Origin of the sequence: Streptomyces sp. NPDC005761, assembly GCF_040630635.1 — a bacterium.
Classification (GTDB): domain Bacteria; phylum Actinomycetota; class Actinomycetes; order Streptomycetales; family Streptomycetaceae; genus Streptomyces.
The window spans coordinates 1-56,204 of record NZ_JBEXXX010000044.1; the positions used below are offsets into that span (position 1 = coordinate 1).

Annotated in this window: 50 protein-coding genes and 4 pseudogenes (1 of these 54 running past the window's edge); 15 read left to right on the top strand and 39 right to left on the bottom strand. The window is 70.2% G+C overall.

The features are described 5' to 3' along the window. Positions 1-42: 42 nt before the first annotated feature. Both ABZ434_RS29565 and ABZ434_RS29570 read right to left on the bottom strand, forming a co-directional pair. Positions 43-567 (bottom strand): methylated-DNA--[protein]-cysteine S-methyltransferase, encoded by a 525-nt coding sequence (locus ABZ434_RS29565; RefSeq protein ID WP_359142973.1) that lies wholly within the window; start codon positions 565-567, stop codon positions 43-45. Next, positions 564-2,051, bottom strand: coding sequence for an AlkA N-terminal domain-containing protein (locus tag ABZ434_RS29570; protein ID WP_359142975.1), 1,488 nt, complete (start codon positions 2,049-2,051; stop codon positions 564-566). Before ABZ434_RS29570 ends, ABZ434_RS29565 begins: the two co-directional genes overlap by 4 nt. A 230-nt stretch (positions 2,052-2,281) precedes the next feature. On the opposite strand from ABZ434_RS29570, the gene ABZ434_RS29575 reads away from it, so the two are divergent. After that, entirely contained in the window at positions 2,282-2,587 is a 306-nt protein-coding gene (locus ABZ434_RS29575; RefSeq protein WP_359142977.1) for a UBP-type zinc finger domain-containing protein, read from the top strand. Positions 2,588-2,611: 24 nt separating this feature from the next. Here the strand turns inward: ABZ434_RS29575 and ABZ434_RS29580 are convergent, their stop codons facing one another. Together ABZ434_RS29580 and ABZ434_RS29585 are read right to left on the bottom strand one after the other, a co-directional pair. Beyond that, positions 2,612-3,151 carry an O-acetyl-ADP-ribose deacetylase gene (locus ABZ434_RS29580; protein ID WP_359142979.1) on the bottom strand — a complete coding sequence of 180 codons (540 nt, stop codon included), beginning with the start codon at positions 3,149-3,151 and terminating at the stop codon, positions 2,612-2,614. Between the two features lie 56 nt (positions 3,152-3,207). Beyond that, positions 3,208-4,641 (bottom strand): NAD(P)/FAD-dependent oxidoreductase, encoded by a 1,434-nt coding sequence (locus ABZ434_RS29585; protein WP_359142981.1) that lies wholly within the window; start codon positions 4,639-4,641, stop codon positions 3,208-3,210. 186 nt (positions 4,642-4,827) lie between these two features. On the opposite strand from ABZ434_RS29585, the gene ABZ434_RS29590 reads away from it, so the two are divergent. Next, positions 4,828-5,604: a nucleotidyltransferase domain-containing protein gene (locus ABZ434_RS29590; RefSeq protein ID WP_359142983.1), complete on the top strand. Its 777-nt coding sequence runs from the start codon at positions 4,828-4,830 to the stop codon at positions 5,602-5,604. Positions 5,605-5,711: 107 nt separating this feature from the next. On the opposite strand, the gene ABZ434_RS29595 is transcribed toward ABZ434_RS29590, so the two are convergent. The 9 genes from ABZ434_RS29595 to ABZ434_RS29635 form a co-directional block, all read right to left on the bottom strand. Continuing rightward, on the bottom strand, positions 5,712-6,539 hold the full coding sequence (locus tag ABZ434_RS29595; RefSeq protein WP_359142985.1) for an inositol monophosphatase family protein: 828 nt from the start codon (positions 6,537-6,539) through the stop codon (positions 5,712-5,714). A 74-nt stretch (positions 6,540-6,613) separates the two neighbouring features. Further along, positions 6,614-8,479: a gamma-glutamyltransferase gene (locus ABZ434_RS29600; RefSeq protein WP_359142987.1), complete on the bottom strand. Its 1,866-nt coding sequence runs from the start codon at positions 8,477-8,479 to the stop codon at positions 6,614-6,616. Positions 8,480-8,572: 93 nt separating this feature from the next. Then, entirely contained in the window at positions 8,573-9,529 is a 957-nt protein-coding gene (locus tag ABZ434_RS29605; protein WP_359143085.1) for an oligopeptide/dipeptide ABC transporter ATP-binding protein, read from the bottom strand. 83 nt (positions 9,530-9,612) lie between these two features. Next, positions 9,613-10,710 (bottom strand): ABC transporter ATP-binding protein, encoded by a 1,098-nt coding sequence (locus tag ABZ434_RS29610; RefSeq protein ID WP_359142989.1) that lies wholly within the window; start codon positions 10,708-10,710, stop codon positions 9,613-9,615. After that, entirely contained in the window at positions 10,707-11,528 is an 822-nt protein-coding gene (locus ABZ434_RS29615) for an ABC transporter permease (RefSeq protein ID WP_359143087.1), read from the bottom strand. Before ABZ434_RS29615 ends, ABZ434_RS29610 begins: the two co-directional genes overlap by 4 nt. A 62-nt stretch (positions 11,529-11,590) precedes the next feature. After that, positions 11,591-12,544, bottom strand: a complete 954-nt coding sequence (locus ABZ434_RS29620; protein ID WP_359142991.1) for an ABC transporter permease — start codon at positions 12,542-12,544, stop codon at positions 11,591-11,593. Continuing rightward, positions 12,541-14,124 carry an ABC transporter substrate-binding protein gene (locus tag ABZ434_RS29625; protein WP_359142993.1) on the bottom strand — a complete coding sequence of 528 codons (1,584 nt, stop codon included), beginning with the start codon at positions 14,122-14,124 and terminating at the stop codon, positions 12,541-12,543. The genes ABZ434_RS29620 and ABZ434_RS29625 overlap by 4 nt, the downstream gene beginning before the upstream one ends. Positions 14,125-14,408: 284 nt before the next feature. Next, positions 14,409-15,803, bottom strand: coding sequence for an RICIN domain-containing protein (locus ABZ434_RS29630; protein WP_359142995.1), 1,395 nt, complete (start codon positions 15,801-15,803; stop codon positions 14,409-14,411). Next, positions 15,803-17,083: a family 16 glycosylhydrolase gene (locus tag ABZ434_RS29635; RefSeq protein WP_359142996.1), complete on the bottom strand. Its 1,281-nt coding sequence runs from the start codon at positions 17,081-17,083 to the stop codon at positions 15,803-15,805. The genes ABZ434_RS29630 and ABZ434_RS29635 overlap by 1 nt, the downstream gene beginning before the upstream one ends. Positions 17,084-17,479: 396 nt before the next feature. Here ABZ434_RS29635 and ABZ434_RS29640 point away from each other — a divergent pair, with 396 nt between their 5' ends. Then, positions 17,480-17,653 (top strand): hypothetical protein, encoded by a 174-nt coding sequence (locus tag ABZ434_RS29640; protein ID WP_359142998.1) that lies wholly within the window; start codon positions 17,480-17,482, stop codon positions 17,651-17,653. Between the two features lie 145 nt (positions 17,654-17,798). Then, positions 17,799-18,863, top strand: coding sequence for a biotin/lipoate A/B protein ligase family protein (locus tag ABZ434_RS29645; protein ID WP_359143089.1), 1,065 nt, complete (start codon positions 17,799-17,801; stop codon positions 18,861-18,863). 18 nt (positions 18,864-18,881) lie between these two features. Here ABZ434_RS29645 and ABZ434_RS29650 read toward each other — a convergent pair whose 3' ends face one another. After that, a complete protein-coding gene (locus tag ABZ434_RS29650) occupies positions 18,882-19,565 on the bottom strand; it encodes a response regulator transcription factor (protein WP_359143000.1) in 684 nt (227 codons plus the stop codon). Continuing rightward, complete coding sequence (locus ABZ434_RS29655; protein WP_359143002.1) at positions 19,562-20,710, bottom strand: sensor histidine kinase; 1,149 nt, start codon at positions 20,708-20,710, stop codon at positions 19,562-19,564. Before ABZ434_RS29655 ends, ABZ434_RS29650 begins: the two co-directional genes overlap by 4 nt. 169 nt (positions 20,711-20,879) lie before the next feature. On the opposite strand from ABZ434_RS29655, the gene ABZ434_RS29660 reads away from it, so the two are divergent. Beyond that, the gene (locus ABZ434_RS29660; protein ID WP_359143004.1) at positions 20,880-21,863 is read left to right on the top strand and encodes a carboxymuconolactone decarboxylase family protein; all 984 of its coding nucleotides are present in this window, start codon (positions 20,880-20,882) and stop codon (positions 21,861-21,863) included. 56 nt (positions 21,864-21,919) lie between these two features. Here the strand turns inward: ABZ434_RS29660 and ABZ434_RS29665 are convergent, their stop codons facing one another. Continuing rightward, positions 21,920-23,371 (bottom strand): amidase, encoded by a 1,452-nt coding sequence (locus ABZ434_RS29665; RefSeq protein WP_359143006.1) that lies wholly within the window; start codon positions 23,369-23,371, stop codon positions 21,920-21,922. 174 nt (positions 23,372-23,545) lie between these two features. Then, positions 23,546-23,905 carry a hypothetical protein gene (locus ABZ434_RS29670; RefSeq protein WP_359143008.1) on the bottom strand — a complete coding sequence of 120 codons (360 nt, stop codon included), beginning with the start codon at positions 23,903-23,905 and terminating at the stop codon, positions 23,546-23,548. Positions 23,906-24,110: 205 nt separating this feature from the next. Between ABZ434_RS29670 and ABZ434_RS29675 the strand changes: the two genes are divergently transcribed. Continuing rightward, positions 24,111-24,881 carry a hypothetical protein gene (locus ABZ434_RS29675; protein ID WP_359143010.1) on the top strand — a complete coding sequence of 257 codons (771 nt, stop codon included), beginning with the start codon at positions 24,111-24,113 and terminating at the stop codon, positions 24,879-24,881. On the opposite strand, the gene ABZ434_RS29680 is transcribed toward ABZ434_RS29675, so the two are convergent. The 3 genes from ABZ434_RS29680 to hydA form a co-directional block, all read right to left on the bottom strand. After that, complete coding sequence (locus ABZ434_RS29680) at positions 24,844-26,394, bottom strand: NCS1 family nucleobase:cation symporter-1 (RefSeq protein WP_359143012.1); 1,551 nt, start codon at positions 26,392-26,394, stop codon at positions 24,844-24,846. The genes ABZ434_RS29675 and ABZ434_RS29680 overlap by 38 nt on opposite strands. Positions 26,395-26,468: 74 nt before the next feature. Further along, positions 26,469-27,470 carry a TIGR03842 family LLM class F420-dependent oxidoreductase gene (locus ABZ434_RS29685; RefSeq protein WP_359143014.1) on the bottom strand — a complete coding sequence of 334 codons (1,002 nt, stop codon included), beginning with the start codon at positions 27,468-27,470 and terminating at the stop codon, positions 26,469-26,471. Between the two features lie 11 nt (positions 27,471-27,481). Further along, positions 27,482-28,882, bottom strand: a complete 1,401-nt coding sequence (hydA, locus tag ABZ434_RS29690) for a dihydropyrimidinase (RefSeq protein WP_359143016.1) — start codon at positions 28,880-28,882, stop codon at positions 27,482-27,484. Positions 28,883-29,370: 488 nt separating this feature from the next. On the opposite strand from hydA, the gene ABZ434_RS29695 reads away from it, so the two are divergent. Continuing rightward, positions 29,371-30,303 (top strand): hypothetical protein, encoded by a 933-nt coding sequence (locus ABZ434_RS29695; protein WP_359143018.1) that lies wholly within the window; start codon positions 29,371-29,373, stop codon positions 30,301-30,303. A 59-nt stretch (positions 30,304-30,362) separates the two neighbouring features. Here ABZ434_RS29695 and ABZ434_RS29700 read toward each other — a convergent pair whose 3' ends face one another. The 5 genes from ABZ434_RS29700 to ABZ434_RS29720 all read right to left on the bottom strand — a co-directional run bounded on the left by ABZ434_RS29700 (position 30,363) and on the right by ABZ434_RS29720 (position 34,824). Next, positions 30,363-31,646 carry an aspartate aminotransferase family protein gene (locus ABZ434_RS29700; RefSeq protein ID WP_359143020.1) on the bottom strand — a complete coding sequence of 428 codons (1,284 nt, stop codon included), beginning with the start codon at positions 31,644-31,646 and terminating at the stop codon, positions 30,363-30,365. Then, positions 31,643-32,485: a nitrilase-related carbon-nitrogen hydrolase gene (locus tag ABZ434_RS29705; RefSeq protein WP_359143022.1), complete on the bottom strand. Its 843-nt coding sequence runs from the start codon at positions 32,483-32,485 to the stop codon at positions 31,643-31,645. Before ABZ434_RS29705 ends, ABZ434_RS29700 begins: the two co-directional genes overlap by 4 nt. A 178-nt stretch (positions 32,486-32,663) precedes the next feature. Beyond that, positions 32,664-33,986 carry a hypothetical protein gene (locus ABZ434_RS29710; protein ID WP_359143023.1) on the bottom strand — a complete coding sequence of 441 codons (1,323 nt, stop codon included), beginning with the start codon at positions 33,984-33,986 and terminating at the stop codon, positions 32,664-32,666. Positions 33,987-34,136: 150 nt separating this feature from the next. Beyond that, positions 34,137-34,517: a PPOX class F420-dependent oxidoreductase gene (locus ABZ434_RS29715; protein ID WP_359143025.1), complete on the bottom strand. Its 381-nt coding sequence runs from the start codon at positions 34,515-34,517 to the stop codon at positions 34,137-34,139. Positions 34,518-34,554: 37 nt separating this feature from the next. Next, positions 34,555-34,824 (bottom strand): helix-turn-helix transcriptional regulator, encoded by a 270-nt coding sequence (locus ABZ434_RS29720; protein WP_359143027.1) that lies wholly within the window; start codon positions 34,822-34,824, stop codon positions 34,555-34,557. A 41-nt stretch (positions 34,825-34,865) separates the two neighbouring features. On the opposite strand from ABZ434_RS29720, the gene map reads away from it, so the two are divergent. Further along, positions 34,866-35,633 carry a type I methionyl aminopeptidase gene (map, locus tag ABZ434_RS29725; RefSeq protein ID WP_359143029.1) on the top strand — a complete coding sequence of 256 codons (768 nt, stop codon included), beginning with the start codon at positions 34,866-34,868 and terminating at the stop codon, positions 35,631-35,633. 35 nt (positions 35,634-35,668) lie between these two features. On the opposite strand, the gene ABZ434_RS29730 is transcribed toward map, so the two are convergent. Both ABZ434_RS29730 and ggt read right to left on the bottom strand, forming a co-directional pair. Continuing rightward, positions 35,669-36,481, bottom strand: a complete 813-nt coding sequence (locus ABZ434_RS29730) for a glycoside hydrolase family 75 protein (protein ID WP_359143031.1) — start codon at positions 36,479-36,481, stop codon at positions 35,669-35,671. Positions 36,482-36,641: 160 nt separating this feature from the next. Beyond that, entirely contained in the window at positions 36,642-38,444 is a 1,803-nt protein-coding gene (gene ggt / locus ABZ434_RS29735) for a gamma-glutamyltransferase (RefSeq protein WP_359143033.1), read from the bottom strand. A 104-nt stretch (positions 38,445-38,548) separates the two neighbouring features. Here ggt and ABZ434_RS29740 point away from each other — a divergent pair. The 3 genes and pseudogenes from ABZ434_RS29740 to ABZ434_RS29750 all read left to right on the top strand — a co-directional run. Then, positions 38,549-38,872 (top strand): annotated as a pseudogene (locus tag ABZ434_RS29740) (hypothetical protein); the annotation flags it as partial. Between the two features lie 290 nt (positions 38,873-39,162). Continuing rightward, a complete protein-coding gene (locus tag ABZ434_RS29745) occupies positions 39,163-39,564 on the top strand; it encodes a hypothetical protein (protein WP_359143035.1) in 402 nt (133 codons plus the stop codon). 13 nt (positions 39,565-39,577) lie between these two features. Then, a complete protein-coding gene (locus ABZ434_RS29750; protein ID WP_359143037.1) occupies positions 39,578-40,084 on the top strand; it encodes a hypothetical protein in 507 nt (168 codons plus the stop codon). A 43-nt stretch (positions 40,085-40,127) separates the two neighbouring features. Here ABZ434_RS29750 and ABZ434_RS29755 read toward each other — a convergent pair whose 3' ends face one another. From ABZ434_RS29755 to ABZ434_RS29785, 7 genes and pseudogenes are all read right to left on the bottom strand, one after another. Then, complete coding sequence (locus tag ABZ434_RS29755) at positions 40,128-40,616, bottom strand: DUF4265 domain-containing protein (RefSeq protein WP_359143039.1); 489 nt, start codon at positions 40,614-40,616, stop codon at positions 40,128-40,130. Between the two features lie 46 nt (positions 40,617-40,662). Further along, the gene (locus tag ABZ434_RS29760; RefSeq protein WP_359143041.1) at positions 40,663-41,268 is read right to left on the bottom strand and encodes a DUF6461 domain-containing protein; all 606 of its coding nucleotides are present in this window, start codon (positions 41,266-41,268) and stop codon (positions 40,663-40,665) included. A 97-nt stretch (positions 41,269-41,365) separates the two neighbouring features. After that, positions 41,366-42,181, bottom strand: coding sequence for a hypothetical protein (locus ABZ434_RS29765; protein ID WP_359143043.1), 816 nt, complete (start codon positions 42,179-42,181; stop codon positions 41,366-41,368). Beyond that, complete coding sequence (locus ABZ434_RS29770) at positions 42,174-43,268, bottom strand: hypothetical protein (RefSeq protein ID WP_359143045.1); 1,095 nt, start codon at positions 43,266-43,268, stop codon at positions 42,174-42,176. The genes ABZ434_RS29765 and ABZ434_RS29770 overlap by 8 nt, the downstream gene beginning before the upstream one ends. A 233-nt stretch (positions 43,269-43,501) precedes the next feature. Beyond that, positions 43,502-43,834: a hypothetical protein gene (locus ABZ434_RS29775; RefSeq protein ID WP_359143047.1), complete on the bottom strand. Its 333-nt coding sequence runs from the start codon at positions 43,832-43,834 to the stop codon at positions 43,502-43,504. Next, positions 43,831-44,682, bottom strand: coding sequence for an IS5 family transposase (locus tag ABZ434_RS29780; protein ID WP_359143049.1), 852 nt, complete (start codon positions 44,680-44,682; stop codon positions 43,831-43,833). The genes ABZ434_RS29775 and ABZ434_RS29780 overlap by 4 nt, the downstream gene beginning before the upstream one ends. A 115-nt stretch (positions 44,683-44,797) precedes the next feature. Then, positions 44,798-44,988, bottom strand: a pseudogene (locus ABZ434_RS29785) (ISAzo13 family transposase); the annotation flags it as partial. 330 nt (positions 44,989-45,318) lie between these two features. Between ABZ434_RS29785 and ABZ434_RS29790 the strand changes: the two are divergent. The 3 genes and pseudogenes from ABZ434_RS29790 to ABZ434_RS29800 all read left to right on the top strand — a co-directional run. Continuing rightward, positions 45,319-51,525, top strand: coding sequence for a DNRLRE domain-containing protein (locus tag ABZ434_RS29790; RefSeq protein WP_359143051.1), 6,207 nt, complete (start codon positions 45,319-45,321; stop codon positions 51,523-51,525). A 32-nt stretch (positions 51,526-51,557) separates the two neighbouring features. Continuing rightward, entirely contained in the window at positions 51,558-52,136 is a 579-nt protein-coding gene (locus tag ABZ434_RS29795) for a hypothetical protein (protein ID WP_359143053.1), read from the top strand. Positions 52,137-52,363: 227 nt separating this feature from the next. Then, a pseudogene (locus ABZ434_RS29800) lies at positions 52,364-52,857 on the top strand (transposase family protein); the annotation flags it as partial. Positions 52,858-53,752: 895 nt separating this feature from the next. On the opposite strand, the gene ABZ434_RS29805 reads toward ABZ434_RS29800, so the two are convergent. The 3 genes from ABZ434_RS29805 to ABZ434_RS29815 are packed head-to-tail and all read right to left on the bottom strand — an operon-like array spanning position 53,753 to position 54,598. Continuing rightward, a complete protein-coding gene (locus ABZ434_RS29805; RefSeq protein ID WP_359143055.1) occupies positions 53,753-53,911 on the bottom strand; it encodes an integrase core domain-containing protein in 159 nt (52 codons plus the stop codon). Then, on the bottom strand, positions 53,889-54,272 hold the full coding sequence (locus tag ABZ434_RS29810; protein WP_359143057.1) for an IS3 family transposase: 384 nt from the start codon (positions 54,270-54,272) through the stop codon (positions 53,889-53,891). The genes ABZ434_RS29805 and ABZ434_RS29810 overlap by 23 nt, the downstream gene beginning before the upstream one ends. Continuing rightward, positions 54,269-54,598: a transposase gene (locus ABZ434_RS29815; protein WP_359143059.1), complete on the bottom strand. Its 330-nt coding sequence runs from the start codon at positions 54,596-54,598 to the stop codon at positions 54,269-54,271. The genes ABZ434_RS29810 and ABZ434_RS29815 overlap by 4 nt, the downstream gene beginning before the upstream one ends. Before the next feature lie 103 nt (positions 54,599-54,701). On the opposite strand from ABZ434_RS29815, the pseudogene ABZ434_RS29820 reads away from it, so the two are divergent. Continuing rightward, a pseudogene (locus tag ABZ434_RS29820) lies at positions 54,702-54,800 on the top strand (IS5/IS1182 family transposase); the annotation flags it as partial. A gap of 141 nt (positions 54,801-54,941) precedes the next feature. Here ABZ434_RS29820 and ABZ434_RS29825 read toward each other — a convergent pair. Continuing rightward, positions 54,942-55,310: a VOC family protein gene (locus ABZ434_RS29825; RefSeq protein WP_359143061.1), complete on the bottom strand. Its 369-nt coding sequence runs from the start codon at positions 55,308-55,310 to the stop codon at positions 54,942-54,944. Between the two features lie 481 nt (positions 55,311-55,791). Next, positions 55,792-56,204, bottom strand: the 3' end of a protein-coding gene (locus ABZ434_RS29830; RefSeq protein ID WP_359143063.1) for a Gfo/Idh/MocA family oxidoreductase. Its footprint extends 598 nt past the window's final position; 413 of the gene's 1,011 nt are visible here — the last part of the coding sequence; its start codon lies off the right edge, out of view; it ends in the stop codon at positions 55,792-55,794.

A 56,204-nucleotide genomic window follows, 5' to 3' on the forward strand; every position in this document is an offset into this window, starting at 1 on the left:
GGGGCCCCGCGCACCCGCGCGGGGCCCCTCGCCGTACCGGCACTAGAAGAGTGCCGGAGCGCTGTCCCCCGTACCGTTCTCGAAGGCCAGCAGGCGCTGCTTGCGGTCGAGGCCCCCGCCGTACCCGGTGAGGCTCCCCGAGGCCCCGATCACCCGGTGGCAGGGCACGATGATGCCGACCGGGTTCTTGCCGTTGGCCAGCCCCACCGCGCGCGAGGCGCCGGGCTTGCCCAGGTTCTCGGCCAGTTCTCCGTACGTGCGGGTCTCGCCGTACGGAATCCTCCGGAGCTCGGCCCAGACGGAGCGCTGGAACGGGGTGCCGACGAGGTGCAGCGGGAGGTCGAACTCCCGCAGTTCACCGGCGAAGTACGCGTCCAGCTGCTCGATGGCCTCGCCGAAGGGTCCCGGGTCGGCCTCGCCGAAGGTCTCCTCGTGGGGCCGGTGGCGCTGAGCGGTCATGTAGAGGCCGGCGAGGACCCGGTCGGTGGCGACGAGGGTCAGCGGGCCGTAGGGGCTGTCGATGACGGTGTGCTGCCGGGTCGCTGGGGCGGTGTGTGGCGTGGTCACGAGGAACTTCCTTGCGCGGGAAGGTGGTTGATGGGGTGGTCGTCGACGGTCCACAGATACTGGACGGCGTAGGCCCGCCAGGGCCGCCAGGCCGCCGCGCGGGCGGTGAGCGCGGCCGGTGTCGAGGGCAGGCCGAGCTTCTCGGCGGCCCGCCGGATGCCGAGGTCCGTCGGCAGGAAGGCGTCCGGGTCGCCGAGCGCCCGCATGGCGATGGCCTCGACGGTCCAGGGTCCGAAGCCGGGCAGCGCGATCAGTTCGGCCCGTGCCTTCTCCCAGTCGGTGTCGGTACCCAGTCGCAGCGAGCCGTCCGCCAGCGCACCGACGAGTGTGGTGAGGGTGCGGCGGCGGCTGCGAGGCAGGGCGAGCTGATCGGGGTCGAGTCCGGCCAGCGCCCCAGGCGTCGGGAAGAGGTGGGTGAGGCCGCCCTCCGGGTCGTCGACGGGGGTGCCGTGAGCCATGACGAGCCGGGCCGCATGGGTCCGGGCGGCTGCGGTGGACACCTGCTGACCGAGCACGGCGCGGACGGCGAACTCCGGGCCGTCGACGGTCCTCGGCACCCGGCGGCCCGGCGCCTCGTCGACGAGCGGGGCCAGCAGCGGGTCGGAGCGCAGTTGCTCGTCGACGGCGACCGGGTCGGCGTCCAGGTCCAGCAGCCAGCGGCACCGGCTGATGGCCAGAGTGAGATCGCGCGGGTCGGTGAGCGAGAGCCGGCAGGCGATGTGGTCCGCGTGCGGGGCGAGGGCGACGATGCCGTGCCCGTGGGGCAGGTCGAGCGTGCGGCGGTAGGCCCCGTCGCGCCACTCCTCGACGCCAGGGACGGCCGTCGCGGCGAGGTGCCCGAAGAGGTTGCCGGGGTTGAGCGGTGCGCGGTACGGAAGCCGCAGCGCTATCACCCCTGGCGTGGCCGGTGGCCGCGCCGAACGGGAGGCACGGCTGCGCAGCTCCCCCGGTGCGAGGGCGAAGACCTCGCGGACGGTGTCGTTGAAAGTGCGGATCGAGGCGAACCCGGCCGCGAACGCCACCTCGGCCATGGGCAGCCCGGTCGTCTCGATGAGCACCCTCGCCGTCTGCGCCCGCTGCGCCCGGGCCAGCGCCAGGGGGCCGGCACCCAGCTCGGCGAGCAGCTGCCGTTCGACCTGCCGGGCGGAGTAGCCGAGCCGGGTGGCCAGTCCGGGAACGCCCTCCCGGTCGACGACCCCGTCCCGGATGAGGCGCATCGCGCGGGCCACGGAGTCGGCGCGCGCGTTCCACTCGGGCGACCCGGGGCTGGTGTCGGGGCGGCACCGCTTGCAGGCCCGGAACCCGGCCTGCTGACAGGCGGCGGCGCTCGGGTAGAACGTCATGTTCTCGACTTTGGGCGGCACGACGGGGCAGCTCGGGCGGCAGTAGATCCGGGTGGTCAGGACCGCGGTGAAGAACCAGCCGTCGAACCGGGCGTCCTTCGACCGGACGGCCCGCACGCAGCGCTCGGTGTCGGTGTGCATGGTTCAAGCATGGGCCACGGGCGGGGGCGGGGCTGGCGAGAATCCGACATCAGCCTTCAGCTGCCAGGACTTCTCCGGTCCGCCCCGAGGAGGCCCTGAGTTGACAGCCCGCGCGTCGGTGAGAGGCTGGAAAAGGCCCCCACGCCCCCACCGGCGGACGCTTTGTCCCGTCGGCCTTCGTGACGCTGCCGGCCGGGGCCCGCAGCGCGGAACGCAAGGGAGAGCCCGCCATGACGGACACGTCCGCGCCCATCTGTTCGCATCTGGACCAGGTGCGCCGCGTGACCCCGGACAGCCCGGACTCCTGTCCCCGGTGCGTCGCACAGGGTGACACGTGGGTCCATCTGCGCGAGTGCCAGAGCTGCGGGCACGTCGGGTGCTGCGACTCCTCCCGCAACAAGCACGCCACCGCGCACCGTGAGGCCACGGGCCACCCCTTGATCCGCTCCTACGAGCCCGGCGAGACGTGGTGGTGGTGCTACGAGGACGAGGTGACCTTCGACGTCGACGGTGTCGGGCCCGCCCGGACGGCCTGAGTACCGCCGCGGAGCACCGGTGTCTCAGGCCTGCGCCGCCGCCAGTGCCTCCTCGAACTCCACGTACGCGTGCGCGTCGAAGAGCACGAACCGCACCTCCTCGACGGGCGGGGCCGCCTCCGCCAGCACGGTGCGGACGGCGATGCGGGCTCCGTCGTCCATCGGCCAGCCGTAGATGCCGGTGGAAATGGCGGGGAAGGCGATGGTGCGCGCCCCCAACTCCGCGGCGACGCGCAGCGCTTCGCGGTAACAGGACTCCAGCAGGGCCGAACGGTCCTCGGCGCTGCTCCAGACCGGGCCGACCGTGTGCACGACCCAGCGCGCGTCGAGCTTTCCGGCGGTGGTGGCGACAGCCCGGCCCGTGCGCAGCCCCTTGCCGTACCGCGAGGCACGCAACTCCCGGCATGCGGCCAGGATTTCGGGTCCGCCCCGGCGGTGGATCGCACCGTCCACCCCGCCGCCGCCGAGCAGGGAGGAGTTCGCGGCGTTGACGACGACGTCGGCGGACTGCCGGGTGATGTCTCCCCGTACGAGAGTGATGGTGACGGCGGAAGGTGTGCGCATGCGGCCATCATGCCGTGCGTGGTGGGCTCTTGGCGGCCCACCGCGCGCCGCGGACGTCAACGGCCGCCGGACGGCCCCGATCGGCGCAACCGCCGCCATACCGCCTTCGCCGCATGGTGACCGGACATGCCGTGCACACCCGGGCCCGGCGGGGACGCCGACGAGCAGATGTAGACGGACGGGTGCGCGGTCGCGTACGGAACACGGGCGAGCCTGGGGCGGATCACGGTCTGCAGCCCGGAGAAGGCGCCGCAGGCGATGTCCCCGTCGACGTAGTTGGCGTTGCGCACCGCGAGTCGGGGCGGGCCCGCCACCGCTCGGGCCAGCACGATGTCACGGAAGCCGGGGGCGAATCGCTCCAGTTGACGTTCGATGACGTCGGTGGCGTCACCCTCCCAGCCCGCCGGCACGTGTCCGTACACCCAGAAGACCTGCTTGCCCTCGGGAGCGCGGGAGGGGTCGGTGAGGCTGGGCTGTGCGGTGATGAGGAAGGGCACGCTGGGGTCGCGTCCGGTCACCGCGGAGCGCAGCGCGGTGTCGATCTCACCGGCCGTGGGGCCGATGTGGACCGTGCCGGCCCGGCGGGCCTCCTCGGCGGTCCAGGGGACGGGGCCCGACAGCGCGTAGTCGATCTTGAAGCAGGAGGCTCCGTAGCGGTAGCCCTGGTAGGCGTTGCCCAGTCCGGCGATCCGGGCCAGCGCGGTCGGGGAGGTGTCGAAGATGTAGGCGCGGGCCGGGGGCAGCTCGTCCAGCCGCTTGACCTCCGTGTCCGTACGGATGATGCCGCCCTGCTCCCGCAGGTACGAGGCGAGGGCGTCGGCGATGGCCTGCGAGCCACCGCGCGGCACCGGCCAGCCGTTCTCGTGCGCCGCGAGCGCGAAGAGCAGGGCGATGCCGCCGGTCGCGAGGCCGCTGGTGGGGGCTATGGCGTGGGCGGCCAGTCCGGCGAAGAGGCCCCGGGCCTTCTCGCCGCGGAAGCGGCGGGACATGAGCGTGGCGGGCTGGATCGCGTCGAGCCCGAAACGCGCCCAGCGGTAAGGATCGCGGGGCAGTCCGTCCCACGGGGTGCGCAGCATGTCCCTGGCGAGGGTGTCCCAGTGACCGAGGAACGGTGCGACCAGCCGCCGGTACGCCCCCGCGTCCTGCGGTCCGAGCGCCATCGCCGTCTCCCCCACCGAGTCGGCCAGCACGGCGGCGCTACCGTCCGGGAAGGGGTGGGCCAGGGCGAGCCGCGGCTGCAGCCACTCCAGGCCGTGCTTCGCCAGGGGCATGGCGTCGAAGGCCGGCGAGCCGATGCCCAGCGGGTGGACCGCCGAGCAGGGGTCGTGCCGGAAGCCCGGCAGCGTGAGCTCTTCGGTGCGGGCTCCGCCGCCGACGGTCCCTCCCGCCTCGAAGACTTCCACGGCGAAGCCACGGCGGGCCAGTTCGACTGCGGCGGTCAGTCCGTTGGGGCCCGCCCCCACGACGACTGCATCGAGCATCGACGGCACCTTCGGACTCCTTCGTCGGCCGGCGGTCTGAGCACCCAGGATATTCGCAGGCACCGACGGTCAGGGGGCGGGTAGGGTGCCCGTCCGATGAATACTCCGAACCCGCCGCGGTCGCCGCGCCCGGAAGCGTTTCCCGCCGCCTCCCGGGAGACGGAGGAGTCCGGACTTCACCGGAGGATCGAGAGCATGGCGGAGCAGCTGACCGCCGTGCCCGGCGTCCGCGCCGTCGTTCTCGGCGGCAGCCGGGCCCGGGGCGCCCACCGGCCGGACTCGGACTGGGATCTGGGCCTCTACTACCGGGGCGCACCGGACCTCGCCGCCCTGGCCGCGCTGGCCTCCGCGTTCCAGGGCTCCCCGGTCGAGGTGGCCGGGCCGGGCGGCTGGGGGCCATGGGTGAACGGCGGGGCGTGGCTGCGGGTGGGCGGTGTTCCGGTCGACTGGATCCTGCGTGACCTGGACCGGGTCGAGGCGGTCTGGTCCGATTGCCGCCAGGGCCGTTACGAGGTGGGGGTGCAGCCCGGGCATCCGCTCGGCTTCTGGTCCCCGGCCTATCCGGGCGAGGTCGCCCTCGGGCGCGTACTCGCCGATCCGCGCGGCGAGTTGACGGCACTCCAGCAGGAGACGTCCGAGTACCCCGAGCCGCTGCGCAAGGCGCTCGCCGACGCGGCGTGGGAGGCGGAGTTCTCGGTCCGGGCGGCCCGCAAGTCGGCGCCGGCCGGTGACCGGCTCCATGTCTCGCTCTGTCTGTCGCGGGCGTTCGGCGTCCTCGCCCAGTCGCTGCACGCACACCACCGCACCTGGTGCCTCAACGAGAAGGGGGCGCTCACGGCCGCCGCGGCCCTGCCGGAGGCGCCCGCGGACTTCGCGGCGCTGGTGGGTGAGGCGCTCACCGGGCTGGACGCCTCGGCCGTGGAGACGGCCGAGGCGGTCGTACGGGATGTCCGCGAGGTCCTGCGGGGCTGAGCGGACCGACGGACTCGAGGGCCCCGGTCCCGCTGCACACGCCCCGGGAGCGCGCGAGCGTCTCGCCGCACCGACGCGCGCCCTGCCGGCCCGAAGAACCCGCCCGCTCAGGCCCCGGCGCGCAACGCGGCCAGGATGCGTTCCGCCGTCGCACGGTCCCGGGCGGCGGTGAAGGGCAGGTCGTTGCCGCCGGTGATCCGGAACGGCGCACCGGACAGCGTGGCCTGGGCGCCGCCCGCCTCGGTGACCAGGAGGAGCCCCGCCGCGTGGTCCCACGCGAACTCCCAGTTGAAAGCCAGAGCGTCCAGGTCGCCTCGGGCGACGCCGAGGTACTCCAGGCCCGCCGAGCCGCAGGGGCGGGCGTCGATGCCTTCGGTGCGCAGGCCCAGCAGAGCGCGCTTCTGGGCGTCGGTGGTGTAGTCGGGATGGGACATGGCCACCCGCAGTACGGCGTCGGACGCGGGCGAGCCGGACCGTATCGCGGTGCCGTTGAGCGTGGCCCCCCGGCCGCGCACGGCGACGGCCATCTCGTCGAGGGCCGCGGCGTACGTCCAGGAGGCCAGCAGCTCGCCGCGGTGGGCCAGGGCGACCAGGGTGCAGAACCCCGGTTCGCCGCGGACGAACTGGCGGGTGCCGTCGACCGGGTCGACGATCCACACGGGGGCCTCGCCGCCCAGTGCCTCGTACACCTTCGGATCGGCGTGGACCGCCTCCTCGCCGACGACCACGGAGCCGGGCAGGAGCCGGCTGAGGGATCGGGTGAGGTGTTCCTCGGCGAGCCGGTCCGCAGTGGTCACGAGGTCGTGCGGGCCGTTCTTCTCGACGATCTCGTGCGCGGCGAGCTGCCGGAAGCGCGGCATGATCTCGGCGGCGGCCGCTGCGCGGACCGCCGCCTCGACCTCGGTCAGGTCCCCGGCAAGGAAGTCATCGATCATGCCCCCAGCTAAGCACGGGCCGTCCGGGCGCCGACGACCTGGTCATGACCGGGGTGTGGCCGGCCGGTGGCCGGTCAGCGCCCGACCGCGTACCCCTGCATGCCCCGCGGGTTCGCCGCCGCGGACAGCACCCCGGTCTCCGGGTCACGGGCGACCGCGCACATCCGGCCCTCGGACCACGGGTCGCCGACCGTGACGTCGTGGCCGCGACGGCGCAGTTCCGCGACGACACCGGGGTCCATGCCCCCCTCGACGGTGACGCTTCCCGGGCGCATCCCGCGTGGGAAGAACGAACCGGGGAAGCTGTCGTTGTGCCAGTTCGGGGCGTCGATGGCGCCCTGGAGGTCGAGACCGCCGCGCACCTGGGCGCGCAGCGCCACGGCGAGGAAGAAGTGCAGCTGCCACTGGTCCTGCTGGTCGCCGCCCGGGGTGCCGAACGCCATCACCGGGACGCCGTCGCGCAGGGCGATGGACGGGGTGAGGGTGGTGCGGGGGCGGCGGCCGGGGGTGAGGGAGTTCGGCAGGCCCTCGTCCAGCCACGCCATCTGGAGGCGGGTGCCGAGCGGGAAGCCGAGCTCGGGCACGACCGGGTTGGACTGGAGCCAGCCACCACTGGGGGTCGCGGAGACCATGTTGCCCCAGCGGTCGACGACGTCGACGTGGCAGGTGTCGCCGCGGGTCGCGCCGTCCTCGGCCACCGTCGGCTCGCCGGCCCGGTCCACGGTGGCCGTGGGCTCGCCCGCGCCTTCCTTCGCGACCGTCGGCTCACCGACGCCGGCGGCCGGTATGCCCATGGCGTCGAAGCCGGACTCGCCGGCGGCGACGGCGTGGGCGTGCCCGCTGAGGACGGGGGTGCGCCCGTCGGGGCTGCCCGGGCGGAGCTCGTGCGAGGCCTCGTCGGTGATCAGCGCACGGCGGGCGGCGTTGTACGGCTCCGAGAGCAGCGTGCCGAGCGGGACGTCCGCGGCGTCGCCGTACCAGGCCTCCCTGTCGGCCATGGCCAGCTTGCAGCCCTCGATGAGCAGGTGGACGTACTCGGCGGAGCCGTAGCGCGGCAGTTCGGCGGGGAGCAGGGCGAGCTGCTGGAGGAAGGCGGGGCCCTGGCTCCAGCCGCCGGCCTTGGCGAGCGTCCAGCCGTTCCAGTCGTACGTGGCGGGGGCCTCGTACGACGCGGACCAGCCGGCCAGGTCGGCTGCGGTGAGGGTGCCCGTGTGGCGGGCGCCGCTGGTGTCCAGGGTGGGGACGGCTGCCTGGCGGACCAGCGCCTCGGCGATGAAGCCCTCGCGCCAGATCGCGCGGGCTGCCTCGATCTGCGCGGTGCGGTCGTCGCCGCCGGTCTCCTCGGCCTCGGCGATCAGCCGGCGCCAGGTCGCGGCGAGGGCGGGGTTGCGGAACAGCTCGCCGGGCCTGGGGGACTTGCCACCCGGCAGGTACACCTCGGCGGAGGACTGCCACTCGGTCTCGAAGAGCTCTCGGACGGTCTCGACGGTCTGGCCGACACGCTCGACGGGTGCGTGCCCGTCCTCGGCATAGCCGATGGCGTAGCGGAGCACCTCGGCGACGGTCCTGGTGCCGTGGTCGCGCAGCAGCAGCATCCAGGCGTCGAAGGCACCCGGCACGGCGGCGGCGAGCGGTCCGGTGCCGGGGACCAGGTCGAGGCCGAGCGAGCGGTAGTGGGCGACCGTGGCGCCGGCCGGGGCGGGGCCCTGGCCGCAGAGGACGCGGACGTCCCCGTCGCGGGGCGCCAGGATCATCGGCACCTCACCGGCCGGGCCGTTGAGGTGCGGCTCCACGACGTGCAGGACGAATCCGGCGGCGACGGCGGCGTCGTAGGCGTTGCCGCCGTCCTCCAGGACCGCCATCGCGGACTGCGACGCCAGCCAGTGGGTGGAGGACACCATGCCGAAGGTGCCCTGGAGGGTGGGCCGGGTGGTGAACACGGGTGCGGCTCCTTGCTGCGACGTTCTGTGGTTGTTGCGGATCGTACGGACGGGAGGCGGCCCCGGGGAACGGGGGCCGCCTCCCGTACGGGTTCAGACGGCCGCGTCCGGGGCGGTTCCGTCGTCGTCGACGAGGTGGCAGGAGACCTGCCGGCCGCCGGGCAGCTCCCGCAGGACGGGAACCTCGGTGCGGCACCGCTCGGTGGCCAGCGGGCAGCGGGTGTGGAAGCGGCAGCCGGGCGGAGGGTCGAGGGGGCTGGGCAGCTCGCCGTGGAGCACGATGCGTTCGCGGGAGCGCTGGAGCACCGGGTCGGGAACGGGCGCGGCGGAGAGCAGCGCCTGGGTGTAGGGGTGCTTGGGGGCGGCGAACAGCTCGGCGGTGGGGGCCTGCTCGACGATCTGGCCGAGGTACATCACGGCGATCCGGTCGGCGAGGAATTCGACGGCCGCCAGGTCGTGGGTGATGAACAGGCAGCCGAAGCCGCGGTCGCGCTGGAGGTCGGCAAGGAGGTTGAGGACGGACGCCTGCACGGAGACGTCGAGTGCCGAGGTCGGTTCGTCCGCGACGACGAGATCGGGGTCGCAGGAGAGCGCGCGGGCGATGGAGATGCGCTGGCGCTGGCCGCCGGAGAGCTCGTGCGGGTGCCGGTCGGCGTGCTCGGGACGCAGTCCCACCTGGGCGAGGAGCTGTTCGACCCGTTCGCGGACGGCGGGGCCGCGGGCGCGGCGGTGCAGTCTGATCGGCTCGGCGATGATCTGGCCGATGGTCATGCGCGGGTCGAGCGAGGACGAGGGGTCCTGGAAGACCAGATGGAAGTCCTTGCGCAGGGGTCGCAGGGTGCGGCGGGACAGGTGGGTGATGTCGGTGCCGTTGATGTGGACGGTGCCGCCGGTGGGTTCGTCGAGACGCACGGCGCAGCGGCCGACGGTCGACTTGCCGCTGCCGGACTCCCCGACGAGGCCGACGACCTCGCCGCGGCCGACGGTGATCGAGACGCCGTCGACGGCGCGGACCGTGCCGCCGCCGGAGGCGGCGAAGTGGCGCTCCATCGAGTCGATCCGCAGCACGGGGTGCTGCTGGTCCACGGCGTCCTGGGCGCTTTCGCGCGGGGCGGGGACGGTCTGCGCTGCGGTCACTCTCCGGCCTCCTGGTCGGGTCGCGCGGTCTGGACGGCCGGGGCCGCCGGGGCGGTGCCGGCCGCCTCTTCGGCGGCGTACGGGTGCCAGCACGCCGCCCGGTGGGCGGCGTCCGTCCCGGCCTTCGGGTCGACGGACACGAAGCCGGGGCGGCCGCCGGTACAGCTGTCGTCGGCGCGGCCGCACCGGGGTGCGAAGGTGCAGGCGTCGGGCTGGGTGTCGAGGCTCGGCACCAGGCCGGGGATCTCGGGCAGCCGGCGCTTGCCCTCGCCGCCGGGGCGCAGGACGGCGCCGAGCAGGCCGCGGGTGTAGGGGTGCCGGGCGGTGGCGAACAGGTCGTGGACGGGGGCCTGTTCGACGGAGCGTCCCGCGTACATCACCAGGACCCGGTCGGCTGCGTCGGCGACGACGCCGAGGTCGTGGGTGACCAGGACGATCGCGGTGCCGAGGCGCTCGCGCAGCGACTGGAGGACCTCGAGGATGCCCGCCTGCACGGTCACGTCGAGTGCGGTGGTCGGTTCGTCCGCGATGAGGACCGAGGGGTCGCAGGCTACGGCGATCGCGATCATGACGCGCTGCCGCATGCCGCCGGAGAGCTGGTGCGGGTACTCGTCGATCCTGCTGCGGGGGGCCGGGATGCCGACCAGGTCGAGGAGGTCCACCGACCGCTCCCTGGCCTCCTTCCGGTTCAGCCCCTGGTGGCGGCGGAGCACCTCGCCGATCTGCCGCCCGACGGTGAGGACCGGGTTCAGTGAGGTCATCGGCTCCTGGAAGATCATCGCGATGTCCTTGCCGCGGACCTTCTGGAGTTCCTTCTCCGGCGCGCCGACGAGCTCCCGGCCACCGAGGCGGATGGAGCCGCCGATGTGCGCCGTGGGCGGGAGCAGTCCCATCACGGCCATGGAGGTGACGGACTTCCCGCACCCCGACTCCCCCACGACGGCGAGGACCTCGCCGGGGTGCAGGTCGTAGGAGACACCGTCGACGGCGTGCACGGTGCGGGTGTCGGAGCGGAAGGACACCGACAGGTCACGGACGCTCAGGACGGGTTCACCCAGGCGTCCGGGTGCGGATTCGAGAACGGTCTCGGTCATCGGGTCCCTCCACGGGGGTCGAGGACGTCACGCAGTCCGTCGCCGAGCAGGTTGAACGCCAGGGTCGCCGCGACGATCGCGAGGCCGGGGAAGACGGCGAGCCAGGGTGCGGGGGCCAGGAAGGACTGGGCGCCGGAGAGCATCACGCCGAGGGAGGGGTCCGGCGGCTGGACGCCGAGGCCCAGGAAACTGAGCAGCGCCTCGCCGATGATGGCGGCGGGGATGCCGACGGTCGCCTGGACGATCAGCGCGGAGGTGGCGTTGGGCAGGATGTGCCGGAAGAGCACGGTCCCGTCGCCGCCGCCGTTGGCGACTGCCGCGCCGACGTAGTCGACGTGCTTGAGCCGCAATGTCTCGGCACGGGTGATGCGGATGACTGCGGGGATCTGCGAGATGCCGATGGCGATGGTCGCGTTGGTCAGCGAGGGCCCGAGGATCGCGGCAAGTCCGACGGCGAGCACCAGGAACGGGAACGCGAGCATGGTGTCGGTGAGCCGGGAGATGGCGCCGTCGGCGAACTTCCCGTAGTAGCCGCCGACCAGTCCCAGGGGTACGCCGATCACGAACGCCAGCACGACGGCGACGAGGCCGACCTGCATGGAGGCGCGCGCCCCGTACACGATGCGGGAGAGCTGGTCGCGCCCCAGGTCGTCGGTGCCGAGCCAGTGGGACCAGCTGGGTTCGGCGAGTACGTTCCCGAAGTCCGGCCGGGCCGGGTCGTACGGGGCGATCAGCGGGGCGAGGAGGGCCACCAGGATGAAGACGGCGGCGATGAGGCCGCCGGTCAGGGCGAGCCGGTTCCTGCGCAGGGCGCGCAGTCTGCCGCCGCCGGGCCGCCGCTTGGTGAGGCCTGCGGCGGGGAGCACTGGGGTCGCGGTGGTCACCGGGCACCTCCGAGCCGGATGCGCGGGTCGATGACCGAATAGACCACGTCGACCAGCAGATTGATGAGGATGTACGCGGCGGAGGTGCAGAGCACCACCGCCTGCAGCGTCGCGTAGTCACGGGTGAAGACGGCGTCGATGGTGAGCTTGCCGAAGCCGGGCAGGACGAAGATCTGCTCGGTGACGACGGCGCCGGAGATCAGGTGCCCGAGCTGGAGCCCGAGCACGGTGACGACGGTGACGAGTGAGTTGCGCAGCGCGTGCCCCCCGACGACGGACCGTTTCGACAGGCCCTTGGCACGGGCGGTGCGCACATAGTCCGCGGAGAGCGAGTCGAGCATCGCCGCCCGGGTCTGGCGCATCACGACGGCGGCGAGCCCGGAGCCGAGGACGATCGCGGGCAGCACCATGCGGCGCAGGTTGTCGACCGGGTCCGTGCCGAAGGGGACGTAACCGGAGGCGGCGAACACGGGGACGGCGATGGCGAATCCGAGGACCAGCACGATGCCGAGCCAGAACGTCGGGATGGACAGCCCGATCAGCGCGATGACGTTGGCGATCCACTCCTCGGGCTTGCCGCGCCGCACGGCGGCGACGACTCCGGCGCCGATGCCGAGGACCACGGCGAGGAGCAGGGAGAGCGCGGCCAGTTCCAGCGTGACGGGGAGGGCCTGTCCGATGGCGTCGGCGACCGGCAGCCCGGTACGCGAGGAGTTGCCGAGGTCGCCGGTGAGGGCGTGGCCGATGAAGCGCCCGTACTGCACGACGATGTTGTCGTTGAGGCCGTACGCCTCACGGATCGCGGCGAGTGCCTCGGGGCTGCGCTCCTCGCCGGCCAGCGCGAGCGCCGGGTCGCCGGGCAGCGCCCGGATGCCGGCGAAGACGACGATCGAGACCAGGAAGAGGGTGATGAGGGACTGGCGCAACCGCGTCAGCAGGTATTTCGTCATCGGGTGTACCCCGCATTCGTGACCCGGACCAGTCCGTCGCCGTAGACGCGGATGCCCGCGACGTCCTTGGTGGCGACGACGTAGTTCTTCTGCCGGTAGAGGTAGATCATCGTGTGGGCGTCCTGGACGCGCCGCGTGAGCTCGTCGTAGATCTTGGTGCGCCGCGCCGGGTCGGCGACGGTGCGGCCCTCGGCGATGAGCCGGTCGATCTCGGGGTCGCCGAGGCCGTAGGCGTTCATGGCGCCCGCGGTCTTGAGGAAGTTGGAGACGTTGCCGTCCGGGTCGAGCCGGCCGGACCAGCCGCTGGTGAAGACGTCGTAGTGCCCGGCGTCGGTCTCCGAGAGCATGGTGGCGTACTCGGTGGGCCGCAGCGAGAGGTCGAATCCGGCTTCCTTGACCATGGCCTGGAGGACCTGTCCGACCCGCCCCTGTTCGGGGGTGGTGGAGGTCTTCAGCTCGATCTTCACCGGGGTCTTCACTCCCGCCTCCTTCAGCAGCCTCTTCGCCTTGGCGATGTCGCGCTTCGGGCAGTCCTCGGGCTCGACACCGGGGGCGATGGCGGACTGCGGCGAGATGGGGCCGCAGGCCGGTTCGTACATGCCCTGGAAAACGACCTCGTTGAGGGTGTCGCGGTCGATGGCGAGCTCGAACGCCTCACGGACCCGGACGTCCCGGGCGATCGGGGTGTCGAGCTTCCCGGGCTTCTGTCCGAGGCCGTTCACGTTGCCGACGTTGAGGCCGATGCCCTGGTAGCCGAGCGAGGGCGAGTTGAAGAGCTGGAGCTTCGGCTCGGTGAGGGCGCTCTGTACGTCGACGGGGCCCATCTGGTCGCCGACCTGGAGGTCGCCGGAGCGCAGGTTGGCGAGCCGGACGTTGCCGTCGGGGATGGGCTTGTAGACGACCCCGTCGAGGTGGACCTTGTCCGCGTCGTAGTAGTTCGGGTCCTTCTTGAGCACGATCCGGTCGCCGCCGACCCGCTCGACGAAGCGGAAGGGGCCGACGCAGGAGGGGTGGTTCGTGAAGTTCTTGCCGTACTTCTTGAGCGCGGTCGGTGACATCACCATCCCGGCCCGGTCGGCGAGGACGCCGGTGAGCGGTACGTAGGGCTGCTCGAGCTTCATCCGTACCGTGTCGGGGCCGGTGGCCTCGATGGAGGTGACGGGGGCGAGCTCCGTGCCGCGCGCGGATCCGGGGAGATCGCGGTGGCGCAGCAGCGAGGTGACGACGGCCGCGGCGTCGAGCCGGGTGCCGTCGCTGAACGTGAGGCCCGGGCGCACCTTCAGGGTGACGGTGCGCCCGTCGGCCGAGGTGGTGGGCAGTGCGGCAGCGAGCTGCGGCACGACGACCCCGTCCTCGTCGATGTCGTAGAGCTTCTCGCACATACCCGCGAAGACCGTGCGGCCGACGAGGGTCTGGGCGAGCGTGGGGTCGAGTTTGTCCGGGTCGGAGTTGAGGGCGACGGTGAGTGTCCCGCCGTCGCGTACGGACCGGTCGTCGGTTTTCCGTACACCGCCGACCTCGGTCGCCGAGGACTGCAGCGACGCGCAGCCCGAGGTGAAGGACACCAATGCAACCGCCACCAGGGCAACCGCTTTTCGGCGCACGAGGGCCTACCTCCCGCCAAGGGGTGATCAAGGAATATCGCAGACCGTATTTCGCATACAGTCCGCAAGGCAAGGGGGGTGCCCACATAGCGGACGATTTTTACTGACGATCGGATAACGGCCGCACACACGATGCGCACAGCGGGGTGCCATACCGGATCAAATGCCGACAGGGGCCACGTGAACGGGGATACGCGACGAAGAGGGCCCCTCGGCACAGAAGCGCCGAGGGGCCCTCGCAGGACGGCCGGTGCGGCCGGTCAGCCGGCGTACTGGGCGAACACCTTGGTGTAGTCCCAGGGCTGCTGGGAGACGCCCGAACAGGTGTCGGCGCCGCCCCCGGTGCACGGGCGGTCGCGGTTGACCGACCAGAAGGTCAGCCGCGCGAGGTGCCGCTGCTGCGCGTACCCGAGGATGGTGCGGAAGTCCGCGACCGTGACGGTCTCGCCGTTGTCGGTGATGCCGTTCATCGACGAGATGCCGGTGTGCCGGTAGGCCTGGTCGTCCGAATAGCCGTAGGCGCTCCTGACCGTGTTCTTCAGCCCTTCGGCCGCACTGACGGTGAGGGCGCCCATGTTCTGACCCGCCCCGCCGAAGTTGAACGGCATGATCGTCCAGCTGTCGACGGTCAGCCCGGCGGCGGCGGCCTTGCGGACGAGGCTGTCGTCGGGGCCGTTCTGGCCGGTGCCGAAGGTGACGTAGACCTTGAGCCCGGGATTGTTGGCCTTGACCGTCCTCAGCGCGTCGACCGTGCGCTGCTGGACGGTGGCACTGTCGTACGCCTCGGCCTCGATGTCGATGTCGATCGCCTTGAGCCCGTAGGCGTTGATGACCTTCTGGTACGCGGCGGCCAGCTCACCGGCGCTGGAGCAGGAGCTCTCCAGCTTGTTGCCGCTCCAGCCGCCGAAGGACGGGATCACGTCGCCGCCTGCGGCCCGGACGGTGTTCACCGTCTGCTGGTCGACGCCTCCGGTCAACGGCCGGCCGCCGTCCCACTGCGGGTTGCAATACCCGTTGCTGAGGACGAAGGCCAGCGTGAACCACTTGACCCCGGTGGCGTTCATGACGGTCGTCGGGCTGGGAGGGCTGCCCCAGCCGTTGTAGAGGTACGGGGCGACGGCCATCGCTCCGGCGGGGGGCGTCGTACCTCCCCCGCCGGCGGGGGCGGTCCACTTCTGGTTCGCGGCACCCGTGCAGGTCCAGATCTGGAGCCGGGTGCCGTTCGCCGCATTGTTGCCGGCGACGTCCAGGCACTTGTCCGCCTGCGGATTGACGATGTCGTGCGCCGCGGTGACGCTCCAGCGCTGGGCCGCCGAGCCGTTGCAGTCCCACAACTGGACCGGGGTGCCGTCAGCCGTCCCCGCCGACGTCACATCCAGGCACTTGCCCAGCGCCTTGATGCTCCCGTCCGAACCGACGTCCCACTGTTGGGCGTTGGTGCCGTTGCAGTCGTAGAGCTGCACCGGGGTCCCGTTTGCGGTGCCCGCGGCGGCGACGTCCACGCACTTGCCGGCGAGCCCCGTGATCTGGCCGGTGGCCGTGGCGGCGCCCATGGCGGGGGAGCCGGTCAGGCCCGCCAGCAGTGCCGCGGCCGCTCCGGCACCGAGCAGGCTCCGGACCGCGGGCAAGCGTCCACCGGTGAAGTGTCTGGCCATCAACTGCTCACCGTCCACTTCTGGTTGGCGGTGCCCCCACAGGTCCAGATCTGCAGCCGGGTGCCGTTCGCCGAGCTGTTGCCGGTGACGTCCAGACACTTGTTCGCCTGCGGATTGACGATGTCGCGCGCCCCGCTCACGACCCAGCGCTGGGCCGCCGAACCGTTGCAGTCCCACAACTGCACGACCGTGCCGTCGGCGGTCCCGCCCGAGGCGACGTCGAGGCACTTGCCGAGGGCGCGGATCGTACCGTCCGCGTTCACGCTCCACCGCTGGGCGTTGGAGCCGTTGCAGTCGTAGAGCTGCACCGGGGTGCCGTTGGCGGTGGCTGCCGCGGCGACGTCCACGCACTTGCCCGCCAGGCCGGTGATCGGTCCGCCCGTTGCCGGCTGGGTGTCACTGGTGGTGACACGCACGTGGTCGACCACGAGCTGCTGCGGGAAGGTGGTGTTGCCGTCGGGATCGCCCGGCCAGTAGCCGCCGACCGCGAGGTTGAGGATGAGGAAGAAGGGCTTGTTGAAGGCCCAGGTGTTGCCGCCGGTGTCGGCGGGCGTGCGGTGCTGGTAGACGTTGCCGTCCACGGACCAGGTCACCGAGTTGGGGGCCCAGTCGATGGCGAAGGTGTGGAACGCGTCGGCGAAGGCCTGCCCGTTGGGAAGGGTGTATCCGGCGCCGATACCGGCGGAGCCGGAGTAGCCGGGGCCGTGCAGGGTGCCGTGGACCGTGGAGGGCTCGAAGCCGACGTTCTCCATGATGTCGATCTCGCCGGAGTTCGGCCAGCCGACCTGTCCGATGTCCTCACCGAGCATCCAGAAGGCAGGCCACATGCCCTGCCCGCGCGGGATCTTCATCCGCGCCTCGACGTGCCCGTAGGTCTGGGTGAACTTCCCGGAGGTGTTGAGCCGGGCCGAGGTGTACTGGCATGTGCCGTACCAGCACTGGTAGTTGTTCGGGTTCTCCTTCCGCGCGGTGATGACCAGGTGCCCCTGGCCGTCCAGCGCGGCGTTGCTGTTGCCCGCCGTGTAGTACTGGCGCTCGTGGTTGTTGACGTTGTCGCCCGTCTCGATCTGCCACTTGCTGCCGTTGACCGCCGACCCGGCGGCGCCGTCGAACTCGTCGGCGAACGTCGTGACCGCGGCGGCTGCCGCGGTGTCCGCCATCGGGGCGGCGGACGCCGATGCGGGGCCGCCGCTGCCCGCGAGGGTGGTCGTGACCAGGGCGATGGTGAGAACCGAGAGTACGGAGTGCAGCAGGCGCCGCGTACGGCGTGGGGAGTCCATGACTCTCCCTTCCGGTGCGTGAGGGGGGAGGAAGGGGAATCTGTCATGCATATGACACTCATACACACGACAGACCAGGGCGCGGGGGTGCGGAGAGCTGCGCCGACCGGGGCGGGGGGGGTGACGTGAAGTACCGCATACGGGTGGGGCGGTGGAGCCGCTTAGTTCACCATGTGATTTAAGAATTGAACGAAGCGGGTGTCAAGACCTTGGTACATACCACTGGCCGACGCGGCCGATATGCGCCTGTGGAGCGCGCAGGCGCCGCCGCGAAATCACCGCCGCAACGACTCCCCGAGCCCCGCGACGGGCACGCCCACCGGCCAGAAGTCGTAGCGACGACGCCGGGCGAGCGACGTTCGCGGCGGGCAGACGGAGCAACTGCCGGGCGGTCGCGTGCTGCTCGGGGGTCAGACCCATGGCATCACCGATGGCCACCGGGACGCCGCGGGCCTCGTGCTGGAGTTCCACTCCGGCCGGGGTGAGGTGCAGGGCGACGGAGCGTTCGTCATCGGTGCGGCGTTCGCGAAGGACCTGGACGCCCTGCGCACCGCGCTCGGTACCGCCTGACGCCACGCGCACCGGTCTCTCCTTGCGGGGAGGGGCCGGGCCCCTCATGGCCGAGCGGCGGATTAAAACCTCTCGTCCGCGACGTTATGCCTCGTCGGGCCCGATTCGTAGGCATAAGGGCCGGCGAAGAACGGGAGGCATGGCTGTGCACGGTGAGTACAAGGTGCCCGGCGGCAAACTGGTCGTGGTGGACCTGGGCGTCCGGGGCGGGGCGCTGCGCGATGTACGGGTGGCGGGTGACTTCTTCCTGGAGCCGGACGAGGCGATCCTCACGATCGACGCGGCGCTCGAGGGTGCTCCGGCAACGACCGATACCGCCGGGCTGGCCGCGCGGATCGACGCGGCCCTGCCCGGGTCGACGGTGATGCTGGGACTCACGTCCGAGGGCGTGGCCGTCGCCGTACGCCGGGCGCTGGCGCACGCCACGGAGTGGAGCGACTACGACTGGCAGCTCATCCACGACGCCCCGCAGTCCCCCGCGCTCCATATGGCGCTCGACGAGGTCATCACGGCCGAGGTCGCAGCCGGGCGGCGCCCGCCGACGCTGCGGGTGTGGGAGTGGGACTCCCCCGCGGTGATCATCGGCAGCTTCCAGTCCCTGCGCAACGAGGTCGACCCGGCAGGTGTCGACCGCCACGGTGTCACGGTGGTCCGGCGCGTCTCCGGGGGCGGCGCCATGTTCGCGGAGCCGAGCAGCACCATCACGTACTCGCTCGCGGTCCCCCACTCCCTCGTCTCCGGCCTCTCCTTCGCCGACAGCTACGCCTATCTGGACGACTGGGTGCTCGAAGCGCTCGGCGACATGGGGATCAAGGCCTGGTACCAGCCGCTCAACGACATCGCGACCGAGGTCGGGAAGATCGCGGGGGCTGCACAGAAGCGCGTGGTGGGGCCGGACGGAGGCCCCGGCGCCGTGCTGCACCACGTGACCATGTCGTACGACATCGACGCCGACAAGATGCTCGACGTCCTGCGCATCGGCAAGGAGAAGATGTCCGACAAGGGAACGAAGAGCGCCAAGAAGCGCGTCGACCCCTTGCGCCGGCAGACCGGGCTGCCCCGTCAGGACGTCATCGAGCGGATGATCGCGTCGTTCCGCAACCGGCACGGTCTGTCGCAGGGTCAGGTGACCCCCGAGGAACTGGCCAGGGCGGAGGAACTCGTGCGCACCAAGTTCGGCACGGAGGAGTGGACCGCCCGGGTGCCGTAGCAGCGGCGCTGTACGACATCACCGTTCCCGCGGGGTGACGAGCCCCGACTCGTAGGCGAAGACGACGAGTTGGGCCCGGTCGCGGGCCCCGAGCTTGGTCATGGCGCGACTGATGTGCGTCTTCGCGGTGAACGGGCTGATGACCATGTGCGCGGCGATCTCCTCGTTCGTCAGACCCCGGGCCGCCAGCGCGCTGACCTCACGCTCCCGGCGGGTGAGGGTCTCGAAGCCGGGCGCGGTCGTGCGGTCCGGGGGCCGGGCGACGAACTCGCCGATCAGTCTGCGGGTGATGGCGGGCGAGAGCAGGGCGTCGCCGCGGGCCGCGACACGGACGGCATGGAGCAGTTCGGCGGGTTCGGTGTCCTTGAGCAGGAAGCCCGCCGCTCCGGCGCGCAGTGCGTCGAACACGTACTCGTCCAGGCCGTAGTTGGTCAGGATCACCACGTGCACCCCGCCCAGCAGCGGGTCGGCGGCGATCGCCCGAGTGGCTTCGATGCCCGTCATCACCGGCATCTGCACGTCGACGAGAGCGATGTCGGGGATGTGCAGCCTCGCGAGCTCCAGCCCCTCGCGGCCGTTCGCCGCTTCCCCGACGACCTCGATGCCGTCCTCCGCGTCGAGCAGCGCCCGGAAGCCGGCCCGCATGAGGGCCTGGTCGTCGACGATGAGGACCCGGAGCGGGGGGTCGGTCTCGCTGCTCATCCGCCGGATCCTGCGGAGTACAGGGGGAGTTCGGCGCGCACGGAGAAGCCGCCGGCCCGGCGCGGTGCGGCGGCCAGGGTGCCGCCGAGCGCCGTGACGCGTTCCCGCATGCCGGTGAGGCCGGTGCCCGCGGTGACGGTGTCGTCCGGGCCGCACGGACCGTGGTCGTCGACGTGCACGGTCAGCGCGCTCGGCCCGTAGGCGAGCCGGACGGTGGTCGGCGCCCGGTCTGCGTGCCGGGCCACGTTGGTGAGGGCTTCCTGCACGATGCGGTACGCGGCGCGGTCCACGGCCGCGGGCAGCGGCCGTTCGTCGCCGCTGACGATGAGCGCGAGTGTGATGCCCGCGCTCCGGGCCCGTTCGGCCAGCTCGCCGATCCGGTCGAGACCGGTGCCGGGCTCGACCACGTCCGTGCGCAACACCTCCAGCGTGGCGCGCAGTTCACGCATCGCCTCACCGCTGGCCTCCTGGATGGCCAGCAGGGCGGGCTCCACCTCGGTGCCGCGCTTGCGGGCCAGGTGGACGGCGACTCCCGCCTGGAGCTTGACGATCGAGATGGAGTGAGTGAGCGAGTCGTGCAGTTCGCGGGCGATCCGCAGCCGCTCCTCCCCCGCCCGTCGCAGCGCGGTCTCGTCGCGGGTGCGTTCGGCGTCCAGGGCCCGCTGCTCGGTCTGGCGCAGGTAGGCCTGCCAGTTCTTGTCGATGAGTCCGGTGACCCCGGCGCAGAGGAACCAGCCGAGGAGCAGCAGGGTCCGCTCCACGACGTCCTCGACGGCGGGTGAGACCGTGATCAGGACGGCGAAGTATCCGGCGAGGAAGAGGGCGCCGGCCGCCACGCCCAGGGCGCGGTGTCCGCTGCGGGCGGCGGCGTGCACCGCGGCCAGCACGGGGAACGCCGCCCAGGTGCCCGGATGCGCGTGGAGCACGTACCCGAACATGGCGAGTGTGGTGACGACGAGCACCGCGCGAGGCGCGCGACGGTGCTCGGCGAGGGCCAGCGAGCCGATCGCGACGAGCACCAGATCGAGTACGCCGGGCGCCGACGCCGCAAGGGCGGCGACGGTGACCGCCGCACCGATCGCCACCGCGAGCCCCACGTCCAGCAGCCGGGCGCGGCGCCCCGCATCCCGCGTGTCCCCCGTCATGTGCCGCACCCTAACTCCCGTACGGCAGCCGGGGCATCAGCCCTGAGGACCGGCCCCGCACTACTCCCCGGGCAGTAGTGGCCGCCCACCCCCGGCCGGAAGGGACCAGCCGCGATTGCCTCCGTCGGTACGACGCCCCGGCCCCGGCCCGCGGGCGAGCATCGTCGCCATGACCGGACCTTTCCGCTACACCTCGCCCGTACCTCCGAAATCGGCGACCGGCGTGGTCGCCGACGTCTACGCACAGATGGCCACCGACTTCGGGATCGAGCGCGCGCCGACCTTCGTCGTCCTGTCCGCTTCCCCGCCGCTCCTCACCTCGGCCTGGGCCCTGATGCGCGAGTCGCTGCTGGCCGGGCAGGTCTCGCGCACGGACAAGGAGGTGGTGGCGGCCGGGGTGTCGCTCGCCAACCGCTGTCCGTTCTGCGTGGACGCGCACACCGTGCTGCTGCACGCCACCGGCGACCACCGGCTGGCGGAGACGATCGCCCGCGGTGAGCAGCCCGACGATCCGTCCCATCGCCGGCTGCTGGCCTGGGGGAAGGACATGAGCACGTCGCAGCCGTTCCCGCCCGCCGCCGCACCCGAACAGATCGGGACCGCCCTCTCCTTCCACTTCATCAACCGGATCGTCTCCTCGTTGCTGACCGAGACCATGCTGCCCGGCGGTCTCCAGCGGATCCGTGCCGTGCGGAGTGCGGCGGGCCGGTCCCTTTCCCGGACCGTGCGCCGCGAGTTGGTGACCGGTCTGAGCCTGCCCCTGCTCGAGACGGAGGGCGAGGCGCCGGCCTGGGCGGCGGGCACCGCCGTCGGCACCGCGTTCGGCGCCCTGCGCACCGCGTCGCAACTGGGTGCCGGGCTGCTGAGCGACGAGGACGCGGCGCTCGTAAGAGCGTCGGTGGCGGCCTGGGACGGTGTCACTCCTCTGCCGTTGCACGGGGCGGATCTGCCGGACCGGACGGAGCGCCCGGGCGCCCGGCTGGCGCTGCTCGCGGCGCGCGCTCCGTACCGGATCACGGACGAGGACGTGGCCGCCTGGCTCGCACCGCCGTTCACCGATCACTGCCTGGTCCATCTGATCGCGTTCGGGGCGATCTGCGCCGTCGGGCGCGTCGAGGCCACGCTCACCACGGAGACGAGGGAGCGCGCATGACGGTCACCGAAGCCTGAACAGGCCGGCGGTCAGTGCCGTGGGGGGCCGGCCGCCGACTACGCCGAGGCCGGCGGGCGGTGCTCGTACCAGCGGCGGTCGGACTCCAGCTGGGCCGCCAGCGAGATGAGCCGCTCCTCGCTGCGGGAGGGGCCGAGCAGTTGGGCTCCGACGGGGAGCCCGCCGGGGGTGAATCCCGCGGGGACGTTGATTCCGGGCCAGCCCAGGACGTTCCACGGCCAGGCGTAGGGGCACGCCTCGGCGATCGCGACATCGGTGCGCCAGGCGCTCAGCCCGTCGAACCTGCCGATACGGGGAGGCGGCAGGGCTGTCGTGGGGGTGAGCAGCACGTCGAATCCCGCTCCGGTCCGGCCGCGGGAGGGATGGAACAGGGCGCCGATACGCCGGTGTTGGCGCACCTCCCGCTCCCGGGCCGCCCGCACCACCCTGCCCCCGAGGCGGGTTCCGGTACGCAGCGCGCTGCGGGTGCGGGGGTCCAGGAGGAGCGGTTCGGGGTGCCGGGCTGCGAGTTCGGCGATGCCTGCGGTGGCACGGGGTACGAAGCCGAGGCCGATCAGCCCGTAGCGGGGCCGGGCCTCCTCCACGTGGTGGCCGAGCCGGGCCAGCGCCTCGGCCAGTTCGGTGACGGCCCGGCGGACGTCGGGATGGGGGGCCGTGCCGGTGAGGGTGAGCGGGGGGCGCCAGGCGAGGGCGATGCGCAGCCGGCCCGGGTCACGGCGGGCCGCGGCCGAGGCCTCGACGGGGGGCGGGCGGTGCGGGTCGTCGGGGTGCGCTCCCGCGACGGCGTCCAGCAGCAGGGCGGCATCCGCGACGGTCCGGGCCAGCGGGCCGTTGACCGTGAGCCCCTGGAAGGCGTCGCTGTGGGGGTGCACGGAGATCCGGCCGCGCTGCGGCTTGATGCCGACGAGGTGGGTCCAGGCGGCGGGGATACGGACGGACCCGGCGCCGTCGGAGCCCAGCGCGGCGGGCACCAGGCCGGCGGCCACGGCTGCCGCCGAACCGCCGGACGAGCCGCCAGGGGTGTGATCGGTGTTCCACGGATTACGGGTGGCGCCGAAGGCCGATCCCTCGGTGAACGGCCACTGGCCCAGTTCGCAGGAGTTGGTCTTCCCGACGATCACGGCCCCGGCCGCACGCAGCCTGCGTACGGACTCGCTGTCGGCGGTCGCGACGGGCAGCTCCCCCGCGCAGCCGAAGTGGGTGGGGAGCCCGGCGACATCGGTGTCGTCCTTGACGGCGACGGGCACCCCGAGCAGCGGCAGCCGCTCTCCCGCGTCGAGTCGGCGGTCTGCCTCGGCGGCCTCGGCGAGTGCGGCGGTCGCGCGCAGGTGCCGGAAGGCGTTGAGGGTGCCCTGGCTCGCTTCGATCCGGGCGAGGGCCTCGGTGACCAGCCGGGTCGCGGTGGTGCGGCCGTCCGCGAGGGCGCGTGCGCTTTCGGCCAGACCGGTCGGGGCGTCGACGTCCGTTCCGGTGGATTCCACTGAGGACATGGGCTGAGCGCCTCCTCGTACCGTCAGGTGCGCGCACCTGTCCGACCGAACAAACTTACTGGAGGGTAACGAGTCGCGGCCGATCCCTCAACCGGTCGCCCCGGCTCGCGTGGTGCCGCACCGCGGCAGCGGCACCACGCCGGGCACCCGGCCCGAGGCCGAGCGGTGCCGGCCCTACGGCTGAACGGTGATCTCACCGATCCCGGTGCCGAGTCCGGCGCAGTGCGCCGTCGACTGGCCGGACTGGCCGGGGTTCAGCGTGACGTGCTCCCCGTCGACGTCCGGGGACCAGCCGCAGACCAGGTGCACCCAGAACGTCTGCGCCGTGCCGCCGTTGTTCCTGCACAGCGCGTAGCCGGTGTAGTCGTCGACGGCGTGCTTGCCCGTGTCGCAGGAAAGTCCCGGCGGGGTCTTCGCCCCAGCCGCGGCCGAAGCCGCCGTGGCCAGACCGGTGGACACCGCGAGCGCTGCGGTCAGCCCGGTGACGGCGGCGCGCACGGCAACCCTGGACGGACTCCCCATGGACTTCTTCATGTTTCCCTCTCGGTCGTGACGAAGACGGTGCCTGACAGCCGTCCCCCGACCGCTTAACCGAAAACACCGCATGACGTCACGCTCTGTACGCACCCCAGGCCCGGCAAGGGTGCACCGCCGGGCGGCCCTCACTCCCCCGGCGTACGCTCGAATGATTCGGACCGCAGACCCGTACAGTCCCGCCACGACCCCTCGAGGAGGCGACGTGACCGGTCCACACCTCGGCACACGCCCCGCCGCATGGACTGCGGCGATCGTTCTCTCCGTCACCGGCAGCGGTCTCGTCGGCGGCGTGGCCCACGCGGAGGACATCGATCACCTCACCGCACAGCAGATCGCCGACCGCTCCCGCGACGCGCTGCTCGGCGCACAGTCGCTGCACCTGAGCACGAGCGGGGACCTGGGCAAGGGCAGCACACCCATGTCGCTGGAGCTCACCCTGGACCGGGACGGCAACTGCAACGGTTCGGTGGACCTCGGCGACAGCCAGGGCTCGGCTCTGATCGTGAAGAGGGGCGACGACATCTGGATCAAGCCGGACGCGGACTTCTGGGAGAACCAGGTCCCCAACGGCGGCTCGGCCTTCGCCGCGATCGTCGGCGACCGCTACGTGAAGGGGGCGGCCGACGACCCCCGGCTGAGCGCGCTGACCAGGACCTGCGACCTCAACACCTTCCAGAAGCTGGTGAGCGACAACGCGAACGACGACACCGGCACGCTCAACAAGGGCGCGAAGACCACGCTCGGCAAGGCGTCCGTCATTCCGGTGACCAGGATGCGGGACGGCACCATTCTGACGCTGGACGTGGCGGCCACCGGAAAGCCGTATCCCCTGCGACTCACCATCGAGGGCAACGGCGCGGACGCGGTCGTGGGCCTCTCCGACTTCGATGATCCGGTACCCAGGACCACGCCCTCGCCGGCCGACTCGTTCGACGTCAGCGCGCTGCTGGGCCGGTCGACGAGCCCGGTGTGACGCTTCCGCGCCCGGTGAGCACCACGTACAGCACCAGCGAGGACGCCAGGCCGACGGCCCAGCCGTAGTCGGCGAGGGGTTTCAGGAACGGGGCGAGGCCGTCGGCCGGGAACGGCCCCTTGCCCGGCTCGGAGTGCGAACCGCCGATCGCCAGGACACCGCCGACGGCGAACGCGGCGACGGCCCGCCAGTTCCAGCCGTTCGTGTACCAGTGGCGGCCCCCGGGCCGGTAGAGGTCGGCGAGGTCGAGCACGGTCCGCCGGACGATCCAGTAGTCGGCGATGAGAATGCCCGCCACCGTACCGAGCAGCCCGCCGACGAGTCCGAGCCAGGTGAAGATGTACAGCTCGGGCGTCTCGGTGAGCTTCCACGGCATGATCACGACGCCGACGACACCCGTGACCAGCGCACCGGTACGGAAGTTGATGAACTTGGGCGCGAGGTTCGCCAGGTCGTAGGCGGGCGAGACCACGTTCGCCGCGATATTCACCGAGATCGTCGCCACCAGCACGGTCACGAGCGCGTACAGCAGCCCGAAGACGTTGTCGGTGCGGGCGACCAGTTGCACCGGGTCCCAGATCGCCTCGCCGTAGACGGCCTGCGAGCCGGAGGTCACCAGGACGGAGAGCAGCGCGAAGAGCGTCATCGTGGTCGGGAGACCGAGCGACTGGCCGCGGATCTGGGCGCGTTGGCCCGCGCCGAAGCGGGTGAAGTCGGGGATGTTCAGGGAGAGCGTCGCCCAGAAGGCGATCATGCCCATCAGCGACGGGAAGAAGACCGGCCAGAACTCCCTGCCCCAGCCGAGCTTCGAGGGCTGGTCCAGCAATGGGCCGAAGCCGCCCGCCTTGACGGCGACCCAGACCAGCAGCACCAGCGCGCCGACGATGACGAAGGGCGCCGCCCAGTTCTCGAACCGGCGCAGGGTGTCCATCCCCCGGTAGATGATGGCGAGTTCGAGCGCCCAGAACAGTACGAAGCAGAGCCACAGCGTCCACGGCTGCCCACCGACCTCGCTCGCCTCCGCCCAGCCGCCGAAGATCTTCCCGAGCAGGGTGAAGATGCCGACGCCGCCGATCCAGGTCTGGATCCCGAACCAGGCGCACGCCACCGCGGCCCGGATCAGGGCGGGCAGATTGGCGCCGCGCAGCCCGAACGAGGCGCGGGCCAGCACCGGGAAGGGGATGCCGTACTTGGGCCCGGCGTGTCCGGTGAGCAGCATGGGACCGAGGACGATCAGGTTGGCGAGCGCGATGGTGAAGACCGCCTGCTTCCAGTCCATGCCGAGGGCGACGAGGCCGGACGCGAGGAGCCAGGACGGGATGTTGTGGGCCATGCCGACCCAGAGGGCTGCGAAGTTGTACGTGGTCCAGTTGCGCCGCTCCAGCGGGACGGGCAGGAGGTCGTCATTGACGAACCGGCTGTCCTCGGGAGCGGCGCCGGCGGGCAGTTCGACGCGGTCCGGGGCCGTGGGTATCCGGTCCCGGGGCGGTGGCGGTGGGGCGGTCGATGTCATGGCGGCTGGACCCTTCGCTCGGGGACGGTGCCGTGCGGGGCTGGGAGGTGCGTACGGCCGGAGGGAAGCGGTGGTCAGTCGTTGAGCGCGGGGATGATCTCGGAACCGTAGGCGTCGATGGTGGCCTCGCGGGCGTCGTGCATGTTGTAGACGGCGAACTGGTCGACGCCGAGGTCGCGCAGGGCCCGGAGCTTCTCGATGTGCGCCTCGGGCGGGCCCAGCAGACAGAAGCGGTCGACGATCTCGTCGGGGACGAAGGTGGTGTCGGGGTTCCCGGCGCGGCCGTGGTGGCTGTAGTCGTACCCGGAACGTCCGGCGATGTACGCGGTCAGCGCCTCGGGCACGAGCCCGGAGTGCTCGCCGTAGCGGCTGACCAGGTCCGCGACGTGGTTGCCGACCATGCCGCCGAACCAGCGGCACTGCTCGCGGGCGTGGTCGAGGTCGTCGCCCACGTAGGCGGGCGCGGCGACGCAGATGGTCACGGCGTCCGGGTCCCGTCCCGCCTCGGCGGCCGCGTCCCGTACGGCTTTGATCATCCATTCGGTGAGGAAGGGGTCGGCGAGCTGGAGGATGAAGCCGTCGGCCTTCTGCCCGGCGAGCGCGAGCGCCTTGGGGCCGTACGCACCCATCCAGACGGGCAGCCGGCCGTCCTTGACCCAGGGGATCTGCACAGGCTGTCCGTCGACGAGTGCCTCGCGTCCCTCGGCGAGGTCACGGATGACGTCGATGGCCTCGCCGAGCCGGGCCAGGGTGTTGGGGCTGCGTCCGGCGACGCGCATCGCCGAGTCACCGCGGCCGATCCCGCACACGGTCCGGTTGCCGTACATGTCGTTGAGGGTGGCGAAGGTGGAGGCGGTCACCTCCCAGGTGCGGGTGCCCGGGTTGGTCACCATGGGACCGACCACGAGGCGTTCGGTGTGTTCGAGGATGCGGCTGTAGATGACGAAGGGCTCCTGCCAGAGAACCGCCGAGTCGAAGGTCCAGCCGTAGCGGAAACCGTTGCGTTCGGCGCGGCGCATCAGGCCGACGACGGCCGAGGCGGGCGGGTCCGTCTGCAGGACGAGTCCGAAGTCCATACCAGGTGCTCCTAGTCCAGGTACTGACAGGTGGCGCGCGGGGTGTACATGCCGTGGCCGGCGCGGCCGGTGAACGTACGGCGGTCGATGACGACCTCACCGCGCGAGAGCACGGTCTCCACCTGGCCGGTGAGCCGCTTTCCCTCGTACGCCGAGTAGTCGACGTTCATGTGGTGGGTCTCGGCGGAGATGGTCTGTTCGGCGGCCGGGTCGTAGATGACGATGTCGGCGTCGGCCCCGGGGGCGATGGTGCCCTTCTTCGGATAGAGGCCGAACATCCGGGCCGGGGAGGCGCACGCGATCTCGATCCAGCGGCGGCGGGAGATGTGGCCGTCGACCACTGCCTGGTGCAGGAGGTCCATCCGGTTCTCGACCCCCGGCATGCCGTTGGGGATCTTCGAGAAGTCCCCGCGGCCCATCTCCTTCTGGCCGGAGAAGCAGAAGGGGCAGTGGTCGGTGGAGACGACCTGGAGCTCGTTGTTCCGCAGCCCGCGCCACAGCGCTTCCTGATGTTCCTTCGGCCGCAGCGGTGTGGAGCAGACGTACTTGGCGCCCTCGAAGTCCGGCTCGGCGAGGTTGTCGGTCGAGAGGAAGAGGTACTGCGGGCAGGTCTCGCCGAAGACGGGCAACCCCTTGTGCCGGGCGGCGGCGATCTCGGCGACGGCCTCGTCGGCGGAGACGTGCACGACGTAGAGCGGGGAGCCTGCGACGCGGGCGAGCTGGATGGCGCGGTGTGTGGCCTCGGCCTCCAGCGCCACCTTCCGTACGTCGCCGTGATAGCGGGGGTCGGTACGGCCGGCGGCGAGGGCCTGCTCGACGAGGACGTCGATGGCGATGCCGTTCTCCGCGTGCATCATCATCAGGCCGCCGTTGGACTCCGCCCGCTGCATGGCCCGCAGGATCTGCCCGTCGTCGCTGTAGAAGACGCCGGGGTAGGCCATGAAGAGCTTGAAGGAGGTGATGCCCTCCGCGACCAGCAGGTCCATCTCCTTGAGCGACGACTCGTTCACGTCGGCGAGGATCATGTGGAACGCGTAGTCGATGGCACAGTTGCCGTCCGCCTTGGCGTACCAGGCATCGAGCCCCTCACGCAGGGAGCGCCCCACGGACTGGATCGCGAAGTCGACGATCGTGGTGGTGCCACCCCAGGCCGCGGCGCGGGTGCCGGTCTCGAAGGTGTCCGCCGCGTAGGTGCCGCCGAACGGCATCTCCATGTGGGTGTGCGCGTCGACACCGCCCGGGATGACGTACTTCCCGGTGGCGTCGATGGTCCGCTCGGCGGTCCAGCCCGCTGCTGCGTCGGTGCCGTGCGCGGCGAGTGCCGCGATGCGGCCTCCTTCGACGAGCACGTCGGCGTGGATCTCGTCGGACGCGGTGACGACGAGGCCGCCGTGGATGACGGTGCGGCTCATGTACCCCTCCTCACTGTGGCGGAACGGGTCTACGCACGTAGACAAGGTGCGTGGTGAAGAACGTAGAAGTGGGTTACCCACTGTGGCAATACCGCTGCCGCTAACCGATGAAGACGTTTCTGTTTCATCCGCCCGGCACTCGACCGGCCCAGTCCGCGGGCGGTTCCGGCGCACGGGCGGGCGCGCCCCGCGTCGTATGCGCGAGCCCCGCCGTGCGGGGACCGTCCCGGCGCGTACGGGTGAGCGCACTCCTTGCGGGCGAACTTGCCGCAACGGAGCGGCGCTGTCCGGCAGGCGCCTCGGGAGTGCCTCCCAAGGGCTGTCCCACAGTTCCTGGCGGCGCACGACGACAGATACGGCGCTACGCCGCGCTGTCGGAATGCCCGAATACGTCCAGTAGGCGAGCGCCTCTCCGCCTTGCGATGCACCGCCTCCGACGCCGCGCGCTGATCCACCAGGAAGTGCGGGACAGCCCTTAGCTTCGCTCCATGATCAGAAAAGGCATCATCGTCACGGCGGTACTCTGCGCCTCCCTCGCCGCCGCGCCCTTCGGCCCCGCCGCCGCCTCGGACGGATGGCAGCGCGTCGGCTCCGGGATCCGGGGCGGGGTGAGCGGCATGGCGCTCACCGAGGGCGCTCCCGCAGGCCGCGGGCTGGCCGACGCGGTCGTCGTACGGGACACCGAGGGAGACCTCGAGAACGGGCTGGCGACCGTCCGCCTGCGGCCCGGCCGTGACCCCGTCGTCACGGAGCTCCCCTGGCTCGGCATGTCCCCCGCCGACCTGGAGGCCCTCGACGCGGTGCCCGGCCAACCCGGCCATTACGTCGCCCTGGCCAGTCGCGGCGACGCGTACCACGTCGTCGTCGCGAACGGCCGGGCGACGGCCGAGCACGCCGCCCTGCCGGGCAGGCACGACGGCGACAACTACGAGAGCTTCGCGCTGCACCGCGACCGGTCCGGGCGGACCTTCGCCGTGTGGGCCACGCGGGGCAGCGGTGCGGAGAAGGCCGTCGTGCACGCCGCCTCGGTGCACATCGGGCCGACCGGCTTGAACTTCGGCATGGTCTCGGCGCGGCAGGAGTTCTCCGTGCCGTTCCCGGACGAGGGCGAGGTGTGCCACATCAGTGATCTGAAGGTGCTCGACGACGGCACCGTCATGGTGTCGGCGGCCTCGGACCCCGACGTGAGCGCCGGTCCGTTCGCCTCCGCCGTGTACGACGCCGGCCGGCTCACCGTGAACCCTGCCCACGACGCGGTGCTGCGGATGAAGCCCGAGCAGGCCCTCACCCCGCTCAGCCGATTCACCCGGCAGGACAACCGGAAGATCGAGGCCATCGCCTTCCTGCCCGGGCGGCTGGGCCTGTGGGGCACGGACGACGAGGACTTCGGCGGATCGGTGATGTTCGCGCGTGCCGGTTAGCCGGTCTGCCCGGCCGGCACGGGGGTGCGGTGGCCGCCCCGCCACCGCGCCCCCCGCTCTCACCTCACCGACCGCAGCGCCTCGGCCAGGATCTCCGCACCCTCCTCCGCCTCCGGGATGGACAGTGAGAGCGGCGGCGCGATGCGGAGCACGCTGGTGTCGTGGCCCCCGCCCTTGCCGATGAGCAGGCCGCCCTCCCGGGCTGCTTCGAGCACGGCCGCGGCTGCTTCGGGGTTCGCCTCGCCGGTGCCCGGCTTCACCAGTTCGATGCCGATCATCAGACCGCGTCCGCGCACCTCCCTCACGCACTCCGAAGTCGCACCGATCGCACGCAGGCGCTCGATGAGCAGACCTCCGACGCGACGGGCGTTGCCCTGAAGGTCGTGTTCGAGGAGGTACGAGAGGTTGGCGAGTCCGGCGGCCATCGTGACCGGGGAGCCGCCGAACGTCGAAATGGAGTTGGCGTCCAGGCAGTTCATGACGTCGGCGCGGGCGACGACACCGCCGACCGACATGCCGTTGCCGATGCCCTTGGCGAACGTGAGGATGTCCGGCGGGCCGTTCCTCCCGTGCGCCTGCCAGCCCCAGAAGTGTTCGCCGGAGCGTCCCCAGCCGGTCTGCACCTCGTCGGAGATCCACAGGATGCCGTGCCGGTTCAGGACCTCGCGGAACGCCGCGTACAGCCCGTCGGGGGGCGAGGTGAACCCGCCCACGCCCTGGATGGGTTCGGCGATCAGCGCCGCGGGCGAGCGGGTGTGCCCGAGCAGGTCCTCCAGGTCCGCGACGCAGGCGGCGATGAACTCCCCGTCGCCCAGGTGCGCGTACGGGCCGCGGTTGCGGACTCCGCCGTGCACGTACAGCGTCTGGAGCGGCGACAGACTGGTGGGCGACCAGGCGTTGTTGCCGGTGATGGAGACCGCGGAGAAGGACCGGCCGTGGTAGCTGTTGCGCATCGCGAGGATCTGGTTCGACCTGCGGTACGTGGTGGCGAGCAGCAGGGCCGTGTCGTTGGCCTCGGTCCCGGAGGTGGTGAAGAAGACCCTCGCCTCCGGGATGCCGGAGAGCGTGGCGATGCGCTCGGCGAGTTCGACCATCGGCCGGTTCAGGTAGAGCGTCGATGAGTGGATGATCCGCCCGGCCTGCTCACTGACCGCCTTGGTGACCTCGGGCAGTGCGTGGGCGGTCATCGTGGTGAGGATGCCGCCGAAGAAGTCGAGGTAGCGGTTGCCGTCGGCGTCCCAGACGTGGCGCCCCTCGCCGTGGGTGATCTCCAGCGGGCGCCGGTAGTAGAGGGCCAGCCAGTCGGGGCTGACCGCGAGGTGGCGGTGGTGCAGACCGCTCACGGCTCCACCAGCCCCTCGTACGCGTCGGGGCGGCGGTCCCGGTAGAACGCCCACTGCTGCCGGACTTCCTCGATGAGACCGAAGTCCAGGTCACGGACGAGGAGTTCCTCGGCCTTGTCGCTGGCGACCTCACCGACGAACTGACCGCGCGGGTCGACGAAGTAGCTGGTTCCGTAGAAGTCGTTGTCGCCGTACTCCTCCTGGCCCACGCGATTGATCGCGGCGACGAAGTACTCGTTGGCGACCGCGGAGGCGGGCTGCTCCAGCTGCCAGAGGTAGCCCGAGAGGCCCCGTGAGGTCGCGGACGGGTTGTACACCAACTGAGCTCCGTTGAGGCCGAGTTGGCGCCACCCCTCGGGGAAGTGCCGGTCGTAGCAGATATACACGCCGACCTTGCCCACCGCCGTGTCGAAGACGGGCCAGCCGACGTTTCCGGGCTTGAAGTAGTACTTCTCCCAGAACCCCTTGACCTGCGGGATGTGGTGCTTGCGGTACTTGCCGAGGTACGAGCCGTCGGCATCGATCACGGCGGCGGTGTTGTAGTAGAAGCCGGACTGCTCGACCTCGAAGACCGGGACGACGATCACCATGCCGGTCTCGCGGGCCAGTTCCCGCATCCGCTGCACGGTCGGGCCGTCGGGAACGGCCTCCGCCCAGCGGTAGTGCTCGGGCTCCTGCACCTGGCAGAAGTAGGGGGCGTTGAACACCTCCTGGAACCCGATGATCTTCGCCCCCTGCCGGGCGGCCTCACGAGCGTGTTCCTCGTGCTTGGCGATCATGGATTCGGTGTCGCCGGTCCAGGTCGCCTGGACGAGTGCGGCGCGTACGACGTGGGACATGAGCTGCTCCTTCGACGCGGCGTCAGAGAGCCTCTTCGCGTTTCTACGCCCGTAGACACGTGCGTAGGGGAGAACGTAAGCCCCGTCACACCGCGGGGCAAGACCATCGCCGTGAACCAGCGGAGTCGATCATGTTTCACACCCGTGCGGTCCATCGGCCGGGGTGGGCCGGACGGCCCTACGCGATACCGGCCACCCGCAGGGCATGCTCCACATCGCGCTCCCGGGCCTCGGACACCGTCCGGGCAGCTGCCAGCAGGTGCGGTACGAGGAGGCGCGGGTCGCTCGCCGCGACACTCGCCGCGTCCTGCGGTGACCGTACGCGTACGTACGCGCCGAGCAGCGCCAGCGCCTGGGGGCCGCGGCCGGCCCGCTCCAGGGCGATCGCCGCGTCGGCGATCTCGGCGGCCGGACGGGCCACGCCCTGGCGCAGCAGGTGCTCGCAGTCCTCCAGGCGTCCCGCACCGGCGAGCGCGTCCACAGCGGCCGCCAGCCCGGCCGGCGGCAGCGAGGACACCTCCCACAGCAGGGTCGACCAGTCGGCACCCAGCCCTGCGCGGTGCAGTTCGACGGCGAGGACGGGCAACAGCCCGGCAGGCTTGCCGGCCGCCTCGCACAGCACGGCGTGGGCCTCACCGCCGCGCCCTTGCGCACGGAGCCGGACCAGCGTCGCGACAGTGGCCCGCACCGACTGCGCCGTGGCGGGGTCCTGAGTCGCCTCGGCGCGATCGGTCCGGTCTCCTCCGCCCCTGGGAGCGCCGCCGAAACGGGCTCCACGAGGCAGAGCGGCTGTCACCGGCGGGGCGGGAAGGGGTGAGGCGGCCGCCGGGCTCTCCTCCACGGCCTCCAGCCCGGCAAACCGCGCACCCCTCGGCTTCCTGCGGGCGGGGGCGGCGGGCGGCCTGCGGGCGGGTTCCGGTTCGGCCGACGGGGACGCGGGCGGGTCCGCCTCGTCGGACTGCCGGATCGCGCCGGGTCCGGGCTCCCTCTGTGCGCCGTCCCAGCCGTCCGTCGCCGTCGCCGTCGCGGCCAGCCTCCCGCGCAGCTCCGTGCAGCGGGCCGACGCCCGGGCATGGTCGTCGCGGGCCCAGGCGACCGCGACCGCGTCGACCGTGCCTGATTCACCGCCCGCCCGGGCGGTGTGCAGGCGGTGGGCCGCGTTCGCCTGTTCGCGCAGCATCAGCTCCAGCCGTTCGCCAAGTCGCTGCCGTCCGCCGGGGCGTCGGTCGTGGGCGACCGCGGAGGCCGCGTAGAGCTCGGCGGCACGTACCGACTCCCGTTCGGCGAACGCGGCGCCCCGCACCGACGCGAGGTCGGTGAAGAGCGACTCCACCACGTCCCAGGGTGGTATCTCCGCACCCGCCAGACATGCCCGCATCCCCTCCGGGTCACGTCGGCAGAAAGCGCCGTACCAACCCCCCGCAGGATCGAGCAACGCCGTCATCCCACGCAGGTAGCGCGCGAACTCACTTATGGACACCGCATGCTGATGTAGCGTCATCGTCGCCCTCGGCTGCCGTCGACTGGAACCTTCCGGTCCGCAGGCATTCGACCGCAACGGTGTTACGGGACGGCTACGCGCACTTTTCGACCTGGGTCGCAGGGGCGCACGGTCGTCCTCGTGCGCGCCCCCGCGGCACCCGCCACGGGATCAGAAGGTGATGGCGATCCCGGTCTGCGGCCGCTTGCCGAGCCGGACGATCATCGCCGGGTAGTCGAGCAGCCAGTACTTCCAGGTGTACTTGCGGGCGATGGCCCGGCGCGCCCCGTTGGTGCCCTTCTCGTCGAGCAGCCGGCCGGTCCCCTCGGCGCTCGGGGCGCCCTCCGCGATCCGCCCCCGCACGTCACAGACGGTGACGAGGACGCGGCTGTCGTTGCGCAGTCGCTTGACCTTCCACGAGTCGCTCTTGGTCCAGACGAACAGCTCTTCGCCGTCGGCCGCGGCCCACACCGGCGTGGCGACGGGTGTGCCGTCCTTCCGGTAGGTGGTGAGACTGACGTACTCGCTGCGGGCGAAGTCCTGGAGGCTCATGGCCCAACCCTACGTCGGACGATCACTCCGTTTCCCGCTATCCGGCGAGCTGGACGGTGTCCGGCACCGGCACGCACTGCAGGAGCAGTTGGTCCATGGAGATGCCGAGCGCCCCGGCGAGCGCCGCGACGGTGAAGAAGGCGGGCGTCGGGGCGCGACCGGTCTCGATCTTGCGCAGCGTCTCGGCGGAGATTCCGGCGCACGAGGCGATGTCGGCCATGCTGCGGCGGCCGCGCGCCTCACGGAGCAGCCGACCGAGCCGTTCGCCGCGCAGGCGCTCTTCAGGGGTGAGGGGCGTTCGTACCATGCCGTCATTCTAATACCGCTCGGACCGGTATAGTAATTGGCATGGTGCAGCTCAAGACAGACACATCCATTCAAGCCATGCGTGAGACCGGCCGGGTCGTGGCGCAATTGCTCACCGCCGTGCGCGAGGCGGCCGCGGTCGGCGTCACGCCGCGCCGGCTCGACGAGGTGGCCCGCGAGGTCCTGCGCGAGGCCGGCGCCGGATCGCCGTTCCTGAACTACCGGCCGCACTTCGCGCCGACCCCCTTCCCCGCCGTGATCTGCGCATCCGTCAACGACGCGATCGTGCACGGCATCCCGACCGACGAACGGTTGCGGGACGGCGATCTGGTCAGCATCGACGCGGGTGCGATGCTCGACGGCTGGGCCGGTGACTCGGCGATCAGCTTCACCGTCGGCCGCGCCCGGCCGGCGGACGCCCTGCTGGTCGACACGGCGTACGAGGCGCTGGACGCGGGCATCGCGGCCGCCGTCGTGGGCAACCGCATCGGCGACATCGCCCACGCGATCGGCACGGTCTGCCGCAGGGCCGGCTACGGCATCCCGGAGGGGTTCGGCGGCCACGGCATCGGCCGGGCCATGCACGAGGACCCGGGCGTCCCCAACGAGGGGCGGCCCGGTCGCGGGATGCTGCTGCGGCACGGCATGGTGCTGGCGATCGAACCGATGCTGATCGGCGGCGGCGGGGACGGCTACCACCCGGACCGGGACGGCTGGACGCTGCGCACGAACGACGGCAGCCGGGCCGCTCACGCCGAGCACACAGTGGCCATCACGGACGACGGCCCCCGGATCCTGACCGCTCTCTGATCAGCCCGCCGCCGGGCCTCCGACCGGGAATCGGGTCATCCACCGGACAGGAACTCCCGGGCGAGGCCCTCCCCCGCGGTCACCGCCGCGCCGTGGCTCTCGATCGGCGAGACGACGGAGTCCTTGAACAGGATGTACGTGACGCCGGACCCGGCACCGCCGGTCTTCGGGTCCGGGTCGATCCCGAGCGCCTTGGCGGTGGCGTAGGAGGCCTCACCGATGATCCCGGCGGGCCCGGTGTCGCCGACGACGGCGTACTCCACCTTGTCCGCGTAGACGACGGCGACGACACCGCCGCCCTTGATCCCCGAACCGCTGAAGTCCCAGAGGGAGCTGCGGCTCGGCACGACGACGTACGGGAGTTCCGCCGCGTTCAGCGGCCGGTCGTCCGAGGTGTGGAACGCGGTGTCGCCCTGGAACCACGGGTCGGTGTCGGCGTTGCAGGCCGTGGTCACCCGGCCGTCGCAGTCGATGTCCATGTCGGCCTTCCAGAACACGGCTCCCTCCGTACCGCACACCGGCACGGAGGCCGAGGCACCCTCGTCCGTACGGTAGGCACCGTTCGAGATGCGCTCGCAGGAGGAGACCCTTGTCAGCAACTCGGCCGCGGTGACGGTGCCTTCGCGGGCAGCGGCAGGGGCAGGGCCGGGCGGGGCGCCGGCCGGATCGTCGTCGGACACCGGGCGGGCGTAGGTGGCGGGAGCGAGGTGGACCGGAGACGGGCGCGCCGTGCGCACCGGAGTGGGCGCGCCGGGCCGGAGAGCCGAACCGCCCTGGCCGGCAGGCGTCAGGACTCCGGTCGCGAGCAGGGCGGCGCCGGAAACCGTGGCGAGGGCAAGCGTTCGCATACGCACCGTGAGGGGTGCCCTTCTGTGAGGTGTCTTCCCTTGCTGAGATCAGCCAAGACGCCCCCCGGCATGCCCCCGTCGAGGCTGCGGGGCCGGCCCGACGCGTCACTTCCCGCGCCCGACCGACCCCGCCCGTACGGCTACTGACAACCCATCAGCCCTATGGAGCCGGCCTCACGACCATGGCCGAACCGCCGCCCCGCCGCTCCGTCTCCGCGGCCGCGAGCCACCGCCCGTCCGGCAGCCGCTGCACGCCCGTCGCCGCCCCGATCTCCGGATTGAGCTTGAAGACGTGCCCCAGAGCCTCCAGTTGCGCTCGCACCGGGCTGTTCCACAGCCCCGGTTCGAGCTCCGTGGCCGCCGCGTTGCGCTGACTGGCTCGGGGCGCCGCGATGGCGTCCACCAGCGGCAGGCCGCGGTCGACCGTGCCGATGAGGGACTGGAGCACGGTGGTGATGATCGTGGCCCCACCCGGCGAACCCAGGGCCAGCACCGGCTTCCCGTGCTTCAGCACGATGGTCGGGGAGATCGACGACCGCGGCCGCTTGCCCGGACCCGGCAGGTTCGGGTCGTGGACGGCGGGGTCGGCAGGTGCGAACGAGAAGTCCGTCAGCTCGTTGTTGAGCAGGAAGCCCCGCCCCGGCACCGTGATGCCACTGCCACCGGTCTGCTCGATCGTCAGGGTGTACGCGACGACGTTGCCCCACTTGTCGGCGGCCGTGAGATGCGTGGTGTTCTCGCCCTCGTACGTCGTCGGGGCTGCCGTCCCCGCACCGGCGCAGTCACGGGGATGGCGCGGGTCGCCCGGGGCGAGCGGACTGGTGAGCACCGCGTCGTCCTTGATCAGGCACTCCCGCGAGTCGGCGAACCGCTGGCTGAGGAGCTCCTTCGTCGGCACATCCTCGAACGCCGGGTCGCCCACCCAGCGCCCACGGTCCGCGAAGGCGATGCGGCTGGCCTCGATGAAACGGTGCAGGTACTGTGACCGGCTCGCCTGCGAAAGGTCGGTGGACTCGAGGATGTTGAGGGCCTCGCCCACCGTCGTGCCGCCCGACGAGGACGGCGCCATGCCGTAGACGTCGAGCCCGCGGTAGCCGGCCTTCGTGGGTGCCTGCCGCAGTGCCCGGTACGCGCGCAGGTCCTTCGTGGTGAGGTCGCCCGGACGTACCAACCGGTTCGACGACGGGTCGACGGGTGGATTGCGTACGGTCCGCACGATGTCGTCGGCGAGCTTGCCCCGGTAGAGCGCGTCGACTCCCTCGCGGCCGACCTCCTCGTACGTACGCGCCAGGTCCGGGTTCTTGAAGACCGACCCGACGACGGGGAGCGCGCCGCCGGGCAGGAAGAGCTTCCGGGTGTCCGGGAAGTCGGCGAACCTGGCCTGGTTGCCCTCCGTCTGCGAGCGGAACGTTCCGTCGACGACGAAGCCGTCGCGGGCCAGCCGCTCGGCCGGTTTCAGGACCTGCCGGAGCGATTTGCTCCCCCAGGCGTCGAGTGCGGCGTCCCATGTGGCGGGGGTGCCCGGAGTGCCGACGCCGAGGCCGCTGGTGACGGCCGATTCGAACGCGATGGGCTTCCCGTTCTCCAGGAAGAGCGAGGAGTCCGCGCTGCGCGGCGCGGTCTCGCGGCCGTCGATGGTCTCCACCGTGCGGGTGCGGGCATCGTAGTGCACGAAGTAGCCACCGCCGCCGAGTCCCGCCGAGTACGGCTCGGTGACCCCGAGGGCCGCCGCGGTGGCGACGGCCGCGTCCACCGCGTTGCCGCCCTTGCGAAGAACCTCGATACCGGCGGCCGTCGCATCGGCGTCGACGCTGGAGACCGCTCCCCCGTATCCGGCCGCCACGGGTGACTTGGGAGGCGGTGGGACCGGTGGCGCGGAGGAGGACGGGGCCGCTGCCCCGACCGTCACCATGGCGGCGAGAACAACCGACAACGACACATTCCGCGCAACGGAACGCCTCATGCGCACCTCCAGTGAAGGATTGTCCGCGCAGGGTAACGCCGCTCCGGCCACCCCGTCAGGACCGCCTCGAACTTGAGGCCGAATGCCCGCTAACATGCCCGCCCATGACTGACGACGTACGCAACATCGTGCTGGGCGTGATAGCCGCCGGCCTCAGCGCCGCACTCGGCTGGCTCGCGCGCACCTACTTCTGGCGCCGCAAGCTCCGCCGCAAGCAGGCGTTTTTCGGGCTCCCGGGCAACTCGGAGTGCCTGCTCGTCGTCAACCGCGACGCGGGCGGGGACGGCGCGGTCCACCGGCACGACGTCTTCGCTCTGCTCGAACTCTCCGCGCTGATCAAGGACTGCTCGGCGCATGCCCAGATCCTGTCCCACGACATCGCCCAGCAGGGGTTCGGCGAACGGACCGAGTTCTGCGTCGGCGGCCCCGTCTCCAAGGCGCGGAGCACTCCACGCCCGCGCCGCGTCAGCATTCCGTTAGCTTCCGCCTCGCTCCCCCGCCACGGCATCTGAGTTCCACCTGACGCCGCCTGTGCAAATCCCGGGTCTACTGGAGGGTCTGATGCAGGGTTGGGTAACAACTACTTTTCCCCAACCCTGCATCAGACCCGACCGCTACGTGACCTGCCATTCAGGTTTCGGCATCGAGGGGGTCACCTCACCTTGCGCTCGCACCCTCCAACAGACGACAACATCCGTCCGCACCGTAGGGTCGCAGCATGCCGACCGAAGACAGCCCGCGCCTCACGGCCAAGCACTGGCAGGACTGCACGGACGTGTACGACTTCCTGGATCAGATCCGGCTACGGCCCGGCATGTGGATCCCCGGCGGATCGCTCCTACACCTGCAGTCCTTGCTCACCGGCTACCGGGTAGCGCTCGGTGTGCACGGCATCGAGGAACCCTTCGCCTTCTGGCCCCAGGACGACTTCAACCGCTGGCTCCAAGAGCAACGCGGCCTCGCCGGCTCCCTCACCTGGGCAGCCGAGATCGAGCTCAGCACCCCCGTAGGCTCGACGCCGGTCGAGGAGTTCTTCCGCCTCCTGGACGACTTCAGACGTGAGAACGCACGGGATCTGACACCGGATGCCACGACGAACCGGCGTCCCGGCAATGAGTGAGGGAGAAGACAAGATGACGGCCGGCATCCAGTTCAGCTGGGAACTCAGCGGATCCGGCTGGGCAACGTGCCGCATCGCCGACGGGCCCTCCGAACGCAGAGACGTCGTCAGCTACTGCACCGATGCGCTTGCCGACGTACTGCACGGCCTCACGGCTCTTTACGGACCCGGCACTGTCCACCGGTTCTCCTTCGACCTCGAACCAGCCGAAATCAGGTGGGTTCTGCGGGGCGCAGGGCCGGACGTAGAGATCACGATCTATCTGTTCCCGGACATGTCCGGCAGCTTCGACGCTCCCGACGGAGCTGGCACGCTCGTATGGAGCTCGAGACAAGACCGGGGCGTTCTGAGTCATGCCGTCATGGAAGCCGCACAGTCAGTGCTGCGGATCCATGGCGAAGAGGGCTACCGGGCGAAATGGATACAACACCCCTTTCCTGTTGCAGCACTGCAAGACCTGCGCCGACTGCACCTGCGAGACGACGCGTGCGATCTCCAGCACGACCTGTCGCTTCCATAGACGATCCCCCGCCAGCAGGTTCACAGACATGCACTGGACGAGGTCATGTCTGGGCGATGTTCCTCCACGCGGCCGTGACGCAGCCTTCCTCCCAGTGCCACCACGCCTTCGCCGCGCCGTGGACCAGGAGTTTGTGGATCTTCGGAAGATCCGCAGTCGGCGGGACATCCAGAGCCACCATCCGGTACTGCTCGATGCCCTCACCGGTCGTACCGAGGCTGTGGAAGATCTTCAGAACGCTCTGCCGGGCAACACCCGAGCCACCGTCCTTCAGCACGATCAGCCGGATCGTGCAGTTCTCCGAAGACTGAACCGTATCCCCGGCCCAGCGAACGCCTTCATCGTCGACCTCCACCCGGATGATGTCGTCGCTGGCAACCCCTCGTACGAACCACGGAGTGTTGTCCAACCGCACCGTTCCATCACCAAGGTCCACCGCCCACAGACTCTCGACGCTCGCCGGCGGCCAGCCGTCCTCGTCTATGTCCATCCGGAAGTGGACCTTCACATGGTCGTTGCTGATATTGGTCACCGCGCCATCATCCACGGGCCGGGCATGAGCGTGAGGACAGAAGACCTCACTGGATCTGAACGGTGGCGCAGGTGAACGTCGTTTCCTGTAGCAGCGCCGGAGTGATGGCGACGCCGGTAAGGTGCTCCGCCAGAGCGAACGCTGCCGGTGAGGAAAGATCCGTTTCGGGAGCCTCTTCGTCGAGATGGAAGCCGATCTGTTCCATGACGTCGAGGAGTTCGTCGGGCCCGGTGCCCCACCGGTCCTCCGGGAACATGGGGTCGAAGCACAGCCGCAGCACCTGGTCCTCCGCCCAGAGGAACGTGCCGACGGCGTTGATGTTGGCGAAATGGGAGATCCAGCTCGTTCCGGCGGATGCCGGTAGCGCTTGCTTGTCAGTGACCCCGAGGTAACCGTTGGGTTCGATCAGCAGTGTCCAGGTGCCCACAGTCGTCATGGCGACTAGCTGTCGGTTCCCCTCCTCCAGGTCGTACTGGGCGAAGGCGGCATCGACGACGGCGGCAATGCCCCGTAGTGGTGCTTCCGGTCGTCCTTCGAGCCTGAACATCAGCTCAGCAGGCGACAGACCCCGCACCAGGGTGAAGCAGTACGCCTCAGCAATGTCAGGAAAGTCGTCCTCGAACCACGCGTAGTCCGCTCCGGTCTTCGTCATGCCGCCCATCCTTGCCCCTGCGTCTGACAACGGAGGAGGCTCGGCCGTCAGCAAAGTGGGAGACGATCTCCGTCAGTGCGTCTGGTGACCGGCGCGGTCATTCGGTGAGGTTGGGAAGCACTTTCCACCGGAGCCAGGCCAGCATCTGGTCGAGCAGGTGTACTGCCCGTTGCCGAGGGGGGAGTTCGCATGGGCTGGTCCTCCAGTAGGAGGCGGTCAGCTCGTCGACCCGGGCGTGCAGCGCCTCTTCCGGGGCGGTGACGGTGAGCCGTGCGAAGCGGAGGAAACCGGAGAGCGGCCGACTGTCGTGCAGGTCCTCCGCCAATGCCCCCGCTCGATCCAGCAAGGGGAGGGACGCCGGCTCCTCGGGGAAGCCGGCGCAGAGGGCGGCCAGAGCGAGGCGGACATCCAGGGACGCGGTATCCCAACGGGCCGCCAACTCGGGAAGCGCCCGCCGGACGGCTGCGCGTGCCCGGGCAGCTGCGGCTGGATCGGCCTGCGGGTGCTGCCGGGGCCAGGCGTCCGCCGAGAGGAGGTCGGTCTCAGCGGCGATGCGGAAGAGGAGCGTCGTCAGGCTGACTCGCTCATCAGCCGGAACGCGCTCGTCTGAGGCGAGGGCGGCCACCATGGGCACCGCCTGTGCTGTGTACGCGTTGCTGGTGCCCTGGTGGTGGATTTCGTTGTAGAAGTCGCTTGCGAACTCGCGGTCTGAGGCGAAGGGGCCGGACTCCGGCCCGAAGAGCAGAGCACTGTGCGGTGGCCGCTCGTCGGTAGGTATCCGGTCGGTCACCACGGACCGGAAGATGCGCCGCAGGCGGGGCTCGAAGTCCTCGTTCCGGAAGTGGTCCGCTGTCGGTCTGTAACCCGTCGCCGCAGCGTCCCACTCCTCCGGGGGCGGGAAGGCATCAGCCATCGAATCTGATCCAGGGGACGTCGAGCTTCCTGAGAGGGCGCAGGGCGCTGCGGTGGAGGGCGCCGATGCTGACGGCGGCTTCGCCGTCCTCTCCCGGGCCGTCCGACAGTGCGACCACGATGCCGGGGCCGGCGAGGAAGGTCGTCGGATCGAGGGGTGCCATGAAGGGCCGCAGTGGGACGTCCCGCAGCACGGAGCGAAGCAGGGGGACGATGTCGTCGGCAGGGGCGATGGCCTGTGCCAGGTATGGAGCGCTGAAGGTCGCCTCGTGCAGAACGAACTGGAGCAGGAACCTGCTCAGCGGCTCTTGCTCGGGCAGTGCCTCGTCGTTCCGGACGAGCAGGACGGTGTGCTGTCCGTTCTCCGTGTCCGGGCGGCGTGGGCAGCACCACGACCAGCATCCCTGAACCTCGCAGGCGAACGAGACGTGCTCCTCGCCCCGGCCACATCGGTCGGGCTCCGGTTCGTGCACGTAGTTGTGCGAACCCAGGATTCCAGGCCGCTCTTCGGCCAGGCGGTAGAAAGCAGCCAGCGCGGCCGGCATGGCCTCCTCCGACGTGTTGATGCTTGCTTGTCGGGACCGGGCGAACCACGACTCGACAAACAGCGTCAACGCCTCCTGCGGACGCGCCGCCACGAGATCCACCCACGTCAGCATGGGCAGTACCGGATCGGGAACGAAGGGCCTGACTACCTCCAGCACCCCGTTGGCCAGCGGCTCGATGAACTCGAACTCGTAGCGGCCGGGCCCCCAGTGGCGGAACTCGGCTCGTCCGAGCAGCAAGCAGCCGGTACCGACCCTGATGGCGATGCTCACCGGCCGCTGCCGGAGTTCGTCGAAGCTCCAGACGTCCCGGTAGCCGGTCAGCGCCTCGTCGATGCCTGCGGGTATCTTGCCGACCAGACGGAACTGGTCCCGACTCCAGACGCCGCTGGACGCCGGGTCGTCATTGGCGTCGGCGATGATCTGGATCTCCGCGGCACCGACGATCAACGAGGCGCTGGTCAGGTCGTACCTCGTGGCATCAGGACCAAGCCGGTCCAACAGTGCACCCTCATCGACCCGGACCGGGATTCTCTGCGGCATCCCGGGAGTGTACGCGGGGAACGATCACCAGCAGTGTGGGAACGATCTTTGAACGCCTGCATGCACCGCTGGTCAGACCCACTCGTGAACACCCCTCCAAGACATCGACCCGGAGAACAAGTACGCACACCAGATTGTGGCCAGTGATTGCTGGCCATAGGTGTCCGGCTATGGCCTTCTCGCGAAGATGCCGGTGTTGACCTCGGTGAGGACGTCGAGCTTGACCAGGCGTTTCAGCTTGGCGCGGGCGCCTTCGACGTTCTTCGGCAGCAGCTCGTGGCCGAGGGCTTGGCAGACTCCATCGCCCGTTGTGGTCCGGCCGCGTGGTTGAAGGCGTCGAGGATGCGGGGGTAGTCCGGGTGCTCGGGCAGGTCCGGTGGGGCAGCGGGAAGGCGGTCGGCGAGGCTGGTGACGGTGGTGCGGGTGATCGCGAGATGCTCCAGATGGGTCTCGGCCTCCCGCAGCCGGTTCTGCAGGCCGTCGATCTGTTCACGGAGGTCGCCGGCCAGAACCCGGGCAGCTTGTTCCTGCAGTTCCAGGGCGTCGAGCAACGGCTGGACGTTCATGCTGCGACCGCCTGTGCCTCGCGCCAGATGGGGGTGTTCGTGCCGGTGAGCCGGCGGGCCATGACGTGGGTCATGGCCCAGTAGACGCGTGAGGCGGAGGAGGAGGGGTGGTGGTGCTCGTAGTCGCGGACCAGGCGCCGGTGCAGTATCAGGATTCCAAAGGTCTGCTCGACCCTCCAACGCTTCGGCTGCGGCACGAATCCCTTGCTCTGCGGGTCGCGGACGACGATCTCGACGTCGATGCCCAGGCCGGCGCCGTGCGCTACGACCTGATTCTTGAAGCCCTGGTCGACGAGAGCCTTACGAACGGTTCCGCCGGCCTGTTCGACGACGTGGTCCAGCAGGACGATGCCCGCGGCATTGTCGTGGGTGTTCGCGGCCAGGACGACGACCGCGATGACCAGTCCAAGGACATCCACCGCCAATCCCCGCTTGCGGCCGGGCACCCGCTTGGCCGGGTCATGGCCGCTCGTGTCGGCGGGGACCCCGGCGGCCACATGGACACTCTGCGTGTCCAGAACCACCAGGGCCGGGTCCTCTAATCGCCGGGCGCGTTCGCGGACCTGGCACCGCAGGAGTTCGTGGATGACATGGTCGGTCCCGTCGTCCCAGCATGCGGCGAAGTAGTAGTAGGTCGCGCTCTTCTGCGGCAGGTCATGCGGTAGGTAGGCCCACTGACAGCCAGTCCGTCCCTGGTAGAGGATCGCGTTCACGATCTCCCGCATGTCGTAGGCACCCTGATGCCCGCTGACCGACCGATGCCGGCCCTTCCACGCGGTGATCACCGGCTCGATCAACGACCACTGCTCGTCCGATAAGTCACTCGGGTACGGCTTGCGTTCACTCACCTGGTCACATCACCAGATCAACGACCGTGGGTCGGCAGGTTCCGCCCCACCACCACACCATCAGGCGACAGCAAAACCCCTCAAAGACTATTGAACCGCCCCCTAACAGCACGTGGCCAGAATCCAGTTCGGCCACTTCGCGCGAGACCGTACCCCGGCCGCAGCGGCGACGAGTCTGATCCCACCGTGCCCCAGTGACAGCGCTTCCGCCCCTATGGCCAGCCGACGCTGACGCTCATCGAGATGCGGCAACAACACCTCAAACTTCGCCGCCAGGACATCCGCGGCCCCCTCTGATCTCCCCATACCAGAACAACAAGTCCGACAGCGGGAAGCCACGACTTGATTCCCGGCAAGCCCTAACGACAGTTATGAACTCATGTTGGCAGCAGCCGAGGAGTTCGAACGCGTCAGCCTTCATCCCGCAGGTTCAAATTTAGAGGCGGATTATCCCACCGTCTACGGCATGCAGGTTCACCAGACACGGACTTTCACGAGATCTCCACCTTCGGAATATGATCACCCGCTAGTCGCGCATGCGGCTGTTCAAGGAAAGGGATCCGACGCATGACTGACCACATATCACCACCAGATAGGACAGGTGGGAGATTGTTGTCCCGCCGGGCTTTGCAGAGAGTGGCGCTGGCGACGGCGGCTCTGTTGGCGGTCGAGGCCGCGAGCGTGCTCGATGTCACGGGGCAGGCGGTAGCCCTGTCGTCACAGCGGCCCTCGGCGGCCGGAGGCAAGTCGTATCCGACCGAAGCGGCGGACCTCGCGTCCGCGAGGCTCGCGGCCCGGTTGTCGGGCAAGCGCATGGAGGCGCTGTCGGAGCGGACTGAGTTGTTGACGACGTGGGCGAATCCGGACGGCACGGTGACCACCGACGCGGCGTCGGGTCCGGTCCGCTTCCGTGACAAAACCACGGGCGCCTGGCGGAACATCGACGTCGACCTGGTAAAGGCCGTCGACGGTTCGGTCGTCGCGAAGGATCATCCGCTCGGCCTGAAGCTCGGTGGGAAGACACCGGTCGCGAAGGCGGCGCGGGTCATGTCGTCCGGCGCGGCCGGTGCGGCGGGCACAACGCCGGTTCCGCTGGTGTCGCTGGACGCCGGCGATGGCCGGACGCTGGACCTGTCGTGGCGCGGTGTCCTGCCGGAACCTTCCGTCTCCGGGCACACGGCCCGGTATGCGAACACGCTGACGGCGACAGATCTGATCATCGAGTCGACTCGCACGGGCTTCGAGCAGTTCCTGGAGCTGAAGGACCGCTCGGCGGTCGACGCCAACGGCTCGGTGACACTGACGCTGAACGCGAAGGGCATCGAGGCAAGAGCGAACGCCGACCAGTCGGTGACTTTCCTGGACACCGAGTCCGGCAAGCAGGTCGGCAACCTGCCGGCACCGGTTATGTGGGACGCGTACGTCGACCCGAACTCAGGCGAGCACACCCGGCAGGCCGACGTCAGGCTGAAGGTGACGCAGAACAGCGACGCGATCGACCTGACGCTGACCCCGGACGCGAAGTTCCTGACCGACCCGGCGCGTACGTTCCCGGTGACGGTCGACCCGGCGGTGAACATCGGCGCGAGCTTCGACACATTCGTGCAGCAGGGCTATGACATCGACACCTCCGCGCAGACGGAGCTGAAGCTCGGCAACAACGGCTCGGGCCAGATCGCGCGATCCTTCCTGACCTTCCCGATGAAGGCGATCACGGGCAAGCAGATCCTGAGCGCCAAGCTGAACCTGTGGAACTCCCACTCCTGGTCGTGCACGGCTACCGGCTGGGAGGTATGGGACACCCCGGCCGTCTCGACGGCCACCCGCTGGACCAACCAGCCCGGTTTCACCAACAAGTGGGCCACGTCCACGGCCACGAAGGGCTTCTCGTCCTCGTGCGCGGACGGCTGGGTCTCGCAGGACATCCAGAGCCTGGCCGCCGCCTGGGCCGCCAACGGCAACGGCACCAACACGCTCGGCATCAAGGCAACCACCGAGTCCGGCACGAACGCGGAGTTCGGCTGGAAGCGGTTCAACTCCGGCAACGCCGCCTCGAACACACCGTACGTCTCGGTCACGTACAACACAGCCCCCGTGGCCGGGAACCCGATGTCGGTGACCCCCGGCCGTGCGAACGCGGGCAAGAACTGGGTCACCACGACCATCCCGGACATGGGCTACACGACCAGTGACGCTGAGACCACCTTGCTGCGCTCCAAGTGGGAGTTGTGGGAGGGCAGCACGAACCTGGAGGTCTACGACTCCGGCACCCAGGACCCGGTCACGAACAAGAAGGTCTCCCACCAGGCCCCCTCGGGCAAGCTGGTCAACGGCCGCACTTACTGGTTCAAGGGCCGAGTCAACGACGGCAACGCCTGGTCGAACTGGACGCCATCGGTGTACTTCACCGTCGACACCACCAAGCCCGCCACCAGCACCGTCGCTTCCGGTGACTTCCCGGCCAACACCTGGTCCGGCACCCCGGACACGGACGGCAAGCACTCCGGCTCCTTCACCCTGACCCCGCCCGCCACCGATGTGGCCGAGGTGCAATACAAGCTGGACTCCGGAGCCTGGGCCAGCACGGCCACCACCGGCACCGCGGTCACCAAGACGCTCACCTTCCCGGCCGGTAAGCACACCGTCACCGCGCGGACCGTGGACCCGGCCGGCAACGTCTCCACCGAGACCACCCACGTCTTCTATGCCGGCTCCGGCGCCGCGATGCTCTCCCCGAGAGACGGGGACCGCCCGGCCCGTCGCGTGACCCTGGCGGCCGAGGGCCTGACCTCATACACCGGTGTGACCTACCAGTTCCGCCGCGGCGAGACCGACGCCTGGAAGAACCTCCCTGCAGCCGACGTGCGGCAGGGCACGAACACGCTTTCCGCCTGGCCGGTCTCGGTCACCGGCGGCAAGCCCGCCACGATGACATGGAACATCACCGACAGTCTGACCGAGGACGGCCCCATCGAGGTCCGCGCCGCGTTCACCGACGGCACCACCACTGGCTATTCGCAGACCGCCGAGGCCACCCTCGACCGGGACGCGGGCACCGCCCTCACCAATCAGGTCGGCCCAGGCCAGGTCAACGAACTCACCGGTGACTTCTCCCTGTCGGCCACCGACGCCACCGCGTTCGCCGCGAGCGTGAACCGTACGTTCTCCTCCCGTACCAACAGCACTGACACCGAGGGCCAGGCGCAAATCTTCGGCCCCGGCTGGACATCGGCCGTCTCCGCCGAGTCGAGCGACTACACGCAGATCCGCGAGACCTCCGGCTCCTCTGTCGAGGTACTGACCGGTGACGGCAGCACGACCGCGTTCACCAAAAAGAGCAGCGGCGGCTGGCAGCCGGAGATCGGTGCCGAGTCCCTGACGCTGACCTACTCGACCACCACGAACAAGTTCACGCTGACCGACACCGACGCCAACACAGTCGTGTTCGCGAAGGCGGACCCGATCTCGACGACGTGGACGGTGTTCTCGTCGGCCTCGGCAGTCGACGACTCGACGGTCACGGTGTTCTCGACGACGGTGGACGTGGGGGGCAAGAAGCTGGCCCGTCCGAGGTACGTGGTCTCGCCGACAGGCGCGGCGACTGCGACGACCTGCCAGACGACGCCGTCCACAAAGGGCTGCCGGGTACTGGAGTACGTCTACGCGACGGCCACCACGGCCACTCCCAGCGCACTGGGCGACTATGTGAACCAGGTCTCGGCCGTCAAGCTGTGGGCCACCACCCACGGTGCCTCCGCCTCGACCTCCGAGACGCTCGCCTCGTACGCCTACAACGCCTCCGGCCAGCTGCGCCAGGTGTGGGACCCGCGCATCAGCCCCTCGCTGAAGACGGAGTACGCCTACGGCACTGACGGCCGCGTAGCCACGTACACCAAGCCGGGCGAGCTGCCCTGGGCCTTCACCTACGGCACGGCCGGCTCGACCCTGACCTCGGGCCCCGGCATGCTGCTCAAGGTTTCGCGTGCCGCGCTCGCCGCAGGCTCCGCGAGCACCACGTCCGGCACGGCGACCACCACCGTCGTGTACGACGTCCCGGTCTCCGGCCCCGCCGCCCCGTACCAGATGGACGCCGCGACCGTCGCCGCCTGGGGACAGAGCGAGGCGCCCACTGACGCGACTGCGTTCTTCCCCGCTGACAGCGTTCCCGCCTCCAGCACCGGCAACGGCCTGACAGCCGACGTCTATGCCCGGGCCACCATCAGCTACATCAACGCGAACGGGTCGGAGACCAACACCGTGAGCCCGGGTGGTGCGATCACCACCACCGAGTACGACCTGCTCGGCAACCAGTCCTCCGACCTGACCGCCGGCAACCGCGAACTCGCCCTGGGCACCTCCGCCAACGCGACGACAGAACTGGCCGCACTGGGCCTGACCGATCGGTCCACCGCCGAGCGCGCCCAGCAGCTGTCCACCGTGCTGGAGTACACCGCCGACGGAACCCGTGTGACGGACGAGTACGGTCCGCTGCACCAGATCACCCTGGCCGAGAAACTCACCGGCACCACCACCGAGGCCACCCTGGCCGCCGGTACGGTCATCCCGTCCCGTTCCCACACCTCCTACACCTACGACGAGGGGGCCCCGGCAAACGCGGAGGTCTCCGACTTGGTCACCTCCTCCACCACAGGCGCGGCCATAGCCGGCTACGCCACCGACGCGGAGGCCAAGACCACGACCACCACCTACGACTGGTCCACGGGCTCCGAACTGGCCACCACCACCGGCGGCGAGTCCGCGGGCCATGTGACCAGCTACGACAGTGCGGGCCGTGTGGCCACCACCCGTACCCCAAAATCGGCCGGCTCGGACGCGGGCACACTGGTGCACACCTACTACGACGCGCACGCCACCGGCGCCTGCACCTCGGCCGAGTGGGACGGCCTGCTCTGCAAGACGGCCCCGGCCGCGGCCATCTCGGGTGGCGGGACCAACCCCGCCGAGGCCGTCACCACCGTCTACACCTACGGTCGGTGGGGCCAGGTCGTCACCAAGGCCGAGACCGCCAACGGAGTGACCCGTACGACCACCACCACGGCCGACGCGGCGGGCAGTCCGACCGGCACGACCATCACCGGCGGCACCGGAACAGGCACTCCGGCCACCACCATCACCTACGACGGGGCCACCGGCCAGGTTGCCAGCACTACCGCCAACGGTAAGACGTCCACCTCGAAGTACGACGCTCTGGGCCGGACACACACCTACAGTGACGGATCGGGCAGCACCAGCTCCTTCACCTACGACATCCTCGACCGCCCGGTGGCGGCGTCCGACTCGGTGCCGTCCACCACCACCTACACCTATGACGCCACCACCGGCCAGGCCCGGTCCATCACCGACTCGGTCGCCGGGACGTTCACGGCCGGTGCCCACGACCCCGACGGCGCTCTCACCAAGGAAACCCTCCCCGGTGGCTACGCCCGGGCCACGACCTACGACCCGACGGGCAACCAGACGTCGGTAACCTACACGGACTCCTCAGGCACCACCGTGCTCTCCGACTCCGCGGCATACACCATCCACGGCAAGCAGACCGGTCACACCCAGACCGACGGCGGAACCCTGTCCACCGCCTACGACTACGACGCCTCCGGGCGCCTGGCCCGGGCCACCGACGACGACGGGACGACCACGACCTCGCGCGCCTACGCCTTCGACACAGATGACAACCGCACCTCGCTGACCACCACGGTCACGGCCGCAGGCTCCACCCCCAGCACCTCCAGCACGGCGTACGCGTACGACACCGCAGGTCGCCTCATTGCCGGGGGTTACACCTACGACGCCTTCGGGCGCACTACCCAGGTGGCGGAGAAGACCCTGGCCTACTACACCAACGACCTGGTGGCAGGCGAGACGGTGGGCTCCGCCCGTACCACGTGGGGCCTGGATGCTTCCGGCCGCCTGGCATCCTCGGCCACCGCGACCACCAGCGACAGCGGCGCGACATGGTCGACCACGAGCACCACGCTGAACCACTACAACTGTGGCTGCGACACGCCGTCCTGGACGGTCACCACTGCGGGTTCCGCCTCCACCGTCAGCCGGAATGTTCCCGACCTCTCCGGCGGCCTGGCCGTCACCACCGATGGCACCGGCGCCGCGGTCCTCCAACTGGCCAACCTGCACGGTGACATCTCCGTCCGGCTGGACCTGGCGACGTCCGCCGTCACGGTCCAGCACTACGACGAGTACGGCATCCCGCTGGACGCCACGGCCGCCGCGGCGAAGTACGGATCTCTGGGCGCCTACCAGAGAGCCACCGACCGCCTGGCCGGATACACCCTCATGGGCGTCCGCGTCTACGATCCGACCATCGGCCGCTTCCTCCAGAACGACCCGGTCTACGGCGGCAACACCAGCGCCTACATCTACCCCGCCGACCCGATCGGTCAGTCGGACACCAGCGGTGAGCTGAACTACCGCTATCAGACGAAGAAGACGAAGAACTACACCATCGGCCTCCAGAGGAGCTGCACCGGGAAGTCCAAGTGCAGCCTGACCTGGTACGTGAAGCTGAAGAGCATCTGGAAGAAGTACGGCGCTCTGAAGTTCGTGTACAACATCGTCCTTCCGCTGTACAAAGCCAGGAAGAATCAGGACTACGGCCACCTGGAGCCGGGCACCTACGTGTTCCACGGCTCCTGGGGTGTCCCGAACGGGAGAAGTAGACCGGAGTCGGACCGGGGGAAGTACAGGGCCTTGGGCATGACCTTCTGGTTCGACTGGACGGACAACGTTGAATTCAGCGGGAAGTTCACCGTCATGAACATCTGCGTCAAGAACCCGATCCTGAACGTCTACGGCCTCTTCACCTGAAGCCCTGCGGGTTGATCACCGCCGGGGGAGAAGTGGACAACCACTTCTCCCCCGGCTTTCATTACCATCGGAAGGCAACGATGATGTCAAATTTCTCGGACTGGCAGGACCGGATACTGCGAGCGGTCTGGCGGCACGGGGAGCAACTCCCCGAGGAGGTGCTGACGTGGATGGCCGAGCTGTACGACGAGCGTGGCGAAGTTCCGGAATCGGAGTTCTGTGAATCCTGGACCGCGCGAACCTTCGCCATGGCGAGATCGGCCTTCGGGACGGTCACCAAGTCGGCGGAGCAGGACACCGGGAAAGCGGCCACCGGCGACGACTTCTGCTACATCGACTACGTGCGCGACCCGGACCTGGGACCGGTCGGCGTGGTCCACATCAAGTCGGCGGAGGTCTCCACACCCGATTCGGCAGAGGTTCTGGGTGCTGTGGCAGAAGGAGTTCAGGAATTCGTCATGAGCCACCATCGCGTGACCTGGCCCGTCTGCGGCGAGCACGACCGTGGTTTGCATGTGAGTTACCTCCACGAGACCGCGGTCTGGAAATGCTCGGGCGGGACCACGGATGGTCACGTGGTGAGAGCGATTGATCCCGCCGTTCAGCTGTAGATCATCGCGGGCCCTTTCTCTGGGTCAGCCAGCATCTCATCATAATTCCCACTGTTCTCCGCGTGATCCGTTGCAGTTGTGGTGCGCCCGACCATGACCGGAGGTTCATCCCTGAGCCTATTCCAAGCCAGCAGTGTTGACCGCGAGCTGGACACGCACGCGTAACCACGACGCTCCTGGTGGACGGGTTCTCACCCAAGATCACCCGTGTCTGCCAGGAGCTTCCCGTGCTCGTCCACCCATCCTCGGTCGATCTATCCATTCGCACCCTGCAATTCCTGACCGGGCGGCTGAAGGCCGGGCGGCAGGAGATCGGCACACGTTGGCGGCGTCTTCCCGCCGCACGTCAAGCCCTGCTCGCCTTGGCCCACCTGCGGTGCGGTGACACCCATGCCCAGCTCGCCGCCGGTTTTGGCATCGGGATCGCGACCGTCTACAGCTCCGTACGTGAAGCCGTCGACGTCCTGCCCCTCGCCCCGTCCCCGGCCGAGGTGATGTGGACGATCCAGGAGAAGACGTTCGTCATCCTCGACGGCACCCCGCTGCCGATCAACCACATCACCGCCGACACCCCCTATTGCTCCGGAAAGCACAAGCGCCACGGCAAGTGCCGCGACAGCACGGGATCATCGAAGCCCTCACCGAAGCGGTGCTCGGACGCCGGGCGGACGAGGCACATCGGGGCGCCGGCGGCCCCGTCCGCGTACCGTTTCGGGGTCGGCGGGTGGAAGATTCACTTGATCACCGAGCGGACGGGTCTGCCCGTCTCCGTCGCTATCTCGGCGGCGGCGAACCTGCATGACGCCAGTCCCTGATCCCGCTGATAGGGGCATCCCACCAATCCGCCCCCGCGTCGGACATCTACGACGCAAGCTCGCCGGCACGGAGCACCGGCTGGTGTTAGTCGACCAACCGCTGACCGCCCTCCCCCATCTTCGCCACAAGCACCATGACGTATCGCCTGCCGGTTTGGCATGGACCGCTCGAACATCATCCGGACCGTCCTGCGAGGTGCGGCCTCTGCTCGGCAAAGCGCGATATACCGGAGCCGCGCGGGCTCGGCGACCACCGAACAGATGACCAGCCCAGTTCTACGCCTGCACCTGGCGCTGCAACAGCCACCGGCCGCAGCCCAGAGAACTCCCGACGTCCGGCCACGGGACCCAGTGCATGAAGCGTCGGGAGACACAGAAGCGCCACGTCCGCACATGCAGCGGCCGTCGCTCAAGGCTCCCGCCCTCACGGCGAAGGCCCCCACCGAAGCAGGGGCCTCACGTCTCCGCAGGTCAGGATGCTGTCACGAAACTGAGTTCAAGGTTGGACCCTTGGAACGCGTCTGAAGACACCGACCTCTCCACACCCGCAATGTCACGCTGCTCCTCGACGACACCCCCATCCGCCTTCCCGGCGCCCTCGCAATCCTCATGAACCGGCTCGTCACCGAACAGCCCAACCACAGATGGAACCCCAGCATTCGGGCAGTTGACTCTCCCCGGGCACCTGTCCGCGAACTCACCATTCCACCGGTGCCCACGCCCGGGCACTCACAGCTCACGGCATCCCCTGCACACGTCCCTGAGCTGACCTGGGTTTCGTAGCGGCCGGCATTAGTGGTTTCAGGCGGTGTTCGTGGTCGCCTGGGATCGGTGGCGGCGGGCCCCGAGTTCTTCGGGTGGTAGGTAGTCGAGGGCGGAGTACAGGCGTTGGGTGTTGTACCAGCCGACCCACTTGACGACGGCTCGTTCGACCTGGTCAGCGTCTCGCCAGGGGGCCATGGTGCTCGATCAGTTCGGCTTTGAAGGAGCCGTTGAGGGCCTCGGCCATCGCGTTGTCGTAACTGTCGGCTGCGGAGCCGACCGACGCGGTCGCGCCGGCCTCGATCAGGCGCTCGACGGTGCAGCGGGCTGCCGTGAGGCCTTCGCGTCGCAGTTGTCGGTGGATGCGACGGGCTCCGTAGGTCTCGCCGGAGCCGGTGTGGATGCGGCGGATCTCCGCGATGAGGTGGTCGTCGCGCCACCGGCGTGCGGACTTCGGACGTCGGCGGCGGGCGTTGTGGGCGTTGTGGGCGGAGACCGACAGGTCCAGTTCCCGGCAGACGGGCTCGACCCCGAAGTCGTCGCGGAGGTGGTTGATCACCGCGTCGGCCTCGTGCGGGGCTGGTCGAGCTCCTTCGCGAAAGACACGCTGGCAGCCTTCAGGATCTCGTTCGCCCGCCTCAACTCGGCAGCTTCCTTGCGAAGTTGTACGAGCTCGGCTCGCTCGGCGGAGGTGAGCAGGTCGGGGCGGCTGCCGTGGTCGGCCTCGGCCTGGCGGACCCACAGCCGCAAGGCTTCCTTATGGATCCCGAGGTCCGGGGTCACGTGGGCGACCGGACGGCCCGAGTTCTGTACTTCACGGACGGCTCGCTCACGGAGCTCGTCAGGAGACTTCCGGGGTGCAGGCATCAGACCTGTGATTCCCATCTGCCGGATCAATCATGCCCGGCTTCAGGGCCGCTACGAAACCCGGTCCAGCTCAGACCCCGATGACCTGGTCATCGTGACCGGTTTCAAGGCCACCCTCTATCGCAAGCTCGCCCCCGGGCAGAAGACGGCGAACCGGGTTTTGGCCGCCGGACGCGCGCCCGTCGAGCGCGAGTTCGCCCACCTGAAGAACTGGCGGATCCTCACCAAGCTCCGCACTGACCCCGCCCGCACCACCCACCCGCTTCGCGCGCTGCTCGTACTGCCGAACATCGAGGCCAATACGGGAAATTGGGCTCTGCCGCAGGCGGCCCGCGACCAGCTCAAGTGCCCCGGAGCAGCGTCACTGAGCCGGGATCGGCTGGGTGAGGTTCACCGGGTTGCCGTCGGGGTCCTGGATGTGGGCGACGCGCTGTCCCCACGGCATATCGTTGGGGCGGCCGCTGACCGAGCCGCCCAGCGCCGTCACCCGGCCGAGCGTCTCGTCGACGTCGTCGACACCGATGCTGAGCAGGATCCGCGGTGCCACCCCGGTCCCCGGGTTCGTCTTGGCCACCAGCCCGAGGTCGGTGTCGCCGATGCGCAAGCCGAGGTAGAAGGCCGGGCCTTCCGCCGGTACCCGGAAGATCTCCTCGGCGCCGAACAATTTCGTATAGAAGCCGACCAGGACGTCCTGGTCGGCAGTGATGATCACTGGCTGGATCGTGGACATGGCACTCCTGTTGAGAACGGTCGTGTCGCTGGGTAGACCGTTCGAGGACGGTGAACTCATCGGCGAAACCACCCCGCCGGACGATCTACACCCCAGACTGCCGCCCACGACCAGCACGAGCACCCCGAAACGGGGTCACGCCACCCCTGCTGACCAGCCACTTCAAGATGGCGCAGCCACACTGAGCCTGCCAACCGTCAAGCCATGCCTCGGCTGAACGAACCTGGCCACCCCGTCCGCTCCGACCCTAGGTAGTACGGGTCCTGGGTATGCGGGCCGCCGACTCCTTTGCCCGCAGGTCGTGAGCGGGTCGGGCAGAGCGAGGGCATGCCGGATACGGGCGGGGTCAGGTCCTCGCGTATCCGGCGGCTTCGGCCGCAATGTGGTCTGAGCGGATCCGGCCTTGATCTGGGCGGATCGGGAGCCGGGGGTCGAAGCAGACAGCACCAGAGGCGATGGCCGTACTGCTGTACGTGCGGGGTCAGCCAAGCCCGCGAGGCGTCATCCCGGCTGTGCGATAGATCGTGTCGAGGACCTGCATCTGACGGAGTGCGGCGGGCGCGTCGGTGCGTATGGGCGCGCCGTGGCGTACGGCGTCAACGAATGCGCGGAGTTGCAGGACGTAGGTGGAGGTTCGGTCGGGGGTCTCCCGCCATCGCCGGTCAGGGGTGCGCAGGGTGATTTTGGCGCCCATCTGCGGATGGTAGGGGAAGGAGACACGCATCTTTCCACTTGTACCGGTCACCTCGAGTTTCGAGGCGAACAGGCGTCGGGACCAGATCGAGGAGACGATCGTTCCGCGGATGTCCTGGGGGAAGAGGAGGTCTGCCTCGAGGGAGCGGTCGATGCCGCCGCCTTCACGTGCTCGGGCCTGTGTGACGGTCGGCTCGCCGA

Coding starts and splice junctions, on each gene's coding strand:
- ABZ434_RS29805 (WP_359143055.1), bottom strand. CDS start 53,911: ATGGCCCCCTGGCGAGACGCTGACCAGGTCGAACGAGCCGTCGTCAAG.
- ABZ434_RS29770 (WP_359143045.1), bottom strand. CDS start 43,268: ATGCCGCAGAGAATCCCGGTCCGGGTCGATGAGGGTGCACTGTTGGAC.
- ABZ434_RS29650 (WP_359143000.1), bottom strand. CDS start 19,565: ATGAGCAGCGAGACCGACCCCCCGCTCCGGGTCCTCATCGTCGACGAC.
- hydA (WP_359143016.1), bottom strand. CDS start 28,882: ATGAGCCGCACCGTCATCCACGGCGGCCTCGTCGTCACCGCGTCCGAC.
- ABZ434_RS29745 (WP_359143035.1), top strand. CDS start 39,163: ATGCCGACCGAAGACAGCCCGCGCCTCACGGCCAAGCACTGGCAGGAC.
- ABZ434_RS29595 (WP_359142985.1), bottom strand. CDS start 6,539: ATGATCGATGACTTCCTTGCCGGGGACCTGACCGAGGTCGAGGCGGCG.
- ABZ434_RS29750 (WP_359143037.1), top strand. CDS start 39,578: ATGACGGCCGGCATCCAGTTCAGCTGGGAACTCAGCGGATCCGGCTGG.
- ABZ434_RS29695 (WP_359143018.1), top strand. CDS start 29,371: ATGATCAGAAAAGGCATCATCGTCACGGCGGTACTCTGCGCCTCCCTC.
- ABZ434_RS29710 (WP_359143023.1), bottom strand. CDS start 33,986: ATGACGCTACATCAGCATGCGGTGTCCATAAGTGAGTTCGCGCGCTAC.
- ABZ434_RS29665 (WP_359143006.1), bottom strand. CDS start 23,371: ATGTCCTCAGTGGAATCCACCGGAACGGACGTCGACGCCCCGACCGGT.
- ABZ434_RS29635 (WP_359142996.1), bottom strand. CDS start 17,083: ATGGACTCCCCACGCCGTACGCGGCGCCTGCTGCACTCCGTACTCTCG.
- ABZ434_RS29825 (WP_359143061.1), bottom strand. CDS start 55,310: ATGTCCACGATCCAGCCAGTGATCATCACTGCCGACCAGGACGTCCTG.
- ABZ434_RS29620 (WP_359142991.1), bottom strand. CDS start 12,544: ATGACGAAATACCTGCTGACGCGGTTGCGCCAGTCCCTCATCACCCTC.
- ABZ434_RS29705 (WP_359143022.1), bottom strand. CDS start 32,485: ATGTCCCACGTCGTACGCGCCGCACTCGTCCAGGCGACCTGGACCGGC.
- ABZ434_RS29660 (WP_359143004.1), top strand. CDS start 20,880: ATGACCGGACCTTTCCGCTACACCTCGCCCGTACCTCCGAAATCGGCG.
- ggt (WP_359143033.1), bottom strand. CDS start 38,444: ATGAGGCGTTCCGTTGCGCGGAATGTGTCGTTGTCGGTTGTTCTCGCC.
- ABZ434_RS29775 (WP_359143047.1), bottom strand. CDS start 43,834: ATGAACGTCCAGCCGTTGCTCGACGCCCTGGAACTGCAGGAACAAGCT.
- ABZ434_RS29590 (WP_359142983.1), top strand. CDS start 4,828: ATGGCGGAGCAGCTGACCGCCGTGCCCGGCGTCCGCGCCGTCGTTCTC.
- ABZ434_RS29680 (WP_359143012.1), bottom strand. CDS start 26,394: ATGACATCGACCGCCCCACCGCCACCGCCCCGGGACCGGATACCCACG.
- ABZ434_RS29575 (WP_359142977.1), top strand. CDS start 2,282: ATGACGGACACGTCCGCGCCCATCTGTTCGCATCTGGACCAGGTGCGC.
- ABZ434_RS29720 (WP_359143027.1), bottom strand. CDS start 34,824: ATGGTACGAACGCCCCTCACCCCTGAAGAGCGCCTGCGCGGCGAACGG.
- ABZ434_RS29580 (WP_359142979.1), bottom strand. CDS start 3,151: ATGCGCACACCTTCCGCCGTCACCATCACTCTCGTACGGGGAGACATC.
- ABZ434_RS29655 (WP_359143002.1), bottom strand. CDS start 20,710: ATGACGGGGGACACGCGGGATGCGGGGCGCCGCGCCCGGCTGCTGGAC.
- map (WP_359143029.1), top strand. CDS start 34,866: ATGGTGCAGCTCAAGACAGACACATCCATTCAAGCCATGCGTGAGACC.
- ABZ434_RS29730 (WP_359143031.1), bottom strand. CDS start 36,481: ATGCGAACGCTTGCCCTCGCCACGGTTTCCGGCGCCGCCCTGCTCGCG.
- ABZ434_RS29605 (WP_359143085.1), bottom strand. CDS start 9,529: ATGGAGCGCCACTTCGCCGCCTCCGGCGGCGGCACGGTCCGCGCCGTC.
- ABZ434_RS29765 (WP_359143043.1), bottom strand. CDS start 42,181: ATGGCTGATGCCTTCCCGCCCCCGGAGGAGTGGGACGCTGCGGCGACG.
- ABZ434_RS29760 (WP_359143041.1), bottom strand. CDS start 41,268: ATGACGAAGACCGGAGCGGACTACGCGTGGTTCGAGGACGACTTTCCT.
- ABZ434_RS29570 (WP_359142975.1), bottom strand. CDS start 2,051: ATGCACACCGACACCGAGCGCTGCGTGCGGGCCGTCCGGTCGAAGGAC.
- ABZ434_RS29630 (WP_359142995.1), bottom strand. CDS start 15,803: ATGGCCAGACACTTCACCGGTGGACGCTTGCCCGCGGTCCGGAGCCTG.
- ABZ434_RS29610 (WP_359142989.1), bottom strand. CDS start 10,710: ATGACCGAGACCGTTCTCGAATCCGCACCCGGACGCCTGGGTGAACCC.
- ABZ434_RS29815 (WP_359143059.1), bottom strand. CDS start 54,598: ATGGGAATCACAGGTCTGATGCCTGCACCCCGGAAGTCTCCTGACGAG.
- ABZ434_RS29685 (WP_359143014.1), bottom strand. CDS start 27,470: ATGGACTTCGGACTCGTCCTGCAGACGGACCCGCCCGCCTCGGCCGTC.
- ABZ434_RS29715 (WP_359143025.1), bottom strand. CDS start 34,517: ATGAGCCTCCAGGACTTCGCCCGCAGCGAGTACGTCAGTCTCACCACC.
- ABZ434_RS29670 (WP_359143008.1), bottom strand. CDS start 23,905: ATGAAGAAGTCCATGGGGAGTCCGTCCAGGGTTGCCGTGCGCGCCGCC.